Origin of the sequence: Janthinobacterium aquaticum, assembly GCF_009208565.1 — a bacterium.
Lineage (GTDB): Bacteria > Pseudomonadota > Gammaproteobacteria > Burkholderiales > Burkholderiaceae_D > Janthinobacterium.
This window is the reverse complement of record NZ_WFLK01000008.1, coordinates 173,015-230,685: the sequence shown is the minus strand read 5'-3', so window position 1 is coordinate 230,685 and position 57,671 is coordinate 173,015. Positions and strand designations below refer to the sequence as shown.

The window sequence follows — 57,671 nt, the reverse complement described above, 5'->3', positions numbered from 1 at the left end:
GGCGCCTGGGGCATTCCGCTGTCGCCGCTGTTTTCCTTTGAAGGCTTTTTCAACCTGATCGACTCGAAAGGCAAGGACGAAGTGGGTCGCCCGACCGCCGTCGAAACCAATATCGACATGCAGGTCATGTTTGATGTGGGCGCCGCACTGGGCAACGCCAAGAACACTTTCCGCTTGGGCCTCGAATACCAGTACTGGAAAAACAAATTCGGCAACTCGGCCGCCACCACCGGCAACCAGGGGCAGACGGCGAAAACGCCGATGGTGCGCGCTGAATATCATTTCTGATAGGTTGTATAAAATCAATATCCACGGTCAAGCTTAATGCCAGCATGCAACTTTACAGCTGGCCGAAAGCGCGACCGTGGAACATCTGCTGCCGTATTACGAACGTGAGCTGGGCCTGTTTCGCCAGTACACGCGCGAGTTCGCCCATCGCTATCCGAAAGTGGCCGGACGTTTGCACATCGCCGGCGAGACCTGCGAAGACCCGCATGTCGAGCGCCTGATCCAGTCGTTTGCCCTGCTGACAGCCAGGGTCGCCAAGCGGCTCGACGACGACTACCCGCAACTGACCGAGTCGCTGCTTGAAACGCTGTATCCGCATTTCCTGCGCCCGTTTCCGTGCTGCGCCATCGTCCGTATCGGGCAGGACGATGCACCGGCCGACGACCAGGTGCGCACGATCGCGCGCGGCACCGTGCTGCGTTCGCCTCCGGTGCAGGGCGTGGCCTGCAAATTCACCAGCACCCATGACGTCACGCTGGCGCCGCTGGCCATTACGCAACTGCGCCTGGGCGCCACGGCCGATGCGCCGCCAGCCTTGCCCCTGCCGCCGGACGCCAGCGCCGTGCTCAGCATCAGCTTTGCCGCCAGCAGCGCCCATGCCGACCTGTCGCAACTGGCGCTGCAGCGCCTGCGCCTGTTTGTCGATGGCGAACCGTCGCTGCGCGCGGTGCTGTTCGATGCCCTGGTCCTGCACGCGAGCGGCGCTTATATCGCCACCGAACCCGGCGCTCCCTGGCAGGCGCTCGACGGCGCGGTGCTGGCGCCGGCCGGCTATGACGAGAGCGACGCGCTGCTGCCGTTTTGCGCGCGTTCGCACCCGGCCCTGCGCCTGCTGAGCGAATACTTTGCCTTCCCCGATAAATTTTATTTTATCGACCTGCTATGGCCGCAGATCGCAGCGCGATTGCCCCTGCAATGCCGCCGGTTCACGCTGCACCTGTTGCTGCGCGGCGTGCGCAGCGACAGCCATGCGGCGCGTCTGCTCGCCATGGCCAGCCCTGGCAATCTGCTGCAAGGCTGCACGCCGGTCATCAATCTGTTTCACAAGACCGGCGTGCCGATCCGCTATACCGACACCGAGGCCGATCACGCCCTGATTGCCGATGCCAGCCACGCACCGGCCTACGAGATCCACAGTATCGAAAGCGTCAGCGTGCTGCACCGCGATGCGCAAGGCGAACGCTTGAGCACGTTCCTGCCACTGTATTCGGCGCTGCACGGCGCGCGCCATGAACAGGGTGGCCAACAGTCTGGCAACTACTGGCTGGCGCGGCGCGATCAGCAGGTCGCCGCAGTCAGCCCCGGCCATGAAACGCGGCTGTGCCTGATCGACCCGCCATGGCGCCAGCGCCTGGACCAGCGCGCGGCCGATGACGGCGCCGTCACCATTGCAACGCAACTGCTGTGCAGCAACCGCGACCTGCCCACGCAATTGCCGTATGGCCAGCCGCAAGGCGACCTGCAAGCCGAAGACGTACCCGACGGCTTGCCGATCCGCTTTCTGCGCAAACCCACGCCCAGCTATCGCCAGCAAGCGGGCAAGCACGCGCACTGGCGGCTGATCTCGCATTTGTCGCTCAACTATTCGGGCCTGACACAAGCCGAACTGGGCGAATTTCAAAAGATGCTGAGCCTGTACGATCTGCCCTGCTCGGCCACCACCCAGCGCCTGATCGAAGGCATCACGGGCCTGGCGCACGGCAGCACGCGCGACTGGATGGCGGGCGCGCCGTTTCCCACGCTGATGCCCGGCATCGCCATCCGCATGACGCTCGACGAACAGGCTTTTGCCGGCAGCAGCCTGGCCGTGTTTGCGCAAGTGTTCCAGCGCTATTTCGCGATGAACAACCAGCTCAACTGCTTTAGCCGCCTGACGCTGGTGTCGCAGCGCAGCGGCGAGGAACTCGTTCAATGTCCGGCCCGCTACGCCAGCACCGCGTAATCGGCCAGTTGCTGGCCACGCCGCAGCAGTATTGCTGGCGCCAGGCCGTACGCCTGCTGCTGGGCTGGCTGCACCAGCAAGGCGTGCCGACCGAGACCGCGCTGACGCGCAGCGTGCGCTTCGTCAACAGCGTCTCGCCCGCCTTTCCGGCCAGCCAGATCGAAGCGATCAGCGTCGAAGGCAGCCTTGCAAACCCCGACCAGTTGCGGTTCCGGATCACCCCGACCTTTATGGGTTTTCTTGGCAATCACGGCGCCTTGCCCAGCCATTACTCGGAACGCATTGCCCACCATCAGACCAGCCTGGATGACGCAGCGCCACGCGCCTTTCTCGACCTGTTTTCCAGCCGCGCGCTGACGCTGTTTTACCAGGCCTGGGAAAAATACCGGATCGAGCAAGGCCAGGCGCAACAGCAATTCCTGCCCCAGCTGCTGGCGCTGGCCGGCCATCACCCCTGCCCTGCTCTAGATATCGCGCCATCGGTTATCGGCCTGTACAGCGGCCTGCTGCAGCAGCGCCAACTATCGGCCACGGTGATGGCGCGCATCCTGGCCGATCATTTCGGCGTGCCCGTTACGGTGCTCGAGGCCACCGGCGCCATGCTGGTACTGGCGCCACGCGAACAGACGGCGCTGGGCGGCGCCAACGCGCTGCTGGGCCAGCGCGCCACGCTGGGAGAGCGCTGCCTGCGTCCCGACCTGGCCGTCACCGTGCGCATCGGTCCGCTCAACGCCGCGCAGCATGCCCAATTCCTGCCGCGCACCAATGACAGCGTGCAACTGGCACAACTGCTCAAGCTGTTTGGCCAGCCCTTGCTGCAGTACCGGATCGAACTCGTGCTGGACGCCGGCGCCGTGCGCGGCGTCACGCTGGGCCGGCTGCCTGAGAGCGGCCTGGGCTATAACACTTTTCTTTGCCCGCCAGCCCATACCGGTGAGCGCGATGACATGCATTACTGCCTGCAACTGATGCCGGCGCTGCCTGACTGAGCTGAGCGTTGCGCCGGCTCAATACGCTTGAGCTTGCCAACTCTACAGTGATCGTTCTGCCTGCGCACCAATTACCCGAGGAGGCGATGTCAGCATGAATGCGTTTCAGGATGCCAACCCGGCCTGGGCAACCCTGGCCAGCCTGGTACAGGACATGCAGGGCGACCGCCTGCTGCGCCTGCACTTCCCGCACAACGATGCCCCCGCCGACGCGACGCTGCTGGCCAATACGCTGGACGCGGCCGAAAGCCTGTCATGCGACTTTTGCTATATCGTCGAAGTGCTGTCCGACAACGCTGCCGTGGCGCTGGAAAGCGTGATGGGCAAGATGGTCAGCATCGAACTGGTGCGCGAAGACGGTAGCTTGCGCTACTTCAACGGCCATGTTTTCGAGTTCCGCCTGCTGCGCGCCGACGGCGGCTTTGCCTACTATGAAATGGTGCTCGAACCATGGCTGGCCCATTTGCGCCTGCGGCAAAACAACAAGGCTTTTCACGGCCTGAATATTGCTGCGTTGACCGATGCTGTGCTGGAAGACTATCTGATGCGCGACTACCGACTTGGCGCCAGCGGCGCCGACCCCGCCATCACCTATATCTGCCAGCATAACGAAAGCGACCATAACCTCCTGCACCGGCATTGGGAGCAACTGGGCTGGCATTACCGCTACGAACATCGGCGCGACGGCCATACGCTTTACCTGTCGGATGACAGCACGCTGGGTCCGCCGATTGATGGCGAACTCGACAGCATGCCCTTCCAGCACCATGGCGGTAGCCAGGAAGATGACGGCGTGCACCAGTGGAGCGGCATGCGGCGCCTGGCGCCAGCGCAGATGACGCTGGCCAGTTTCAACTTCAAGCATCCACGCGGCGCCCGCGCCAGCAGCGACAGCCTGAACCGCCAGGGCGCGGTGCCGCCACTGGAAGTGTACGAAAACACCGGCAGCTATGGTTTCCGGCATCTGGACGATGGCGAAGCGCTCGCCCTGCGTCGCATGGAAGAGCGCGACGCCAGAGCGCAGCAATTCGAAGCGCAGGGCAACGACCGCACGGCGCAGCCGGGTCGCTGGTTTACGCTCAGCGGACATTTTGCCGGCATCGCCGCCACCGAATACCTGATCGTGTCGGTGCGCCACTTTGCCAGCAATAACTACCATCAGGGCCGCCAGGCCAGCTCGCACTACAGCAACAGTTTCAGTTGCATCGAGCGCAGCATTGCCTGGCGGCCGGGACGCAACTTTCACAGCAGGGAGCCGAAAATTTACGGCGTGCAAACGGCCATCGTGGTCGGACCGCCCGGCGAGGAAATCCATACCGATGGTTATGGCCGCGTGAAAGTGCAGTTTCACTGGGATCGGCTGGGCAAGTTCGACGACCAGAGTTCGCCGTGGATACGCGTAGTGTCGAGCTGGGCCGGCGCCAATTTCGGCCATATCAGCCTGCCGCGCATCGGCATGGAAGTGGTCGTGCAGTTTTTGGACGGCAACGTTTCCATGCCCATCATTACCGGCTGCGTATATAACGCGCGCAATATGCCGCCGTGGGATTTGCCGGCTAACAAGAAAGACGCAAAGCGGCATGCTCAGTCGCTCTTCCAGGAAAGGCGACGCCACCCACGCCAACGCCTTGCGCTTCGAGGACAGGAAGGGCTGTGAGGAGTTGTGGCTGCATGCCGAGAAAGACCAGCGCATGGAAGTCGAGCACGATGAATCGCACTGGGTCGGCAACGACCGCCGCAAAACCATAGCCCGCGACGAGACCGTCGAGGTTAAGCGCAACCGCACCGAAACGGTGGGCCAGGATGAAACCATTACCGTACGCCGCCACCGCAAGGAGCGGGTCGATCACAACGAACAGATCGATATTGGCGGCAATCGGCGCGAGCATGTGCATGGCAATGAACAGGTACAGATCGACGGCGCCCGCTCCGAGCGCGTGCTGCTGGCCAAGGAAGAATCGATCGCACTGACCAAGACGCTGACTATCGGCGCGGCCTACCAGACCACGGTGATGGGCGCCATGAACACCACCGTGGCCATGACACAAACTGAGCAGGTCGGCCTGAGCAAGACGGTGCTGGTGGGCGCCGACAGCGCGCTCAATGCCGGCGATTCGCATACGGTCACGGTAGGCAGTTCCAGCATCACCATCACGCCTGGCCGCATCGAGCTGTGCGCCGACGAAATCATTATTCGCGGCAGGAGCAAGGTGCAGCTGCACGGCGACGATATCGACAACAACCCGGGCTGAGGACAACCATGGCCGCAGCCGACCTGACCTCCTTGCAGATTCCCAATCTGCTGTTTGACAACCGCACACCGTTTGCCGCCACCCAGTTCGATATGCTCGATCAGTTCGACAGCGCCTTTCATGTGGTGGTGGCACGCATCGGCTACCGCCTGGGACCATGCGGCGCCGATGGCAGGGCCAGCCTGCTGCCCACTAGCGTTGCCGTTCCGCTGGCAACCGACGACCTGCACCTGGATGGCGATACGCTGGACGGCGATACGCAAGCGGGCACGCTGCAAGAAAGCGACTTTGCTCCCTACAAACCGCGCTGCGATGTGATCGTCAACGCCACCGCGCATGCGCCACGCGGCCAGGCGCTGCCGAATTTTCTGGTCAATCTGCACCTGCGCAAAAACAGGCAAACGCTGGTCAATAAAACGCTGCAAGTGTGCGGTGAACGCCACTTCATCAAAAAACCCATCCCCACCCGGCTGGCCCAGAGCTGCGCCCGCATGGCAACGCTGGGCACGCTGCGCCCCAACCCCTGGCGTTTGAGCCAGCCAGAAACATTCCTGCAACTGCCTTTGCATTACGCCTATGCCAGCGGCGGTGAATGCCGCCTTGAAGCGGCCCCAGGCGGTGACGGCAAGGCACAAGCCCAACATGCGCACTGCGACACCAACCCATTGGGACGCGGCTTTACGCGCCACTGGTATTTGGACGCGCACAAGCTGGAAAAAGTTCCCGCACCGCGCGTGATCTACCAGGGACGCCCCATGACCGCCAAACACTTCTGGCAAGGCGCCTCCGGCAAGGACCTGCCAGCGCCGGCCGGCCTGGCGCCGCTAGGACGCGGTTGGCAACCGCGCCGCGCCCTGGCCGGCCAGTTTGTCGAGAAGAACAACTGGCAAGCCGACGAGGTACCGCGCCTGCCGGAAGACTTCGACTTTGCCTATTGGAATTGCGCCCCGGCCGACCAGCAATGTGCGCATCTGGCGGGCCTGGAAGAATTTACCCTGACCAATCTGTGCCGCCATGATCACCCATCGGCACGCGCCGATCACTTGGGCAATACCGTGCTGCGCTTTGTACTGCCCGAGCAGATCGTGTTTCTGCTGCTGGCCGACCAGAACAACCAGCTGCTGGTGCTGCGGCTGGCCATCGACACCTTATTGATCGATCCCGAAACCGCCAGCGTCGAACTGGTCTGGCGCGCGCTGATCCCTGCCAACGCCGGCCAGGTCGCGACGCAGCTGATGCATGTGCAGCAGCCCGAACAGATGGCGCGCGTGGCGCTGCTGGAACAGGCGCAGGACGCCTTGGCTGAAGCGGCTGAAGCGGCTGAAGCCGCCGAGGCGGCCGCACCATGAGCAATGAAACCGTCACCAGATCATCGCGCTTTTATTGCGTCAGCCTGACGCCCGATATCTGCAAGACGCCGGTCGGATCGGGCACGCCGCCCCTGCCCTACAACATCACCGGTGAATTTGCCGATGCAAAAAACGCCTCGCCCAACGTCAGGTCGCATGGCGAGCCAGTTATCTTGCATCAGCGCAGCACTATTCCCACCGTCAGCGGCGACGCACCAGGCAAGGCCGGCGGCATCAAGAGCGGCACCGTGGGCAAGCAGGTCGATACGCTGGAGGCCAGCAACAGGCATCACGCCAATGGCGCCGACCTGGTGCAGGTTGGCCGCCAGGTCTGGATGAATGCGCGCAATACCGTTGGAAAAATTTACGAGCGCGGCGGGGAGGCGGCGCAGCCGATATTGAAAGAACTCGACTCCTTGATCCTTCAGGCAGCGCAAGATTACAAACATGGTGGATCGAAGACCATGCATTACGCGGCCGATGAAATGCTCGATAGCGGTGAGAAAGCCCTGCTCGGTAGCGCAGGATTGGCTGTAGGAGCAGCCATTACGGGTTTAACTGCATTGCCAATCGCGCCAGCACTTGTATCCGCCGCTGCAACCGGCGCAACGGCAGGTGGTACATTGATCACCGCTGGTGTAATCATGGAAAACAGCGCTACTGTACTGGATCATACAGCTGACTACGTTCTTGCAGGAGAAGCGCGTGATTTACGCCGCACAGCATACGATCTTGGTATTGATATGCTGGAAGGTGCCGCTGAATCCTATGTTTTTCGAAAAATTCCGGGGCTGGGGAAATTTGTCAGCAAAAAAATTGCTCCAGAAATCAAACGCATAAGAGACAGCATTCCGGCAAAAAGAGTTTCTGCAAAAAAGTCTGATCTCCCCCCTCCCAAATCCGGTGGCGACGACGGCAAAAGCCGCGGCAAAAAGGAACCCAAGTCCGAGCCGCCGTCGGACTGCTGTCCGAAAGATAGCGGCCCGGCCGGAAAACCGGTCAAGGGACGCAAACCCGTGCATTTCGGCACCGGCCAGGAAGTGCTGTACCAGACCGACTTTTCGCTGGAGCGTAACAGTGCGCGCGGCCTGCCCATCGTCTGGACACGCTGCTACCGCTCCGGCTCGGAGTGCGGCGACTGGGGCCTGCTGGGCGCGCGCTGGGCCACGCCCTACACCACCACCCTATCGGTATGCGAACAAGGCACGCTCTACCACGACGATACCGGCCGCGCGCTGCGCCTGCCGGCGCTGGCGCCGGGCGCCGTGTTTGACAGCCGCAAGGAAGGCTTTACCCTGCAGCGCGACGATCAGGACAGCTTTACACTGCTGTGGCGCGACGGCAGCCGCGAGCGTTTCAGCCGTGCCGGCCACAGCTGCCTGCCGCACGGTTTCAATGGCGTCAACGCCATGCTGGCGCCTGCCGCGCCAGTGCTCGCCGAGCGCTTTGTGCTGGTGCGCTTTGAACAGCGCGACGGTTATGGCGTCAGTATCGATTACCTGCCCGATGCCTTGCCAGGCACGCCCGTGCTGCGCCTGCGCAGCGATGACGGCAGCGTGCTCGAAGCCATCTGCGGCGAGCAGCAAGCTGGCGAGGCGCCACGCATCGAACGCATCGAAGAACTTGGTGACGATGGCAGCCGGCTGTGCCATGTGCGCTACGACTACGCCAGCGAAACTGCCACAACGCCCGTGCCTGAGCCACGCCGTTATAACCTGGTGCGCCAGAGCAATCTGGCTGGCGACAGCCGCAGCTATAGCTACCAGCACCATCTGCTGACAGCGTGCAGCAGCCATACCGGTTTTGTCTATGCCCTGGAATGGATCAGCCTGGATGCCCTGCGCGCCAGCTGGCGTGGACTGGCGCACGACCAACGCTATCCAATCACGCTCGACAACAGCTACCAGGCACGCGCCACCCTTACCCGCGCACTCGACGGCAGCGAACTGACCCGCATCGACTATATCGACCCTGACACTACCCGTGTGTCCGAGAACGGCGGCGTGCTCGAGTACACCTTTGATGCCAACTGGCTGGCGACCGATGTGCGCCGTATCAATGACATCAATGACGGCGCCGGTGCGACGTCGCTGGGTCGGCGCGAATGGGACCGCGACGGCATGCTGCTGGCCGAGATCGATGCCAATGGCGCCGCCACCCGCCATGCCTACGACCAGCAAGGCAACCTGGTCAGCAGTGTCGATGCGCTGGGCAACCGCTACAGCATCGACTACGGCGAGCACAACCAGCCGATTCTGATCACGGACGCGCTGGGGCATGGCAGCCGCCGCGGCTATGACGACAGCGGTCGCCTGCTGACGCAAACCGATGTGCTCGGCCACACCACCAGTTATCGTTATGATGCACAGGGCCAGTTGATCGAAGTCATCGATGCGAAAGGTGGTCACCAACATCTGCAATACAACGGCAAGGGGCAACTGGTACGCCATACCGATTGCTCGGGCTACAGTAGCCGCTACCACTACGACCGGCAAGGACGGCTCAGCGCGGTATTCGATGCGCAGGAGCACGTCACGCACTATGCCTACGACGTCCTCGGCCGCCTGACCGGCATCAAGGGTGGCGACGGCGCTGGCGAGCAGTTTGAATACGATGCCGACGGCAATTTGCTGACGCATCTCGACGCCGCAGGACACGCCACGCGCTATCAATACAACGGCCAGGGCTTGCCGGTGCAACGCACGGACGCCATCGGCCAGGTCCTGCGCTATCGCTATGACGGCGCGCTGCAGCTGGTCGAGCTGATCAATGCCAAGGGCGAGAGCTACATGCTGACCTATCACGCCGAAGGCTGGCTGGCGTCGGAAACCGGCTTTGACGGCAAGCTGACCGAATACAGTTACGACCAGGCCGGCAACCTGAGCGCCAGCCAGAGCGGCAGCCAGCGTACCGAGCTCGTGCACGATGCATTAAAACGCCTGGTCGCCAAGACCACCGCCGACGGCATCACGCGCTACGCCTATGACTGCCTGAGCCGGCTGATTGCCGTATCGTCGCCGCAAGCCGAGCAGCGCTACCTGCACGATGCGCGCGGCCAGTTGATTGAAGAGCGCAGCGCCTGCTTCCTGCAAACGCTGCCAGCCCCCGGCCGCATGCCCAACGCGCCGCGCCAGCCCGATGCCAGCTTCATTATGACGCACGCCTATGATGAACTGGGCAACCGTATCCAGACCGTGCTACCCAATGGCCGCCGCATCGACATCCTGCGTTACGGCGCCGGCCACTGGCACGGCGTGCTGTGGCATGGCCGCACGGTGGTCGACGTCGAACGAGACAGCCTGCACCGCGAAAAGCTGCGCCGCCTGGGCAACAGCGGCCTGATTGCCACCCGCCAGTACGACCGCCAGCAGCGGCTGGCGCGCATGACACTGGCACGCGACCCCGATGCCCCATCGCCACTGCGCGAACGCCGCTTCGACTACGACGCAGTCGGCAACCTCGTCACCATCATCCAGACCGGCAATACACCGACTGGCCCGCTCGGCAATCTGCACTATACGTATGACCCGATAGGACAACTGCTGTCGGCAATCCAGCCCGGACTGGTGGAGCGGTTTGCCTTCGATCCGGCTGGCAATATGGTCGCCCCCGCCAGCGATGGCACGCTCTCCGCCGTCAAGGGCGACCGGCTCGAACAGTACGGCGATATCCGTTACGACTACGACGAGCAAGGCAACACCATTCGCAAACGCGTCCAGCCACCCGGCCGCGAAGCGAGCTGGAGCGACTTGCAGCTTGAATATGACGCTGAGAACCGTATCAGCTTCGCTACCCGGAAAGAAGGTCGCACACGGCATCACGCGCAGTACTTTTACGATGCCTTCAGCCGACGTATTGCCAAGCGTGTAGCTGTGGAGCAATGGGGGAATCGTCAGGATATTGCTACCGATCCGCCTATCAACAACAGCACCATTACAACGCTCTTTGTATGGGATGGCGACGTATTAGCACAGGAACTTACGTTGCATGGCACGGTCTCGTATATCTACGAACCAGATAGCTTTGTGCCAATAGCTCGGATCGCTTCGGAAGGTGGCTACCATGGTACTCAACAAACTCTTCATCTATCACACCAAGGAGCTTGGGATTTACCAATCAAACAATCGAACGTCAAATTGCAGGCGGCTAAGTTTACTGAAGAAATGAGTAGTGCAGCGGTCCACCTATTAGCGTTACAAAGCATTGAGAAGAGAACAAGCCAAAAAACTAAGCAAGACCAAATTCTTTACTACAACTGCGATCATCTTGGCACTCCGCATGAAGTGGTCAACAAGCAGGGAGAAATGATTTGGAAAGCTCGCTACAGCGCGTGGGGGACAATATCTGAAATCGAAGAAAATCGTATTTTTCAACCGCTTCGGTTTCAAGGGCAATATGAAGATATAGAAACAGGAATATTTTATAATAGATATAGATATTATGACGCCAATTGCGCAATATTTTTCTCTCAAGACCCTATTGGATTACTGGGCGGAATCAATAATTATGCGTATTGCCCAGCTCCCACATCATGGGTGGATCCGTTAGGTCTAAGCCAAAAATGTCCTAAAAATTCGCCGTGTAATCCATGCATAGGAAAAAGGCCGGATTTAGAGGCCATGGCAATGCAAGGAACGTCTAATTATCCCAACAATCCCTATGCGTTTGTAGACTCGTATAAAAATATGGTATTAAAAAAAGGAACAATATTATACTCACTCACACCAGGTAGCGCTCCGGGTTTCGGAGTAACTAATCATACGTTGATAAAAGCAGCAGGAAACGTAGTCCGGTATCATGATTTAACACAGGTTACAGCAGGAAAAGATAGTAATGGCAACCCAAGAGCGATGAGAACACAAGTGCAAGCTTACCGGGTAAATGAAGATATTTGTGTTGCAAAAGGCGCAGCGCTGGCAAATAAGCAATTCGGGGCGGGTGGCGCTACACAGTACTATGTGTCACCAACAGATATCGGAAAACTCACACCAGGAAAAAAGAGAAATATTTAAAATGAAAAAAAACCAATGGAAAAACAATGGAAGCTTGATAAATCCTTTATATGATTTCATACCGGCTCAACCTGAAAATGAAAAAAATATAAATTTAGAAAACAAAAAAATTATAAGCGGCATTGAAAATAATGAAACAAAAAATTCACCATGGGTGGCAGAAATTAAAAAGCTTCCTTACAATTTATTGTGCATATTGCTAGAGGAATTAAAATCTGGAAACTCAATCATAAGCATAAATAGTTCTAATTGGCCACAAAATGGAAGCATAGTTGTAAAACTGAGAAAAGGGTTTAAAAAAGAAAACAAAAATATTAAAGGAACAAAATGGAGGTTGTTAAATGACCCCCATTATTGCAATGAGGAAATAACGGAAATCTTAAACGATATAGAATTTTTGATAATTAACTAGATACGCAAAAAATAGCTCAGAAGATACTGTTAGAGATAGCATTTGTGTGGCAGTGAGCGCAACCTCTAGAAATGAGAGATATGCTTCAAGAGGCGGAACGAAAATTTTTATTGACCATTCTAAAAAATAAAAAATTGAATCAAGGTACAGTTTAAAATCAAAATAAATTATGAAAAAAGTATTATGTATTGAAAATAAAATATTAAAAATTCAAAAAATTAAATTTTTATCAATATGCAATTCATTCAATGTGGAAAATTTCAAAAAGGAAAAAAAAGGAAATTTCGAAAAATACAGCGGGGCAGTAGGTAATTATTACAGAGATTTTTTTATTGAAAATATTTTTATTGAAAAAGAGAATGGAAAAATAAAATATATTTTTATAAATTTTATAAATGAAGAAAAAATACCTATTCGCACAATAAAAAATATAAAGATTGCCAGATTAATTATAAAGTCATCTACACCAAAAAATATTGAATACACTCAAAGCGAAATAATTTTTTATTTTTTAGATTTTACAATCAAAATCTTTTATGACATTAAAACTTGCTTATCAACATTAATTTTACAATACAAAATATAATCACATAAATTAGAAATAAATTCATTCTAAAATACAAAAATAAATTTAAATATTCATACTAATTTACTCTTGAACTGGAAAAAGCACTACATGACTTTTATTCAAGAATAAAACATGAGGCCATTAATTAAATTAAAATAAATACTATGGATAGAAATATTTACATAACGATTATCTCCTTAAATCCAGATCAAGCAAAAGAATTTTATATCAAAAATTTTAACTTTGAAGAGAAATTTAAATATAATAAAAACTTTGCCACCAACAGAAATGTCCTTATTCACAAGATAGCAAAAAATCTTGAAGTTGAATTTTCCTACCCACAAAATGAAATTGAAAAGAACAATATTGGATCCCCTGGTGGGTCCAGATATTTATTTACCATTCCAACTGATAACATAGATGCGATAAAAGAACAACTAAGTGGAAGCAAATATTTTATTAATTATGTAGAAGCGCCTTATGCAAGCTTTTTAACGATACAAGACCCCATGGGTAACAAGGTATGTATCTATGAAACATGATTACGGGCACTTGCATTTAAAGCATCGTTGATGATCAAAAAATTTCAGTTATTATTCAGCGTCCGTAAGAAAACCATTAATCCGTCGCATGACCATCAGCCCCACTCCCTACACCGGCCGCTTCGCCCCCTCCCCTTCAGGCCCATTGCACATGGGCTCCCTCGTGGCCGCCATGGCCAGTTATCTGGATGCAAAAGTGCACCATGGCGCTTGGCTGCTGCGCATTGAAGATCTCGATTACGACCGCAATGTCGAAGGTGCTGATGCGTCGATACTGGCCAGTTTGCAGCGTTGCGGCATGCAGTGGGATGGCGAGGCGACGTGGCAGAGCCGCCGGCTGCCGCTGTACGAGGCGGCGCTGCAGCAGTTGCAGCAGGCGGGGCTGGTGTATCCATGCGGCTGCTCGCGCAAGGAGATTGCTGATTCGAATCTGCGTGCCGGCGTTGCCGGGCATGGCGTGGCGGTGTATCCGGGCACGTGCCGGCATGGCCTGGCGGCGGGTAAGGAGGCGCGTGCGTGGCGCTTGCGGGTCCCCGATGCGTCTGCTGGCGTGCTTGGTTTTGATGACCGCTGGCAAGGCTGGCAGCAGCAGGACCTGGGGCGCGACGTGGGCGACTTTGTGGTGCTGCGCGGCGACGGTTTCTGGGCCTATCAGCTGGCGGTGGTGGTTGATGATGCCGAGCAAGGCGTCACCGATGTGGTGCGCGGCGCCGACCTGCTCGACTCCACGCCACGCCAGTTGTATCTGCAAGATGTGCTGGGCTTGCCGCCCCCGCGCTTCATGCATGTGCCGATGGTAGTGAACGAATCGGGCGAGAAGCTGTCCAAACAAACGGGGGCCGCAGCTTTTGACACCGGCGCGGCGCCTTCAACCTTGCTGCAACAGGCGTTGCTACCTGCTGCGCGCTTTCTGGGCCTGGATGTGAGCGCCAGCAATATCGAGGCCTTCTGGCGCGCGGCCGTGCCGGCCTGGGCGCAATTGCTGTCGCGCTTGCCTGCGCGCGCATAAAAAAACCCGCTGCGGCGCAATGCCGGCAGCGGGTTCGAATCAGGCGCCAGCCACCAGGGCCGGCACCTGCAAACGGGCTTAGAAGTTGCCCTTGAACTGGACGCCGAACTGGCGTGGCTCGTTGATAAAGCCGGTACGGTTGTTGAAGTCGATGGCGCCGGTAATGCGCTTGGTATCGGTAATGTTGCGGCCGAATGCAGCCACTTCATACTTGCCATCGTTCCAGATGTAACCGACGCGCAGGCCGCCTTCGACCATCGCCTTGCCGGTGAACTCCTTGGCTTCATACAGGAAGAAGTTGATGTCGCTGCGGTAGGTCCAGTCGCTGTAGACGTAGAACTCGCCGTTTTCCATCGGGATCGAATAACGGCCATTGGCCATCACGGTCCACTTCGGTGCTTGCGGCAGCGGATTGCCATCGATAATGGCGTTGCCGGCAGCATTCTTCGGATCGGTCACGGTGCAACGCAGCGGGTTGCAGGTGGCGATCGACAGGCTAGGATCCTTGATTTCGGTAAAGTTGTAGCTGCCGCCCAGCGACAGTTTCAAGCTTGGCGTCACGAAACCTTCCAGCTCCAGTTCAGCGCCGCGGCCGTTAGTCTTGGCGGCATTGATCAGGCGCGTCACGTTCGAGGTGCCACCGACCACCGTCAGTTGCTGGTTCTTGACCTGGTAGTCATACACGCTGAAGGCCACGCGGGCGCGACGGTCGAACAGGTCGGCCTTGACGCCAGCTTCATAGGACGTGATGGTTTCGGCATCGGCGACCGTGACTGGCACGCTGGTGCTGGCTGGTGCAATACTTGGAGCACGGAAACCGGTTGCAACACGGCCGTAGAAGCTCACGTCCTTGGTGTACTTGTAGGTACCGCTCAGATCCCAGTTGACCTTCGATTTGCTGACATCGGCGCTGGTCGGATTGACCTGCACGACGCGGTCGGCCTGCACCGTATCGAAGTCTTTCTTGTCCTTGGTGTAGCGGATGCCGGCGCGCACCATGAAGGCGTCATTGACCGCATAGTTTGCCGAAGCAAAAGTTGCCCAGGCGCTGTTTTTCTGGCGGCTGGCCAGGTGCGACGCCAGCACGTGGGTAGTGGTGTCGAAGGTGTCGGAGAAACCGTTGGCGTCTTCGTTGAAGTAGTACACGCCTGCTTGCCAGTTCATCGGACCGGCGTTTTTCGACTCGGCGCGGAATTCTTGCGAGTACTGTTTCACGCTGGTAATGCCGCCGGCCGTTTCAACCTGGAACGGAATGACGCCAGGACCATTCGGTGCGCCGCCGTCGATATCGCCGTGCGACAGATAGCTGCCGACGCGCTCGAAGCCGGTGATCGAGTACAGTTTCACGCCGTCCAGGTCCCAGCTCAGGCGGGCGCTGGCACCGTTGGTTTGCAGATGCTGGAAGTTCGGCGCGTTGGTGTTCGATTTGTTCGGATCGAAGCCGTCGACGATGTCGTTGGTGCCTTGCTTGATCATGTTGGCGTAGAACACGCGCGCGCTGCCGGCGGTGCTACGCTGATGCACGTTGAACAGTGCATTGAAGGTGGTGTTCGGGGCGTACAGCACTTGCACGCGTTCGGCGTGTTCGTTGTAGCCGTCCAGCGCATCTTTCTGGCCGGTAAAGGTGTTGTCGACATAGTCGTCGCGGTGCTGGCGCAGGGTCGATACGCGCATTGCCCACTCTTTGCTCAACGGCACGTTGACAGCGCCTTCGACGTTGACGGTGTTATGGGTAGCGATCGAGCCGCTGTAATAGCCTTCGACCTTGTCCAGGTTCGGCTTGGCCGACTCGAACTTGACCACGCCGGCTGGCGTGTTGCGGCCGAACAGCGTGCCTTGCGGGCCGCGCAATACTTCCACGTTGGCCACGTCAAAAATCGGATAGCCCTTCAGGATCGGATTTTCCTGGACCACGTCGTCGTAGATCAGCGAGACAGGTTGCGATGCAAAAATATTGAAGTCGGTATTGCCGTAGCCGCGGATGTAAAAGCGCGGAAAGGTGCGGCCGTTCGACGACTCCACGTTCAGGCTCGGCACTTTGCCGGCCAGCATGCGGATGTCCTGGCCGCCGGAGACGATGACGTCCAGCTTTTGCGGCGTCAGCGACGACACGGACACAGGCACGTCACGGATATTTTCCTTGCGGCGCTGTGCGGTAACGGTCACGGTTTCCAATTGGCTGGCCGCAGGCGCCGTGTCGGCGGCAGCGGCAGCCTCGTCAGCGTAAGCCGAGCCAATTGGCAGGGCTGCTGACAACGCCAGCATGGCGGCGCTTTTGGCGCACAGACGCTTGTGCATCTTGGACATTTTGATCATGATGTTTTCCAGAGGTTATAAAAAAGAATCGCGAAATCTGTCTAGCAAACTGTCTCCGGCATGTTCTTTGCGGCGCGTCTTCTTTTTTGCACTTTTCTGGTGCGTCTGCGCGAGCGGATGTGTCCCCACTCCCGGCATCATTGGCTCTGCTCTGCCGCCACGATTCGAGGTGACAGCGTTCCAGGCCGCATCTTCAGATGTCTGATGACGCCGACGTTCAGCAAGGCGCCAATTTAATTCAAGCCCCTTATGCGCAGCAAGAATATTGTTATGCAAAATATCCAATCAATAACAGAATTCACTCACTAGTGGCTAATCAGCCACAATACAGCGGCTAAATCGGCGATTTAGCCGCATTTTTGGTTTTTCTTGACAAGCGAGGCAAGGGTTGAAACATCTGCCGAGGTTGCCATTCGTGCAGGCCTGAGTTGGCAATTACTAGTACTATCTCCCAACTTGCCGCTGCCCGCCACGCCCTGTTTCAGTGCAGCGCATTATCATGCTCAGCCTGTTTATTCATCCTATGCTTGCTACTGACCACCGAACCCAGATGCCGCCAGTTGCCGCCGCGCACGCCGCCGCCCATGCCTATGAATATGGCGTCGAACCGATGTTTGTGATCGATGCCGAGGGCACGATGCACAATCCCAACGCCACGGCCAGGCGGCTGCTGCCGGATGCAAACTGGGCTGCACTCTGGAGCACGCACCAGGCAGCGGCGGTGAATGCAGCGCTGGAACAGGCCCGCCAGGACGGCACGGCGCGCTGCGAAGCGGGCCTGGCTGGCAGTCACGACAGCACGCCCTGGCAACTGGCCTTGCACCGGCTGCCGGAAAGCGAAGGTGCGGTGCTGGTCACCCTGCGTCGCCAGGCGCCACCACCGGACGACAACGAAGCGCGCGCGCGGCGGCTGCTGAGCGCGCATTGCAATATCGTCTGGAGTACGCGGGTGTTCGGGCAATTCGATACCGACCAGCCTGGCTGGCGTGCCTTTACCGGCCAGAGCGAAGCCGAGCTGATGGGACGTGGCTGGATCAATGCGCTGCATCCCGACGACCGCAGCATGCCCTACGTCATGCCGTCGCATCTCACTACCGTGTTTGAAACGGAATACCGGCTGCGCCATGTCAGCGGCGCATACCGCAATATGGTGGTGCGCATGCTGCCACTGCTTGACGAGCACGGCGCCGTACGCGAATGGCTCGGCTCGCACACCGACGTCACCACCCAACGCCAGGGCGAGCAGCAGCTGCGCCTGGCCATGCAAGGTGGCCGCATGGGCACCTGGGAAATCGACCTGGGCAGCGGCAGCCTGCATTGCTCTGAGGCCTGCCGCGCCAACTTCGGCTTGCTGACGCACACCGAACTGAACTACGCCCAACTGACCGGCGCCATGCTCGATGGCGACTTGCAGCAATGGCAGGAAGCGGTGCGCACCGCCATCGCCGCTGCAGCAGACTTTGAAATCGACCTGCGCGTGCGCTGGCCGGACGGCTCGCTGCATTGGGTCCACATGCGCGGCACCTGCACCAGCGACGGCGCAGGCAATGTCATTACCCTGTCCGGCATTTCGCTCGACCTGACGGCCAGCAAGCAAAACGAGGAGGCGCTGCGCCTCACGCTGGCCGCTAGCGAAGTCGCCACCTGGAGCTGGGATATCGTGTCCGACCTGGTCACGGCCGACCGCAATATGGCGCGCCTGTTTCCGCTGCAGCCGCAGCCCACCGCGCCCACGCCGCTGGCCAGCTATCTGTCGCTGATCCATCCCGATGACCTGCCGCACCTGAATGCAAAAATCACCGAGGCCATCGAGGTCGGGCAGCCATTTGAAGCAAGCTACCGGATCGAAGGCGCCGATGGCCAGACGCGCCACGTGCTGGCGCGCGGCCGCGTCGAATATGGCCCGGACGGCACGCCTTTACGCTTGCCGGGCGTGATACTCGACATTACACGCCAGAAACAGATCGAAGACGCGCTGCACAGCAGCGAAGAGCGCTACGGCACGCTGATCGAGCTGATGGATCAGGCATATTGTGTGATTGAAATGCTGTATGACGCAGATGGTTATCCGGTCGACTGGCGCTACCTGGAAGGCAACCCTGCTTTCGTCAAGCAGTCCGGCCTGGAAAACGCCTTCGGCCGCACCATCCGCGAAATGGTGCCCGAACATGACCAGCACTGGTTCAATGTCTATGATGAAGTGTTGCGCACGGGCCGCCCGATCCGTTATGAAAACGAGGCGCACGCCATGCAGCGCTGGTTCGATATCTATGCCACCCGCCTCGGCGGCCCCGGCAGCCGCAAGCTGGCGGTGCTGTTCAGCGATATTTCCGAACGCAAACGCAGCGAACTGCAGTTGCGCAAGCTGGCCGACGACCTGTCGGAAATGGACCGCCGCAAGACCGAATTCCTGGCCACGCTGGCGCACGAACTGCGCAATCCACTGGCGCCGATCCGCAACGGCCTGCAGATCATGCGCATGGCAGCCGACAAGCCCGACACCGTGGCGCGCGTACGCGATGTGATGGAACGCCAGGTCAACCAGATGGTGCACCTGGTTGACGACCTGCTTGACGTGGCACGCATCACGCGCGGCCAGATCGATCTCAAGCCCGAGCGCATCGACCTCAAAACCGTGATTGCCAGTGCCGTGGAAACCAACACGCCGCTGATTGAAACCAACCGCCATCAGTTGGACCTGGACATGGATTCGCAGCCGCTGCTGCTCGATGCCGATCCCACCCGGCTGGCCCAGGTGCTGGGCAACCTGCTCAACAATGCGGCCAAGTACACGCCTGCCGGCGGCCGGATCAGCTTGATCGCCCGGCGCGATGGCGACGAAGCGGTGATTGCCGTGCGCGACAGCGGCATGGGCATACCGCAAGGCGCGCTCGGCAGTGTGTTCGACATGTTTACCCAGGTCGGCCAGAACATGGGCCGCGCGCAAGGCGGCCTGGGCATCGGCCTGTCGCTGGTGCGGCGCCTGGTCGAGCTGCATGGCGGCAGCGCCAGCGCCGCCAGCGACGGGCCCGGCCAGGGCAGCACCTTTACCATCCGCCTGCCGCTGCTGCCCTTGCCGCCACAAATCGCGCCGCAAGCCGACGACAGCGCGCCGGCCGCCAGCGGCCAGTTGCGCGTGCTGGTGGTCGACGACAATATCGACGCTGCCGAAACCCTGTGCGCCATCCTCGACATGATGGGCCACCAGGCCGAGATGGTGCATGACGGCGCGCAAGCGCTGGAGCACGCAGCGCAGTTCCGGCCCGATGTGGTGTTTCTCGATATCGGCCTGCCCGACATGGACGGCTACGCCGTGGCGCGCGCGCTGCGCCAGACGCCGGTCGGCCAGCATTGCGAACTGGTGGCGCTGACCGGCTGGGGCGGCGAAGACGACCGCAACCAGGCCAGCGCGGCCGGTTTCAACCATCACCTGACCAAACCGGCCCGGATCGACGCCATCGGCGCACTGCTGGCCGGCCTTTCCACATCGAACCAGACCTGACCATGCCCGATTATCTGCACTCTCCCGTCCGCCGCCGCATCGTGCTCGCTGGCGGCGCCGTCCTGCTGTGCCCAGGCGCACTGTTTGCGGCTACCTCTTCTTCGCCACAGCAGCAACTGGCGGCGCTGGAACAGGCTGCCGGCGGGCGCCTGGGCATATCGGCCGTCAACGCGCGCACTGGCGCGACCGTGGCGCACCGCGCCGACGAACGCTTTCCGATGTGCAGCACCTTCAAGGCCATGCTGGCGGCGGCCATACTGGCGCGCCAGGCCGGCGACGCCACGCTGCTGGCGCAGCGCATCAGCTATCAAAAAAGCGAGCTGGTCACCTATTCGCCAATCACCGAAAAACACCTGGCCGACGGTATGACGGTGGCCGAACTGTGCGCCGCCACCGTACAATACAGCGACAACAGCGCAGCCAATTTCCTGATGAAGTTGCTGGGTGGCCCGCAGGCCGTGACCGCCTTTGCGCGCAGCATCGGCAACGATGTGTTTCAGCTGGAACGCTGGGAAACAGAACTCAACAGCGCGATACCGGGCGAAGTGCGCGACACCACCAGTCCGACAGCAATGACGCACAGCCTGCAACAGTTGCTGCTGGGTGAGGCCTTGCCAGCGTCGCAGCGCCAGCAACTGGAAAGCTGGATGCGCGGCAATACCACGGGAGACCAGCGCATCCGCGCCGGCCTGCCAGCCGGCTGGAGCGCAGCCGACAAGACCGGCTCGGGCGCGTATGGCACCGTCAACGATATCGGCGTGGCCTGGTCGCCCGACGGCACACCGCTGGTCATCGCCATCTACTACACGCGCGAAGTGAAAAACGCGCCCACCAACCAGGACATCATTACCGCCGCCACCCGCATCGTGACAGCGGCGCTGGCCTGATTACTTTGGCAGGGCCGCCATGAAAGCGGCGTAGGTGGCCCACGCCGGATCGGGCGCGCTGCGAATTTCTATCGGGAAGCGCGGACGGTCGGCCAGCGCGCTATTCAAGCGGTTGAAGAAGTCCTCGCCCGACTGCGTGTAGTAAATCCATTCGCGCAGGTTTTCACCGGTCGACACCAGCGCCAGCGTGGCAAAGCCTTCTTCCTCCACCACCGGCTCGAGCGCCGCTTCGAGCTCTTCCATCTGCTCGCGCTCGGTCGGCGACGGCATGCCCGTCGGGTTTTCATAGCGCCAGGCAATGATGATGCGATCCGGCTGCGTGGCCAGGTCCCACTCATCGTGGAAGGCATCGACGTAGCGATAGATAATGGCCATATCGTCGTTATGGGTAACGATGGTGCCCCAGCTGCGGGCGGAAGTGGAGTTGTGATTCATAATGGTAATAAAAGCAGATTAATCAGACAGGCGCGCAGCTTACAGCATCGCCGGGCAAGTGACATTCCACGCATCATACTGCGCCCCGCTCTTGCGCAGCCAGATGCGCAGAAAGGTGTTGCGGTCGCTTTTGAACACCAGCGCATACTGCTCTTCGGCGCCGGGGCGCGAGGCGCCCACGTCGACCGCTGCCAGCACAAACGGATACGCGCGCGCCGGCGCACAGGCAGTATTGCCAGCCATCAGCAGGCGCGCCCGCTCCAGCAAGGATTTCTGATACAGCAGCACGCCTTCCAGTTCCGCATCCGGCACCCGTTGCAGCATACGCACCGGTTCGGCGACGGCGCGGCAGGCGCCACGGTCGAGCCAGGCGTAATATTGCGTGTCCGCGCTCTGCCAGCGCGCCTGCTTGCCATTACCATGCAGCACATGATTGATGCGCTCGGTACGGCACAGCGCACCCCGCCCGCGATGCGGCGGCGCTTCGACGCTTGCTTGCAACGCGCCGTTGCCTCCATCGGCAGCCGGCACCGAGTCAAACACCAGCCGCGCGCCCTTTGGCGGCGCCGGCTGCGTGGCCTGATAGTCGTGGAACGACTGGCGCTCCTGCGCTGTCGGCGTGCGTGCGGTTTCCTGCGCGTGGGCGGCAGAACAGAGCAACAGCAGCGCCAGCAGGCGCGAGGTACTTCCTTGCATGCAATTCCTTTGTAAATTCCTTTGTATATCGACTGCACCATGCTAGCCGCGCCAATCCAGTCGGCCAACGACAGCCAATTATAGCGCCGCTGTCGGCCTCAGGAAGAACGGTAGTTGTCAGCGCCCGCGATCAGCTTTGCGCCGCAACTGGTGACGTCGCCCTCGAACGCCACCGCTACGCCGTTGATTGCATGGCGCGCCGAACCGCTGCGTATGGTGCAGCCCTGATGTCCTTTGACGGGACAACTGCACAGATCACCCACACAGGCTACCGCAATACCATTGATTGTAAAGTGGGTAGCAGCGCAGTCGATCACCTTGCCGCCATGGCTGGTGGCGTCACCCAGCCGTATCACCTTGCGCATGTTTGTCTCCTTATTGTGCTTGCTGGCTTTCCAGCAGCGCTTCCATCGACGGCGCCTGGTAGTTGGCCGGATCGACCGCTGGCGTGATACGGCTGCGGAAAATATCGCCGCCCGCATCCTGCTGCTTGCGCCGCGTCTCGCTGGGCGGCGTAATGAAAATAATGCTCGCTTCATGGCGGTCGCGCAGATTAATGGCGGCACTGGCGCCGCCTTCGCGATAGCTGCCCATCACACCGATCGCCATCTGCATAAAGAAGGTGGCCGCGCCGGTATTGCCCAGCCGTAAATCAGTATCAATAAATTGCGCGCTCTTGCCGGTATCGATCTCGGGCCCGCCTTGCGCAGCATAGTCGTGCAGCAGGCCATCGAGTAACAGCAGCTGTTCGCGCTGTTTTCCGGTAGCGGCAATGATGCGCGACGGCCCTTTGTTGCGCTCGGCTTCTGGCAGTGTCTGCAACGCCTGCTGCCAGCCGGCATTGAGTATTTTCTGGCGCTGGTCGCGCCGTTCGACCGGCTTGCCATGCTCGTCGGCAAACTTGACAAACACCGGCCGGTGAACAAAGCCAAACGAAGGCAAGCGGTCAAAGGTTGCCATCTGCTCAATACTCCACGGGATGGGAAACCAGGGCGTCGGTTTCCAGTCGCGCGGCGGCCGATGTTGCCAAGGGTTGGCACCGTCGAGCATATGCAAGCCTGTGCCACGCACATCGGGGCGCTGGGCAAAGGCGGCAGCGGCGGATAGCCATTCGGGGACGGTGGGCTGGCGCTCGCTGAACGCATCTGGCCGCTTTTCTTTCTCGGGCGACGGCAACGACTGCATGAGGTCGAAATACATCGCACGAAACTGCTTCTGCCCAAATTGATGTTGCGGATCTTCCCACACATAAGGCCTTAGCGGTTCAACCCGTTCCCGCCGCGCCAGAATGAAAACAGCAGTGGCGTCTGGCATATCTGGTATGTAATAACCATTGATCAGCTTCTTTTTGGCCCCCGGCAAACGGCGGCTATCCCGGCTGCCAGGGCTGTCTTCCGCATGCAAGGCAACATAGGGTACATCGGGATGCGCATCGAAGAAATCAAATACCGCATTGAGTAAATCATCAGGGTGTTCATCCAGCCTCCACGGCGCGACAGAGAACAAATGCCATCCCATACCTGATGTCACTGCACCTGCGACCAGGCCAGCAATCGGTTCGTTCAGCCTTGGCTGACCATCAGGATCGAGAATTGCGGCGCCAGCATAAAACGAAGGCAGGCCCCAAAATAAAGGCGTCGAGTTGATGCCGTTTTCCAGCGCGTCATATGCTCTGGTACCTCCCCTGCCATCTTTATCTTCGCCTGACCACGGATACTTCTTTGGATCCTGCTCACGGATGCTGGTGTAAGCGCTGCCCTTTTGCAAAGCATCCCATAGCCAGGCCTGGCGATACTTATCAAGTGTTACGCCCAGACCCAGTACTTCAAGCACATATTCCCGTCGCTGCTGAATATCCTGCGGAGTGGCGGCAGCTTGCTTTGGACTAACGGCAGCTTCGGTCGCCCGCTCGTATGCTTGGCTTTTCGGTACGAAACCCAGATACAGAACTACTGCAAGTAGCACGACAATCACCAGTACGATTCCCAACCAGCGGAGCATGATCATCATTATCCCCTTGGAATGAACCACATTTAAAAACTGACACTGATTATTTTTTTCCGGCTTTCTCCTTGACCCTCTTCATTTTCCTGGTTTCTGAAATTACAATTTTCCATAATGGACCACTCAACAAAGGCAGCTCTGACGGCAAAATCCCCGAGTTGTAATACTCGATAGTGCCGTCTATTACAGCCTTACGCCAAGCCCGCTCCACGGACAAATATGATGAGAAATTGCTCAGAAAGTCGCTTCTCTTGCGTATGCCCTCACGCTGCTTGTCTGTGCTTTTCTTGTCTTGAATACGCCAATCCGCTACCGCGCACAAATACGCATAGAACGCAGGATCAGAGGAAGCCTTGCCACTGCCTATCGCCACGTCGTAAGCAGTGACCTGGCTATGATTTTTGACGCTGCCAATAATAGAGCTGTGATAGGACTTGGGACTGACTTCTTTTTGCCAGCGCAGCCGCGCTTCGTTTGGACTTTCCTGGATTTGCGCCAGCACTTTGGCGTTGGTAAAACGTGTTGCCGAGATCACCTTGCGCTGGTCGAGCGCGGATTTGCTGTCCAGATTCATTTCTTTGTTGTAACTAACCGTCATCAAGTCCAATTTCCCAGCGAGGATTTCTTCATCATTTTCCGGGAATTTTTCACGACCATCCGGATCTGGCCGGTACTCGCTGCGTGTCTGAAAGCCCCGATTACTGGCAATCGGAATGGTTGCTTCGATCGGATCGACCGGCGATACCGGGCCAGCATCCTTCCCTGGTCGCCTGGCCATGGTGGAGCTGGCTGGAATGTCAGCGACATCGATATGGCCGGCTCCGCGCAAATCGGCCGGTACCGGCTTTTTCAAGGCTTCGCCGGTGATGGTGCGCACGCCGTCGCGCTGCTCTTCCTTGCTCAGGCGCGCATTGATCGGCCAGGCGACGCTCTTGTGCTGGGCGCGATATTCGCGCAACGAAGCATCGACATGCTCGCGCTCCGTTTCCGCGCCAATTCGCAGTGCAAAATCATGGGGTGGCGCCTTGCCGACCAGCGACAGACCGGTCTTGCCGGTGGCGGGATCGCGCCGAACCTTGTTGCTGAAGACGCGCTGGAAAAAGCCCTTTCCCAATTCTTCCAGCGCCTTGCGCGTGACCTCGCGCTCGACGACTTGCGTGGTTTCATTGGCATACCCCATTGCGCCGAAATCATATTGCTGGCTTTCCTCTTTCAGCTCGCTGCCAACGGCGTAATCGGGCACACCATCCCAGCCGATACCCTGCATATTGTCGAGTGCAACGGTCATGTCTTCCGGACAGAAATACAGATACACCTTGCCACGATTATCGCGGTCAGCTTCGGCTTTCCAGGCGGGGCCCACCATACCGCGATGTTCGTCATCGCCCAGCGAAGCAAATGTCGGCGCGGCGGCCTTGCCGCTACCTTTGGCGACACCGGCCGCGATATTGACCAGTGTTTGCAGACGCGCGCCCATGGTCTGCACGCCATCGAGCAGGTGATAGTACGGTTTCATCGCGGCCTCCTCGCCACCATCGAACCAGCCTGCTATGCGCATCATGCGCGGAATATTGTCCACCAGGCTATAGGGTGGATGGGTCAGGATCAGATTATCGGCAGGCGCCAGCCCTTTCTCCATCAGCATGGCCTGCGCCAGTAGCGACAGCAGGCAACCCTGGCTATGCGCAACGATGCTGACCGTATCCTGGGCGTCATAATCGCGGATCATGGCAATCAGGGCGGCCAGGCGCTGGGCGGCCAGCACGAAATACATGCGTCCGGGCGCCGTGCGCAACGGCCTCAACGGGTCGCCCATGGGGTCGATCCTGGCAGACAGGCCGGGACGCCACATATCGGGTAGATTGCTGGTGGCGTTACCAAATGGGCCGCCCTCCTTCGACAAGTCCTTATCCAAGCGGTTGCCGTAGCGGTCGACAAACTGGCCGTTGACCGTTTCCGTTTGCTTGCTCACTTCCCGATAGCCCCAATAAAACGGAATCACCGGGCTATTGGTCTGGTCGGTCAATATGCGTTTGAAAAATACGGCGTCCGGATCGTCCAGAAGCTTGTCATGGTCGGCCTGCGTGGGCATGCGATAGGTGGCCGGCGCAAAGCCGCGTCCCAATCGCGACTCGAGTCCGGCGCACAAGCCTTCCTCCACAGCCTGGTAACTGACGCCCACATCGTTGACGCCATGAATGACGATTATGTTGCCGGGCAGGTTGCGGCGTATTTTGATTTTCTTGCATGCCTTGCGTTCGCAGTACAGCAAAGACATGTCCTTGCCCCGAGCATATGGCACTTTCGGATACAAGCTCATGGCATAGCTCCTCTCGGCAGGAATGTCAGCTGGTTCAGTCCCGGTGACTCAATACTTCGATAGCAACGCTCTGCATGGCGTCGCGCTCGAGCACCTCGCTCTTGCCTTCACCATCGCTTTGGCCCTGATTGGATGTGCCGTCGCCAAGCTTCAGGTCAAACGCGCTTTGTGGCGCCAGTTGCGGCTCCTGCTGTACGCCATCAACCATATCGGCACCCTCATACTGGAAGATAAATTGCTGGTCGGCCTTGCCTTCTCCAAAATCCGGCAACGTAGCTTCCATGCTTTGCGCATCATTGAAAAGAAAGCTGGGCGCATTGAATTTGAGCGGCGAGTTACTGCCGAACGTAATGCCGTCGGCTATCCGGATAAAGGCCCCATGCTTGGAAATGAGCACGATCTCGTCGGCCATGCCGGTCAGCTTGCCCTCGCTGGCGGTCAGCCGCAAATTCTTGCCAGCATTCACTTGCGTATCGTCGTGCTGGCTCTGCAAAAGCAGCACGCCGTGATGGGCAATCGCGCGCATGCCGTCGGCATGTGAAAACAAAGAAATTCCCTTGCCGGCAGTGATGCTGCAGCGCTGCCCTGCCGTCCATTGCAGGTGCTGCTGGGCCACCGTATCGACATTGCTGGCGGCATAGGTAATCACGGCTTTCGAACTGGCAAAGCTGATGCCGTCCGGCGCCGTGACGGTGATCACCGGGGCACCGCCTGGTTCGGCGCGCGGTTGGGTATTGCTGGCGCCTTCCCAGCTTTTCAACGCTTGCTGCAGTTGCTGCTGCGCCTCCGGTTCGCTGGCCAGGGCCGCGTGGTTGGCGGCATAACTGCCGAGCGAACGAAACAATTCCAGACAATTTTCCATCAGCGCCAGATACTCGCTGCGCGCCATCTGGCCGTCAGCGGCATGCAAGCGTTCCCAGGCCGAGAGCAGCATGCCCTTACCCGCGCGCAAGGCAAGCTGCTGGTCGGTACGCAATTCCGCGCCTTCGCCACGCGGCGCCGCCTGTCCGTCGCGCCGGTCCTGCGCCAGCCAGCCCAGGTTCAGTTGGGACACGCCATGCTCGCTGGCCAGTTGGGCGCTGATCTGGCCCTGCGTATCGTCAAAGCGCAACTGATTGGCGCGCGCGCCCCTGATCTCGCGGCTCCGGATGCCCGACAGATAGCGGTTGCCGGGCAACGCGCCGGCACGGCACAGAGCGATCGGCGCGGCGCCGTGGTTATACAGCTGTCCGACGATGATGGGCCGATCCGGGTCGCCGCCCAGAAAGTCGAGCAGCACTTCCGTGCCGACCCGCGGCAAGCCCAGGAAGCCGCATTGCCGCGCGCTGCCTGGCCCATTGCCGGCCCAGCTCGAGGCTACGCGCACCCAGGCCGAATCGGCATCGCTATCCCTGGCCCCGGCGCCGCCGGCGTGTGCATGATCGGCCGGGCGGGTCGCAGGGAAGCGCACCTTGACACGGCCCGTGGCGTCGCAATACACCTCCTCGCCGGGCGGCCCCACCACAATCGCACTTTGCATGGCCACTGGCGGCAGATCGGTGCAGCTGTCATACGCGGGTACTATGGCCACGCCACGCCGTACCACCTGCATGCTCATGCGCACACGCAGCGGCCCATGCTCGACTTGTTCAGCTGTCTCCCGCTGCAGCAGGGCGTCGCTCTCGGTCAGCCAGCGATTGCGCGCAAACAGCCGCGCCACGCGCGCAGCCAGCTGCTTCGACAGATTATTCTGGACAGCCAATTGCTGTGAGATAAGCACAAAGTCGCGCTGCCCGTTCGGTAGCGCATCGATCTCCGGATGCTGCTCCAGCGTAAAGTACTCACCAACGCACAGGTCGCGCACACAGCCTTCGGCATGAAAACAATGGCGCGCATAATCGTGCTGCTGCAAGGCCAACGCGCCAATGCGGCACAGCGCTTCATGATCCGATGCGGCGCGCGGCGGCGACACGCTATAGTCATCGAGACTGGCGGCCAGCACATTGCCATGCATGCCCTGTCCGCCTGGAGAAGCGAGCTCGGCCGTCATGAACTGACGCGCCAGCGCGCGCTCGTCGTTCCAGCTGTGGCGGGTTACTTTCCCCGCCTGCAGCGTGCGTATTTCGTGCCAGGTACTGAGGCTATCGCGTTCCTCGGTAGCGCGTTCGGCGTGATAGCGCACGCTGCCCGCCGTGCTCTGTCGCAAGCCATCGGCGTGGTTGAACAAGACCAGCGTATGCGATGGTTCGGCACTGTCGCCTGCGCGGAAAAACCAGGCGACGCCGCTGCGCCTGAGCAGCCTGCGCACAAAGGCGGCATCCGATTCGTTGTGCTGCATCACGAACTCGCGCTGCGGAGCACTGTGCGCATCAAAAAAATCGGCATAGACATATTGAAATGCCTGCGCCAGCACGCTATTGCTGTTAATCCATTCATCGAGCAGCAGCTGCACGATAGCCAAATCTGACAAGCAACGAAACACGCGCGTATTGCGGCGCTTTTCCATAATGGCAAACACATCGTGCAGCACCAGCTGGTAGCTCGACAAGGCACCATCGCCGTCGCCGGCGCTGGCCTGCGTGACGATGCCGCACAGGCTGCGCAGCCGGCCGGTATCGGTCACGATCTCAACTGCGGCCGGCAACGCAAGCAGGCTGTCGAGCGGCAAGCCGGCATGGGCCGACACGCACAGCACGCGACACTCAAAACCGCCACACAGCGATTCGGTGCAAAAAATCCGTTGCGGCAGCAAGGCCCCCGGTGGCAGTTGCGGGGTTGCGCCCAGGCGCAGGCGCAAGGGCCGGTGGACACCCTCACTTTCCAGCTCAGACAGCGCGTCATTGTCGGCAGCCATGCTACCCCCATGCAAAGTCAATCAGACAACAATGCCACGAGGTGAACAGGTAATGCTTGCGCTGGAGCAAGCGGCCAGCAAACAGCTATCAGACTGATGCCGGCACCGCCATACGAAAACTGAACACCGTACCCGCCTCATCCGACACCACGGCAAGCTCGCCATTGTGTGAGCGGGCGATTTGCGAGGCGATGTAGAGGCCCAGTCCCAGGCCGCCAGCGCCGGGTACGGCGTCGCTGCCGCGCCAGAATGGGTGGAACAGGCGCTCGATGGTGGCCGGGGCGATGGGCTGGCCCTGGTTGCTGACGGCCAGTTGCAGCTGGCTGTTGTCACACAGCGCGGTGACCACGATGGGCTGGCTTGGGTCGCCATGCGTCAGGGCGTTGAGCAGCAGGTTTGACAGCAGCTGGGTCAGGCGGCCTGGATCGCACACCAGCTCGCAAGGCAGTTCGATGCGGCTGTGTATCAGGCGACCCGGATGGGCGCTTTCCAGCTCGGCAATCGCATGCTGCAATTGCATGCCCAGTTCGCTGGTGCTGATCAGCGCCAGCGGTATGCCGCCACCCAGGCGCCCGCGCGCAAAATCCATCAGGTCGTCGACCAGATTGGCGATGCGGTAGCCGCTGCGGCCGATGCGCTCGGCGACGTTGCTCACCTTGGTGGCCGGCGCCATCAGCTTGATCAGCTCGGCGCCATTGATAATCGACGACAGCGGCGTGCGCAGGTCGTGGCCCAGCACGGCAATGAATTGTTCGCGCCATTCGGCCGCCTCGCGCTCGGCCATCAGCGCGCCTTCGGTGGCGATCATGCGCTTGCCTGTTTCCAGCTGCAGCGAAATGAGCTCGGCATACAGGCGCAGCGAGTCGCGTACCTTGTCGGTCGACAAATCCTTGGGCAAGGGATCGAGGCCGCACAGGGTGCCGAAAAACTGGCCGTCCTGCCAGTACAGGGGAATCGAGAAATAACTGTCGAAACGGTATTGTTTCGGTGTCGGATGATCACGGTACAGGTCGCTATTGGCCACGCTGTCGATCACGATCGGCGTCTGGCGCGTGCGCACGGCGTCGCACAGCGTGCTCGACAGGATCAGCTCGGAGCCAGGCGACAGCTCGTAGCCCAAGCTGTCGAGCACGGCGCAGGCGGTCCACGAGTGCTCGGTCACGCGCGCCACGCAGACAAAGCGCAGACCGGTGCTGTCGGCAATCACGCGCATAATGGTGGGAACGGAGGCAATCGATTGCACCAGTGCGACATCGTTGGCTTGTAAATCATCCATACCTGGCGGCTCGTTTCGGCGGTTGTGCTGACGCTGATTATGGGCCATTCCCGGCCAGAACACCACGCTGGCGGCGCCTGTTAAAATCGACGCGCTTCCACTTTCACCAGGTTTGCCATGTCCCGCTCTTTCCCCCTGCTGCGCCACGCGCTTGTTTCGTCCTGCGCCCTTGTCGGCGCCTTGATCGCACCGGCTGCCGCCGTTGCGGCAGCACCACAAAAAGTCATCGTCGACATGGATATCGGCGACGATATCGACGACGCCTTTGCCCTGGCCCTGCTGCTGCAAAGTCCCGAGATCGAGATCGTCGGCATTACCACCGCCTGGGGCGATACGGCCTTGCGCGGCCGCCTGCTTGAGCGTTTTCTGCGCGAGACGGGCCATGCCGGCATTCCTGTGGCGCAAGGCATCACCACTGCCAACCCCACGCCATTTACCCAGGCCCGCTATGCGCAGCGCGGCGCGGCGCCCTTGCAGGCACCGCAGGACGCGGTCGACTTCCTGCTGCGCGAAGCGGCGCGCCAGCCCGGCCAGATCACCCTGCTGGCGCTCGGCCCGCTGACCAATGTGGGCGCCGCCATCGAGCGCAACCGCACTGCCTTTGGCCAGCTGAAACAGGTGGTGATGATGGGCGGCTCGGTGCGCGCCGGCTACCGCAAGTCGCAATATGTACCCTCGCGCCCGGCCGACAAGGAATACAACATCGCCTCCGACATCAAGGGTGCGCAGGCGCTATTCGCTTCCGGCGTGCCGATTGTGATGATGCCGCTCGACTCGACCCAGATCCGTCTGGACGAAGTCGAACGCAACGCCATCTTCGGCCACGGCTCGCCGATGACCGACGCCGTGACCTTGCTGTACCACCAGTGGATCGACAGCTATCAGCCATGGTCGAGCAATATGCCGTCGCTGTTTGACGTGGTGCCGGTGACGTACCTGATCGATGCTGCCACCTGCCCGGTCGTGCCGATGCATATCAGCGTGACCGATGACGGCTATACGCGCGAGACGGCAGGCAAGCCCAATGCACGGGTTTGCCTGGCGTCCGATACGCCACGGTTTTTCAATGTGGTGATGCAGCGGCTGTTGAAGTAGCGTTTTTTAACCCGCCAACAAATGACGGATGCGGGTAACGTGGTGCCAGCAAATTCGGCGCCCTAATCGTCTCCCATGGCCTCAAGCCACTGCTGCGCGAACACCTGCGCTACCAGTGCATCGAGCGTAGGCCAGGTTTGCGCCAGCCAGCCGGCGGCCTCGGGCAGGGTCGCCACGTACGGCGCGCGATTGACAGCGCAGCGCTCCCCGCAAGCCAGTACCTGCTGCACGCTGTCCAGGCCGCCAGCAATCATGGCGGCAATCGGCATGGCGATCAGCTCGGCGGTAAGGTGCGGACGCAGCTGGCAGGCCGGCGCAATCAAGGCAAACGACAGATCCACATACGCCCAGCAATTGGTGGGCCAGTGGGCGTTGCGCACCGCAGCCAACAGTTCGGCGTCCGATACCGTTGCCGGTTCGGCTTTGGCGCGCGCATAGAAGGCGGCCAGCGCGGCCAGTTGCGGTGGCGAGGACCAGCTCGCTGTCATGCCGGCCCCGACAATTGCAAGGCCGCGATGACGCGGTGCAATTCACTCATGGTGAGCGGCCTGACCTTGTCCTTGCGAAACAAACTCCAGCCTTCGCCATGAAACAGGTACTCGTCAGGCGCCAGGCCAAAAGCTCCACGCAGCGTGCCATCGGCGCCGGCAAAAGCGATACCGAACGTGCTTTCCAGCTCTTCGAGCAGCGCGCAGCCATCGTCGCCGGTAATGCCCAGATCGTCTTCGATCAGGGTAGCGGCATCGATGCACTGGCCGGCAGGTGTGCCCTGGCTGGCGCGCACGGCGGCGGCAACTTCTGCAAAAGTGGCGACTGGCATCTCTGTATGAAAGAAGCAAATAAAGGCTGATGGTAACTGGCTTCCGATACAGGTGGCAACGCGCGCAGCAGGTAGCACCGTGTCACTTACAATAAGCCAGCCGCAGGAACTTCATACCGGCGTGGACTATGCCACCAACCCCAACCGACTTGGTATCTGAAAGGAGCCCCTTTGCTGACACTTGACGACCCGCTCTGGCCCACCTTGCAAGGCGGCTACCGCATCGACTATGACGCCGCACCGGCGCTGCGCGAACTGGAAGCAGGCGAAGACAGCTGGCAAGAGCTGTGGGAAGAACTGCACCACCAGGGCGATGTGGGCGTCGCCTCGTATGCGGCCGTACCGCAGTTGGTGCGCATTGCCGCCGCTGCAACCGAACGCAGCGAAGACGTGTATGCGCTATGCGCATTGATCGAACTGGAGCGCCACCGCAAGCACAATCCGCTACTGCCCGACTGGCTGCGCGAGAGCTACCGCAGCGCCTGGGTGCAACTGGCGCAGCTGGCCACGCGCGAGCTGGAAGGCCAACTTCAGCCGGACATGCTCAACGCCGTGCTGGCGGTACTGGCGATGGCAAAAGGCGACCTGAAACTGGGTGCACTGCTGATGCAGATGGATAGCTCGGACGCTGATGAATGGCTGGAAGACCATCTGGGCTGGAGCGAACTGTATCGCCTTCCCGAGGAGCGGCAAGTGTTGTAAAAGCACCGCCATAGTGCGGTTGCCAGTGATGGCGATTTCAACCTTTCTTCGGTATAGTGCCTATTTTATCAATTTTTATCCGGGAAACTGACCAATAAATGACGCTCGATGGCGCATTTATTTGGCAAGCGCACACAGGCGTCATCGCATTTACTCGCAGGCGGGAAATGCGTATGCTGTCTCTGGCAGTTCATCCCAATAAAACATAACGACGAGACACATGGCCACCTCTGCTACTTCTGCTGCACGCCCCCTGACCAGACAAGACTACAAGACCCTGTCCCTGGCCGCCCTTGGCGGCGCGCTGGAATTCTACGATTTTATTATCTTTGTTTTCTTTGCCAACGTCATCGGCCAGTTATTCTTCCCGCCGGACATGCCTGACTGGCTGCGCCTGCTGCAGACCTTCGGCATCTTTGCCGCCGGCTATGTGGTGCGGCCGCTGGGCGGCATCGTGATGGCGCACTTTGGCGACCTGCTGGGCCGCAAGCGCATGTTTACGCTGTCGATCCTGATGATGGCGGTGCCGACCCTGCTGATCGGCCTGCTGCCGACCTACGCCACCATCGGCCTGGCCGCACCGCTGCTGCTACTGCTCATGCGCATCTTCCAGGGCGCCGCCGTTGGCGGCGAAGTACCGGGCGCCTGGGTGTTTGTTTCTGAACACGTGCCCGGCCGCTATACCGGCTTTGCCTGCGGCGTGCTGACAGCGGGCCTGACAGTCGGCATCCTGCTCGGTTCCCTGGTGGCCACCGGCCTCAATACCGTCTACATGCCCGAAGAAGTGGCGGCCGGCGCCTGGCGCTATCCGTTCCTGCTGGGTGGCGTGTTCGGCTTTGGCGCCATGTATTTGCGCCGCTGGCTGCACGAGACGCCGGTGTTTGCGGAGATGCAGCAACGCAAGACGCTGTCGCTGGAAATGCCGCTCAAGTCGGTGCTGCGCAGCCATCGCGGTGCGGTGGTTGTTTCCATGCTGCTGACCTGGCTGCTGTCGGCCGGCATCGTGGTGGTGATTTTGATGACGCCTGCGCTGCTGCAGAAAATCCACCATATTGCGCCGCGCACCACGCTGGTGGCCAATGTGGCAGCTACGCTGGCGCTGGCGTTCGGCTGCGTGATTGCCGGCACGCTGGCCGACCGCCTGGGCGGCAAGCGCGTGATCCTGGTCGGCTCGCTATTGCTGGCCATCGCCACTTATATCTTCTACACCACCATCGGCAGCCGCCCCGACCTGCTGCTGCCGCTGTACGCCATGACCGGTTTGTTTGTCGGCGTGGTCGGCGCCGTGCCTTGCGTGCTGGTGCAGGCGTTTCCTGCGCAGGTGCGCTTTTCCGGCCTGTCGTTTTCCTACAATCTGTCGTATGCGATTTTCGGCGGCCTGACGCCGGTAGTCGTCACGCTGATGCTGAAAAACAATGTACTGGGACCGGCTTACTACGTGATTGCTATCTGCGCGATCGGCGTGCTGACCGCACTGTTTATCCAGCGCCAGCCGGCCACCCACTAGGCAAGATACCAGCGGCAGGCGCTGCGCCAGCAGTGCTGCCGCCTGCAATATTGCTGATCAATAAATTCAAGATCGCCTGGTGGTGCTTGTGATACCGTATGGCCAGCAGGCACCTTCCGGCAAGCACCGCCCCATGCCCAGGCTGGCGTGGTTCTTGCCTCCCATTTTGCCGGACATACTGATGCAGGGAGCAACGTACATCGCGGATCCGTCTTTGCAAAGTCTGCGCGACAAGAAGCGGCCGCTGGTCGCCCTGATGGCCAGCGTGATGGTCGTGATCTGCCTTGCGCTGGGCGGCGCCTCGGTCTGGCTGGTCTGGTCCTCGCACGAGATGCGCCTGCGCGAAGCCCGGGTTTCTACCCAGAACATGGCGCTGACGCTGGCCTCGCAAGCCAATACCGCCATCAAGATTGCCGACGTGATCCTCGACGACATCGTCGAGCGCACCGAGCGTGAAGGCAGCACCGGACTCGCTGGCGAACGGCTGAGCATTTACCTGGCGCGCCAGATACGCAAGGTGCCGGCCATCCACGGCCTGTTTGTCTATGATGCGCAAGGCGTGTGGAACGCCACCTCGCTGGGCCGCCAGCAAAAAGGCAATAATGCCGACCGCGATTACTTTATCTTCCACAAAAACAACAAGCAAAACACCACCCTGATCAGCGCGCCCGTGCGCAGCCGCTCCACCGGCCACTGGATCATTCCCGTCTCGCGCCGGCTCGAGTACAGCGATGGCACATTTGCCGGCGTGGCGCTGGCCACGCTGCGCCTCGACTCGTTCGAGCGCTTCTACAACAGCCTGGACCTGGGCAACACCGGCACGGTCTTTTTTGCGCTGGAGAACGGTACCCTGCTCTACCGGCGTCCGTTCCAGGAAAAGTTGATCGGCACCAATCTGTCATCGGGCGCAGTATTTACCAGCTACCACAAGACCGGCCGCGCCAGCACCGAAATGCTGGTGGCCACGGTGGACGGCATCGAACGGCTGTACACCTACCGCCGCCTCGACGACTTCCCCGTGCTGGTGGCGGCAGCGCGGTCAAAGCAGGATATTTACGCGCCCTGGAAAATCTTCAGCACCCAGATCCTTCTGGGCGCGCTGCTGTCTATTGCGGCGCTGATCTGGTTCTTTCGCAAGCTGATGCGCCAGATCATTATCCGCGACCATGTTGAAACTGAACTGCGCACGGCCAGTCTGGAACTGGAAAAAGCCAATGCCGAACTGAAAACCATCGCTCTCAAGGACGGCCTGACCGGCCTGGCCAACCGCCGCTCGTTCGACAGCGCACTCGATTACGAACTGAAACGTGCCCGGCGCGGCCACCAGGCCGTGTCGCTATTGATGTTGGACGTGGATTTTTTCAAAAAGTTCAATGACGCCTATGGCCATGTGGCAGGCGACGACTGCCTGCGCGCCGTGGCCGGCGCCATTGCCGGCAGCGCCGTGCGTGCGGCCGATACCGTGGCGCGCTATGGCGGCGAAGAGTTTGCCGTGATCCTGCCCAACACCGACAGCGCCGGTGCACTGACGGTGGCCGAAGCGATCCGCACGGCCGTGATGGCGCTCGGTATCGCGCATGCGGCCAACCCGGCCGGCACGGTCACGGTCAGCATTGGCGCCGCCACCGCCAGCGCACAGGACCATGGCGCAGCCGACAAGCCCGGCCTGCTGCACCATGCCGATGCGGCGCTGTACCAGTCGAAAAATGACGGCCGCAACCGCGTCAGTGCGTGGCGGGACGGCGCCAGCTGAGCACAATAATGTGCGTTCGCATCAAAAGCTGAAAAAGCGTTTCACATTGTAAAAACATGCACGCCGCAGTGCAGCATGCGTTGTTCCATTTCTTGAAAATTCATTCCACATCATAAAATTAAATATATAAGCCATTGAAATTGAACGATTAAATTTAACTTATATGTCTTATATAAGACTTGATGAATACCTGTGTAATCGCCTACTATTTAGTCATGCAGTTTGCTTCGACCACCGGTCGCAGCGCACTCGGCGGTTTTCTCAAACAAGCTTTTCTTTCAGGAGATTCACATGTCCCAATATCAAGACGACATCAAGGCAGTTGCAGGTTTGAAAGAGCAACAAGGCAGCGCATGGAACGCCATCAACCCCGAGTCCGCCGCCCGCATGCGCGCGCAGAACAAGTTCAAGACCGGCCTCGATATCGCCCGCTATACGGCAGGCATCATGCGCGCCGATATGGCCGCCTACGATGCCGATCCGTCCAAATACACGCAGTCGCTGGGCTGCTGGCACGGTTTTATCGGCCAGCAAAAGATGATCTCGATCAAGAAGCATTTCAACAGCACCGACCGTCGCTATCTGTATCTGTCAGGCTGGATGGTGGCAGCACTGCGCTCGGAATTCGGTCCGCTGCCGGACCAGTCGATGCATGAAAAAACAGCCGTCTCAAGCCTGATCCGCGAGCTCTACACCTTCCTGCGCCAGGCCGATGCGCGTGAACTGGGCGGCCTGTTCCGCCAGCTCGGCGCCGCCGAAGGCGCCGCCAAGGCCGCCATCCAGGACAAGATCGACAACCATGTCACGCACGTGGTGCCCATCATCGCCGACATCGACGCCGGCTTTGGCAACGCCGAAGCAACCTACCTGCTGGCCAAGCAGTTCATCGAGGCAGGCGCCTGCTGCATCCAGATCGAGAACCAGGTGTCCGACGAGAAACAGTGCGGCCACCAGGATGGCAAGGTCACCGTGCCGCATGAAGATTTCCTGGCCAAGATCCGCGCCATCCGCTACGCCTTCCTGGAACTGGGCGTGGACAACGGCATCATCGTGGCCCGCACCGACTCGCTGGGCGCCGGCCTGACCAAGCAGATCGCCGTCACCACCACGCCGGGCGATCTGGGCGACCAGTACAACAGCTTTCTCGACTGCGAAGAAGTATCGGCCGATGCATTGGGCAATGGCGACGTGATCATCAAGCGCGAAGGCAAGCTGCTGCGCCCGAAACGCCTGCCCAGCAATCTGTTCCAGTTCCGCGCCGGCTCCGGCGAAGCGCGCTGCGTGCTCGACTGCATCACCTCGCTGCAAAACGGCGCCGATCTGCTGTGGATCGAAACGGAAAAACCGCATATCGCCCAGATCGGCGGCATGGTCAGCGAAATTCGCAAAGTGATCCCGAACGCCAAGCTGGTCTACAACAACAGCCCGTCGTTTAACTGGACGCTGAACTTCCGCCAGCAGGTCTATGACGCGATGAAAGCCGAGGGCAAGGATGTGTCGGCCTACGAGCGCGGCCAACTGATGAGCGTGGAATACGACAGCAGCGAACTGGCCGTGCAAGCCGATGAAAAGATCCGCACCTTCCAGGCCGATGCAGCGCGTGAAGCGGGCATCTTCCACCACCTGATCACGCTGCCGACCTACCATACGGCAGCCTTGTCGACCGACAACCTGGCCAAGGAATACTTCGGCGACCAGGGCATGCTCGGCTACGTGGCCGGCGTGCAGCGCAAGGAAATCCGCCAGGGCATCGCCTGCGTCAAGCACCAGAACATGTCAGGTTCCGACCTCGGCGACGACCACAAGGATTACTTCAGCGGCGAAGCGGCGCTGAAGGCGGCGGGGAAAGATAACACCATGAATCAGTTCTAGACGCTGAAGTTGTCGGGTTACGCGCTGCGGTTGTCGGGTTACGCGCTGCGCGCTAACCCGACCTACCCCGACCTACCAATTGAAATGATCGTAGGTCGGCTTAGCGCAGCGTAAGCCGACAAGCAACAGCAACAGCAACCAGCAACAAACTCCGGCTTAAAACTCTTCCCAGTCTTGCTCGCCATTGACGACGCGTTTGGTAGGCAGCGCTGCTTGCCTGACAACCGGCGTCCTGGCAACCACGGTCACCTGCTTGCGTGCCGGCGCAGCCTTGGGACGCGCCACAGCCACCTGGTCGAGCTTGAACACGCTGACCGTCTGCGCCAGGCGGCTGGCCTGCTCCTGCAGCGCCGAGGTGGCCGCGGCCGCCTCTTCCACCAGCGCCGCATTTTGCTGCGTCACGGTGTCCATCGACGTAATCGCCTGGTTGATCTGCTCGATGCCCACTTCCTGCTCGCGGCTGGCGGCGGTAATTTCGCCGACCAGGCTGGTTAGGCGCTGTACGCTGGAGACGACTTCACTCATGGTGCTGCCGGCGGTGCTGACCAGCCTGTTGCCAGCTTCCACTTTTTCTACCGAGTCGCCGATCAATGTCTTGATTTCCTTGGCGGCGCCGGCCGAGCGCTGCGCCAGGTTGCGCACTTCGGTGGCCACCACAGCAAAGCCGCGGCCCTGCTCGCCGGCGCGCGCCGCTTCCACAGCCGCATTGAGCGCCAGGATATTGGTCTGGAAAGCAATGCCGTCGATCACGGAAATAATATCGACAATCTTGTTGGCCGAGGTGTTGATCGACTCCATCGTCACCACCACCTGCGACACCACCTCGCCGCCGCGCTGCGCCACTTCAGCAGCCGACTGCGCCAGCTGGTTGGCCTGGCGTGCATTGTCGCTATTCTGCCTGACGGTGGAGGTGAGTTCCTCCATCGACGAAGCGGTCTGCTCGAGCGCGCTGGCCTGCTCTTCGGTACGCGAAGACAAGTCCATATTGCCGGTCGCCACTTCAGTGGTCGAAGTAGCGATCTCGTCGGTACCGCTGCGCACTTCGCCGACGATATTTTTGAGCTTGTCGTTCATGTCGGACAGCGAAGCGAGCAGCATGCCGATTTCGTCTTTGGAGGTGCTGGTAATGCGGCTGGTCAAATCGCCTGCCGCCACGGTCTGCGCCACCTGGACGGCCTGATTGACGGGCACGGTAATGGAGCGCGTAATGAGCCAGGCCAGGCCAATTGCGGCCAGCGCGGCCACGCTTGACAGCACCAGCGTGGAAGTGATGGCCACCTTGCCGTCGGCGCGCGCCGTCTCGCCAGAGCGCGTCATCAACTCCTGCTGGTAATCGACCATGGTTTTGAGGGCGGCGAAAAACGCATTCTGTGGCGGACGCAGGTCTTTCAGCACAAATGCTCCCGCCGCCTCGACCTGCCCGTCACGCAGCAGCTTGACCGCCTGGTTACGCGCCGCGGCATAGGCGTCGCGATTGACCATCAGGCTATCGAACAACTGCTTGCCCTTGTCGCTATTGATGATCGCCTTGAGATCACCAAGCATTTTGACATTCTTCTGCACTGACTCTTCCAGCCGGCTCAGCGAGGTGCTCACTTCGGCAGGATCATGCCCGCCGATGGTGGCGTTACGGATAAAGCGCGCCTGGACATTGACTTCGTCCTGAATCGCCCTGGCCAGCGTGACCTTGACATAGCGGTCGTCGAGGATATTCGAGACCGCCGAGTTAATGCTATGGATGCGCCCGATGGCCACACCGGCAACCAATAGCAGCAACAGCAATACCACACCAAAACCGGCTCCCAGCCGCGTACCGATTTTCAGGTTTGAGATATTCATTTTTTTCCAGTAAAGAAGTGTAGGGAAACGCATGTTCAACACACGAAGAAACCCGGACGCACTAGGCAAACGGACACAAGACTATCTACCGCAAGAAGCAGTATGGAAAACACAGAAGCGGGGAGTAGGCAACTGCAGAGCACAGCCAAGGCACAGGACGGGGGACCTTGATTTTCATTTGAAATCAAGTCGTTACGGATTTTATTTAATTAATTAGCTTGAAGCAAGATTTTAGTGGGATGTGTTGTTAAAAAAAATAACAATGGAAATCTGGCAGGCGATATAACGTTGCCCGGCAGGTATAATCTTTGGCCACATCCTGGCCCTGCACGCTTCTTACAAGGAAGCACCATCAAAGTTAAAGGAATTCTTGTGCACCGTTCATTTCAACGCTCCCTGCTTAGCGCAGCCTGCTGCGCGCTGTTCGCCCTGTCCTCCCCTGTACTGCATGCCCAACAGGCTGCCACCGCAACGCCGCTGGAATCGGGCATCGACCTGAAAACCCTCGACACTTCGGTGCGTCCGCAAGACGATTTCTACGCCTACGTCAACGGCGTATGGACCCGCAACACGGAAATTCCTGCCGACAAATCGGTGTGGGGCACCTACATCGAACTGCGTGAAATCGCCCAGGGCCAGCTGCGCGCACTGATCGACGCCACGCTGAAAAACCCCGGCAAGGCCGGCAGCGAAACACACAAGATTGCCGACCTGTACAACAGCTTCATGAATGAAAAAGCACGCAATGCAGCCGGCTTCAAGCCGCTGCACGGTGAGCTGGCGCGCGTGGCCGCCGTGAAAGACAAGAAAGAGCTGCCGGCGCTGTTTGCCTACATGCAAAAAAATGGCATCCAGACGCCATTCTCGGCCGGCGTCACGCCCGATGCGCAAGACCCGGACAACTACACGGTCAGCGTCGGCCAGTCCGGCCTGGGCCTGCCGGACCGCGACTACTATCTGAAGGATGACGACGCCAAGCTGACGGCGGTGCGCGCCAAATACCTGCAGCATATTGAAACGCTGCTGACCATGAGCGGCGACAAAAACGCCGCCGCTCACGCTGCCCAAGTGCTCGATATCGAAACGCGCCTGGCCGCCGCGCAATGGACGCGCGTGCAGCAGCGCGACCCGGTCAAGTCGTACAACCGCGTAGCCTTTGACCAGTTCGCCACGCTGGCGCCGGCGTTCGACTGGCAAGCCTACTTTACCGCTGCCGGCTTTGCACCGAAGGCCTCGTCTGCCGTGGTGCGCCAGCCGAGTTTCCTGAGCGGCTACTCGCAAGCGCTGGCCGAAGTGCCGCTGGACGCCTGGAAAAGCTATCTGAACTGGCGCATTATCGAAAGCTACGCCGCCTACCTCGACAACGCCACCGTCAAGGAACGCTTTGCCTTCGAAGGCACCACCCTGCGCGGCGTGCCGCAAAGCGAGCCGATGTGGCAACTGGCGCTGCGCTTTACCGACGGCGCCATCAGCGACGCCGTCGGCAAGCGCTACGTGGCGATGTATCTGCCGCCGGAAACCAAACCGCGCGTAATGGCCATGTACGAGAACTTCGCCGCATCCTTCAAGGACGGCATCGAGAAGCTCGAATGGATGGGCCCAGAAACCAAGAAAGAAGCCCAACTCAAACTGGCCGGCCTGAAACCGAAGATCGCCTATCCTGAAAAATGGCGCGACTACAGCAGCATGAAAACCCAGCCGACCGACCTGGTCGCCAACGTGCGCGCCGCGCGTGCCTGGGGCCGTCAGCAGAACCTGGCCAAGCTGGGCAAACCGGTCGACCGCGACGAATGGTCGATGACGCCGCAAACCGTCAACGCCAGCTACAGCCCGGCGCTGAACGCCATCACCATCCCCGCCGCCATTTTGCAGCCGCCGTTCTTCAACGTGAAAGCCGAAGACGCCGTCAACTATGGCCTGCTGGGTATTACTTTCGGCCATGAAATCAGCCACGCTTTTGACGACTCCGGCAGCCAGTACGACGCCCACGGCCGCCTGCGCAACTGGTGGACGGCCGAAGACCGCGCCGCCTTCAAAAAACTGGCCGCCGGACTGGTCAAGCAATACGGTGCCTACAGCCCGGTGCCTGGCTACCATATCAACGGAGAACTGACGCTCGGTGAAAACATCGGCGACAACTCCGGCCTGTCGATCACCTACAACGCCTACCAGCGTTCCTTGAACGGCAAGCCTTCGCCGGTGATTGACGGCCTGACCGGTGAGCAGCGCCTGTATATCGGCTTCGCCCAGAAATGGCGCGCCAAACTGCGTCCGGAAGCGGCGATCGCCCAGATCAAGAGCGACCCGCACTCCCCAGGCGAATTCCGCGCCAAGGGCACCGTGATGAACCAGCCGGGCTTCTACAAAGCGTTTGATATCAAGCCGGGCGACAAGATGTATCTGCCGCCGGAAGAGCGCGTCATTATGTGGTAAGCATTGAAATGCCGCTGGGGGGGGTTAGGGGTCGGACTGACCCCGGCATTTTCGCTGTTCGGGTTAAGCGTGAAATGTCTGGTGGGCTTAACTTAACGGCATTAGGGCTTGGCCCATGAAGTGCGTAGTATAAAAAGGCCGTTCGGTGCAGACCGAACGGCCTTTGTTTTTCAGCCCTCACCTGCAATCGACCCGCACTTCGCCCTGCCCCGCCTTCCCACCTTTGCGATAGCTGATCTCGCAAAAGCGCACACCGTCATCGAGCCTTTTCGACAGCGAAATTTCCCCATACGCACCATAGCTGCATTGCAGCCACTTTCCATCGGGATAACTGCCTTCCAGCCGATAGCGCGCCACCGACCATCGCTGCTGCTTGCGCTCGCTACCGGGTACCAATTGCCCTCGGCGCTGTGGTCGGCCATCAATGGGCGCGGCCCCACTCAGATAAAGCGGCCCGTCAACATAAGGCGTCCAGCCGGAAGGCACAGGCTGCAGCTGGATTGATGTGGCAGGGATGCTTTCCGGGCAGGCAAGCTGCGTACTTGGTGCTGACTGCGCGAGCAGCGGCAGCGCGCTGCCAGACAACATTACCCACGCAACTCTTGCTTCAAACAGCATGACAGTCCTGCGCATGGCGGCTCCTATTCAATCACGAAAAAGGCGTCGGCATTGTTGCTGGGGTCGATGTACAAGCCATCCTTGTTCTGACCTTTGGCACGCAAAACGCGTGACGACACAATGCCGTAGCGTTTGTTGACCCACTGATCCATGACAAGTATGCCGTCCGCCATCTGCCCCATATACAGCGCCGCGTGATTGCCGGATCGGTGATTTGCATATTTCCCGTTAACAAACGTGGCAATCGCAGTGCCTTTGCGCAGTAGTCGATTCCCCAGCACTGCTTCACCCTGCTTCCAAGACAGCGTGGCAGGTGCACCGGCGTAGTGCCGAACCAGCGCAACGCAGTGGTGGTTGCCGACCATGTTGGTTTTTTCGAGGTCGTCGACTTTGGTGTAGGTGTAGGACATGGGGCTCTCCGTGGGTAGGGGGAGAGTTGACGATACGTTGGTGAAGAATGATCGGATTGAGCGGGGTTAAAGATTCGGAAAAGGACATCAGGAGAGTGCGACCAACTCGACTTTCTGACGAGGTTGATGCGCCAAATGGCCGACCAACAAGCTGTTCAAGCCTATTTTTCGTTCGATTTGACGCGATGCTTTGTGGTTGCCGAGCTAAAGGCACGCGGGAGCCCACATGCACCCAGGAACAAATGCAACAATGAAATATGCCAGACCGGACCAAGCCACGATCACAGCAATTCGAAGCAACCTTTTCACCCAGGAGCGTGCAAAATAGCTTGCCGTAAAAATGGCGGCACCCAATGCCATGAGGAGCGCGACGGGTTCCATGAATGGAGGTAGCAGCAGGTGTAACAGGTACTCTGAGAACATGAGCGCCACTTTGGTAGCGGGAATACTTACTACTGCAAAAGCAAGCGCAGCGCTGTCCCGGAGTGAGGCTTGCTGGAGATTCATTACACCACTCCCGCTGGATGTATCTGACCATTCGCTGTAACAACCGTCACAATAATCCCACGAGCTGTTCCCAAAATCGGTCTCCGAACTTCATCCCTAAAAAGCCACATAAGAAAATTGCCGGCAAAATTACGACAATCCAGGATGCTGACGTAGCAAGTGAAAAACCGATTATGACGATGATCGCAATGAAGACACCGAGCACGGCTCCACAAAAAAATGGTGTTTTTAGCTCATCAGGGCTGACCGTGCATTCATCTGATTCATTCATATTTTAGTGGCGCTGTCGCGACTGAGAGTGTGTAAATGGTAGATTTTTGCCGATAGTGTATCTAAATTAGTCACGGTCGGTTCCTCGCCGAATTCAGCCTACTATACAAATCCGCCTTTAGCACCTGAAGTTGGCGCAGCGACCTCATCGTTAAAGCTGTGGAGAATTTTTTGTAGAGCAGTCGCCTCGGCTTTTGCATCTTCGGGTACAGAGCTTTCGATATATGCCTAGCAGCATCTGCGAGGATTACTCCCCAAGCCAATTCCTCGTCAATACCCATACCGTCTCTATACATGCCAATCTTTAGTGAACAGTGTAATTGCCTCTCAGCCACCCATACACGCAGTATTTCGACAGCATCGATGTTTCGTTGTGCTGCGAGAGGGATTGGTCGCTCATTCATAAAATCTCTCCACAAATTTTCAACGGTTGCTTTTTGCTGGCTGCAGACTATTGTAGCTTATTTAGCAATATCAAAATATCGAACATTCTCACACTGTGCGAGCCAACTACTTGACAGCTCTAGGGCATGTATACGAGCGAGTTTTTTTACTTGGCCTGGAATGATGCCCAACCTAGCCAAGCAAGTTGCACTCAAGCGAGGGGTTACCGGGGCGTCTCAGTTCTGCCAATTGGACACAAGATGATGCGTTAGGCGCCGTGGAAGCATGCTCAAGCCGAACCTGCTTAGAACCACGAACGCGCGCCCACGGCGCGCGGAGCTGCCGCGCAGCGGCAGCAATCAGTTAATCGGCATAGGGGGTAGTCCAAGGCTACTCCCCTGCCACACCACCCGGCATGCTGGTCCGCACCGGGCGGTTCGAGAAGTTGAGGTCAAAGCAAGCGCGGCACGCCCAGCATGTCGAAGTACGCGATGGTCAAGACGTATTTCAAGTGCCTGTTACTGTTGCGCCACCAGCCTAGACGCTTCGCGGCAACCCGGCGAGCAATGGGCTTAGGAGCGCCAAGTTTCAGCAACGCCCGATAGATACGATGGCTGTGCTTCCATTGTTTGAGCTGTATCCGTTGCAGCATTTTTAGCAGTGCTTGCTGGATCAGACGATCCGTTACCGTCGGTATGCCGAGCTCACGCTCGCCACCATCCGGTTTGGGAATCGTCATTCGACGCACTGGACTGGGCCGGTATGTCCCTGCCAGCAGTTGTTCTCGTATGCACGGCCAGGCAGTCGCCAGATGACGAGAGGTCTGGTTGATATCCAGTCCATCGACGTCTGCCGCTCCCTTGTTGGTGCGAACACGCTTGAACGCCCGCCGCAGGTTCTCTGTCGTCAGCGCAGCTTGCAGCAGCGCTGTTCCTGTCTTGTCGATTCCATGTCGCGGGCCACAAACTTCGCCGCTGGAGGTGCATGACCGAGCTTCACCCAGCCCCACAGTCTCCCGCCCCGCCAAAGCGGGCATCTGACGCACTGCCTGTTGCATCGATGTTGACAAAAACCCCTTCTCGTTTGCCCTTCACTGTCGGGGTCGAGCCTTCCCGGCGCTACCGACAGCTACTACGGCCTCTGCTGACTTACCGCTCCGGATTTTTTTTCTGTCGCCCTTTCAAGCACAAGGCGGGATCTCCCCAGGTAAGGGCCGCACTCCTTTACCACACAATCGCCGCATCTACGGAATCAGGCCTTGATCAAAAGAGTTTCGCGGTCGAATGTCCGCTTACCCTGCCTGACACCGCCTTATATCCGGTTCGTATCCCTCGGCGCATGGTTTATGCTCCACGCTTCCTTCCCACACTTGGTTACCCTCGTGCAGTTGCGCTTCACTTCGTTCGCTGTGATCAACTTACGGCGGGACTTGCACCCGCAGGAGTACGCCATACTGGGCGCACATTCGGAGATGGCCGGGCCGGCAGGCCCGACCCTTCGAATTCGCGCGCACGCCCCGCAGGGGGCGTGCTTCTCTCTGCCTGCGGACGAAAAGAAAAGCTACCCGAGGGTAGCTTTTCTTTTTTCGTCCTTGGTGAGAGGGGGGATTCCTATCAATGCAAGTAACCCATGTAGCGCTACGGCCTTGCTCTTCCCGGCTAGCCACATGCCCCAAAATATGCCCTTGAAAGCTGCACGACTTTGCCTAAAGGCAGACAATCTACAATACTAAACTCTCCTATCACGAGTATTTTTATTTGCTTTTCTTTCCTAAGGGTTCTATTTCTTCAAAAATTTTATCTACGTGAACTTTAAGTTGTGAAGAAAAATTTTCGTATTTTTCTAAATCGATAAACTCATCGATAATTTGTGCAATTCGATCTGAATTCGCGTACACCGGCCCCCTCTTAAGAGTAGCCATTTCTACCTCGTGCAACCATATCTCATTATTTGTCTCTCCGATCTGATCAGGAAGACCAGGAAATCTGTCGCGTTGCGAATATATTTTTGCAATATCAAGAAGTCCCATAAAGGTTGGATTTAAATGCATAACCTGTACGCCTTCAAGGTTGGATAACCGTACCGCAGCCCGCACAGCATGTTTGTCGTTATCCAAAACGAAGATAGCGTATTTTCTGCTATCCCTAAGAAGCTCCAACAATCTTGGTGACTGATACAACCCGCCCAATGCTACCGAATTAATATTACCAACTCCCAAACGAGCTGACAGATTTTGTCTTTTACTTAAATAATCAACAAAAATTTCATCAACCTTCCCTTCTACGAAAAGCGTTACCTCTGCCGTCTGGCGAATGTTAGGATTTTTTTGGCTTGGCTTAGCTTCGGCAGACTTTGCGCGTTCATCTGCTGCGCTCTTTAAAATTTTTGCAGCGCCAATAATCTTGCCGGCGCGAGGGAATAGAGGCTGCCATCCTTTACTGCTACTCCATATGATCGGCAACGTTGTATTGGGCGTGTTGTGATCGAAAACTAACAACCCTCCCAAATCAGTGTAACCAAGGCTAGAAGTGGAAATATTTCTGCAATATCTTTTTATCTTTTCCAAGGCCACGTTTCTTTCCGATACTGGCATCCCCGAATAGAATACTCCATCCAAATTGGCAACCGTGTCATTAGTATTATATTCAAGTGCCGTCACTACAGTCGCACCAGTTTCGTCAAGAACATGTTTAATTCCATCACTATAGCCGGCCACAGTTAACACAAATATATTTCTCGACCGCGACAGTGAATAAACTTCTTCCCCAACTCTCTTCACCTCTTTTGCGATGGTCCGTCCTGATCCGATCACGTCATCAACCAATACAATATTGTCAATTTTCGTTAAATTGAGAATATCCTCTTCATCACTTGAAACAAAGTTATCTTCCGCGATATCCGCTGTTACTCTGTAATGATATGCAATTAATGATCCACTCTTAGCCGAGCTGCCAATAGCTGCGAACAAAGTATTATCCCCTTTTAGAGGTGTTCCCTTCTCTGATATTTTTCGCAGTAGCTTAGTGTGTGCAATTTCCAGCGCGGCCCTGACCTCACTTATTCCTAAAACATCAATGTGTTCAAGAATTCTAACCGCAAGACCATAGTCTTCGGCTTCAAATTGCAGGACCCACCTAATTGCGTGCTCCAAAGATACATGCACTGGCCAACTTTTTATGGCAGCATCAATTTTCTCAACAAGACTATTTAAACTAGATGGGAGAGCATTTATCAATTTCTATCCTTTTTCATTATTAAAAATATCAAAACTTAATTTTTTGCAAATATTATTTCGATGGATACTGAAAAATTAACAAAAGCAAATATAGGTAGAGCATATCATTTCATCAAAACATAAGTGCGTAAATTCTCACATTTTTATAGCGAATACGTGTGATAAACAGCATTTTGAAAGGTATGTGGGTATTCCGGGCGAACGTAACCGATTTCGGGCATTTTCCGGAATCAGTGGTCACGATACCGAATCGCTGGTCACGATGCCGGAATGGTGTTGTACAGCATAGCAGTTGCGGGGTCCGGCATTTAGACACGGGCTGATGCGTTGGGCGCCATGGAAGCATGCTCAGTCGGAAACTTGATTAACGTGAAACAACCGTAGTGATGGCGAAGGCTGTCCCCTCGCTAGCAATATATTGCAGCGATGCAAGAAAATGGTAGTGTAATTCTCGCCATCTTGCCAAGCGTCACCCCTGACGCCTCTAACTAGACCGGCAGGAATTACATGTTTCATTATATGGGGTGGCGGAAAATCCGCCATGACCGTTAGGCCCACGAGCGCGCGCCACAGGCGCGCGGGACTTCCGCGCAGCGCCAGCAATCAGTCGATTAGAAGAGGGCCGGGCCAGTTGCCCTGATTCTTCGAATCACCCCGCACGTCCCGCAGCGTGCATGCTTCTCTCCGCCTGCAGAGAGAATTTCCTATTAAGGAAGCGTTCCTTGTTCTGACTATATTCATCCAACCACAGCATAATCATGCCCTAATTATGCCCTATCTGGCTGACCGATTTTTTTTCTTGAAAATAAAATTTCAATAATTTCTAATTGTCCCTTCCGCTTTCGCCCCAAAGCGGCCTGTCGTACTAGGCAAAAAAACCGACCAAAAAAAAGAAAGCAGAATTACAGCAGCCATCTCCTGTCAAGCTGAATCTACGCTAGTACAGCCGAACAATCATTTCAGAGAGAACCAACGAACCTGCTTGCCAAATCGGCCTCTATGCAGATAAGCGTATGCTCTCAACAGCTATGACTAATTCATCGTAGTCCTCAAATTTGATGAATCCAACCTGTTCGCAACGAGCGTGGATGGCACCCAGCGGCTGCATCCCAGAAGCAATATCCGCCAAGATACCCCCAACGAAACTACCGACCACCTTGATTTGTTTTTCATACACCTTATCAATACTACTTTTCGGCGGTTGTCTTTTCGGACTTTTCAAAAAGTCTTCCAAAACTGCCAGCGCTTCGGTTTTTTTTCCTTGAAAAAGCATTAGCATGCCTTTGAGATATCTGGCGCTTGACGAGTGGGTTGCCGCAAACTCATCTAACATATTTTCAAGTAAATTAACTTTTTTGATCTTAAACATAGTAATCAAGTTGTCAATGTTAAAAATACTCATGTAGGCGATATCGAACCCTCCATCGGCGGAAACTATCAAACAGCGTAAAGCTTCGTTGTGATTACCTTTGGATTTAAGATGTACTGCCATTTCGTAGCACGCCCCGACATGCCCCTGGTTGTGAGCCATCGATAACCAGAGTAGACAATTGTCATCCTTTTTGGCCCTAAGCCGAGCACCAATCCAGAACATTGCACCAACGTGCCCGTTGCTCGCTGCTCTCAGGATTTCGTACCGCTCTGGCCCAGAGAGCTTGTGCTTTGCCAATAGAAGAGGAACGCATGTGCCATTTATTTCTTGTTTGATCACGCCGATGAGCATGTCCCAATCAAGCCTAAAATCGCGCTGTGAGCAGACATTTAGATACTTTTTGGCTGATGAATAGGAACTGTCAGGCTGAGCGTCATATTCTTCCTTTTTTTTAGCCTTGTAATCGCCTGCTTTCTGCCCGTTAGGTAGCCGAATGTCTTCTGTAGCTATCTCCATGAGTGCCTCTGAGAGATCGCTATGAAGATGCTGAAGCCAACCTCCTATGCGGAGGTGATAAGTGGCGTCGTTATACGAAACAGATGTCGTTTGCTTATTCATGGTCATCCCTTGCTTAGCTATGTGCTCGATCACAGTAAGCTTGCGCCGCGAAAACGGCCTCGCTCAAGGGCATGCCTGGGTGGCGCTCCATGTAATCGAGTGCAATGTTGAGAACTAGTCGCTCGGCGCCAAGCGAACCGGAGGCCAACATCTTCTGCTCGCTATCAATACGTGCAAGCGCACGGCCTTTAAGCTTGCGAAGCTCAGGGGTAGTGAGGGGGGATGGGACGAGATTTTTCATTTTCAGGCTCCTAGGTGAGATTCAGGAGGCTGATCGCGTGGCCATACGGATCCGCCTCCCACTATTTTTTATAAGTGAGAAAAGAGAATCCGTAATTTGCGTATGCCGACCACGAATGATGTCGTGATACGATAATAGCTAATATTCACTGGAAGGTCAACTAAGACGCTAAGCCCGTGCACTGTGACGAAGGCGAATACCTCATCCGCCGATACCTAACAAGAGCATCGCGCGATGCGCCACGCACGCTCCCCGATCAGGCGGCATCCACCAAAAAGGGCAAGGCACGATATTGGCCAATCAAGAGATCTTTGTCGAGGTCAAACGGAATTACCCACATCGTCAGCTTGCCTGAAAAATGGAATGGTTCCAAGGCCGCCGGGAAGACGTCGCTGCATGGATAAATCAAAATAAGCGTACCCTCCCCCTCCAGATACTTATGCCCATAAGCGAAAAGTTGGTAAAAGTCGGACTGGCTTAATCCATAATTAAGTTTTGATTCTGGGCCATTGCCTGCAAGCCTTTTCCATTTGGCGTCCAGTACGACCGGCGGATGGTTGGCCGATTGGATCAGGATATCGGGTTTGAGCTGGAAAAATTCTTTCTCAAGATGGGTGCATAAATGCTTGCTGCCCACGCCAGTGCTGATGCGCCTGCCCGCCGGCATCATGCGGGCCAAGCACTTAGCGACATAGCGCTCAAACAGCTTCTCCATCGGAAACAACATGCTGATCCCATGCCACGCGCCTTGTTGCGTCAGCGGCATTTGCTGACCCAAGACCAGTTCGCACCAGCGCTTGATGTCGCGATAATGCGCCATCGAACGATCGTCAGCCCAATTGCCAAAATCCAAGCCAGGGTTGCGGGATGCAGGGATATCGACCAGCGCGCCGGAAAGCTCGCGCGCCAAGCGCCAGTTGCCAGCATCTTGCGCAGCCTTAGCAACGCTGTCCAAGGCTTTCTTGATGAGCCGGTTCTCTGCACGATCAGGCAGAAAGACATCATGCCGGATACGGAAAAAATGCTGCTTGCCGACCGGTTGCCGCATCTGTTGCGCCACATCCAGTTGCCCCCGCAAATAGCGCTGCTCTTCCTCGACACGGTTATAGTCGAAGCGTATACCGCGCACCAACAAATGTTCCAGTGACAACAGGAACTGGCGCATGACCCATTCCGTCAGCGGTTGGTCGAACAGTTCGATATCGGCAGGTCCGACGTCGCGCACTGGCAGGTCGTGAACCACCCCGAGCATTTTGCACAACAATTTGCGCGAGCGGGCCGCGTCGTCAGCGCTGTACATATGCTTGGGTAAAATTTCCAAGCGCGTGCCGCAAGGCGTTTCGATGACTCCAACGAAGTTATCGAGACACAACCATTGCTGATCTTGAATTTGCAACAGAACAACACCATTTTTACGAAATTGCGCATTCATGCTGCACAGCCACTTGAAAGCAGTCTGGGTCAGCTGCGCAAGATCCAGGCTCGGCATGACCTCAGCCGTTGTCAGCCTGGCATATTCGCGAACGACTACGTCAATCACGCTTTGCTCGCCGGCAATATGCCGATGAAACTTTGCTCCAACACAAATGCGCCCCGGTTCAAACGCCAGCGCTTGTTTTTCAAGGCTTCGGCCCCTTTACCGAACAATACCTCCACGCTTTCATCCGCTTGCGTTGGTTCGACAATAAACCGGTGAGCCGGGTCGGGCTTGTTTTGATCGTTCAGAACCCAGCTGATACGCTCCCAATCCTCAAAAAAATATTCCTGCAAAAGCGGAATGATCTGATGGTCGAAGATGTACGCCAGATCCGCGAGATCCGATTGCTCGTTCAAACCGAGGAAATAGGCATGGCCGATGCAATGTTCACGGTCCAGCAGCACTTCGATGCGCTGATTTATGGCACGCAGCAGCTCCCCGATGTTCAGTGTACCGATATTTAGATTACTCAAACGGTCGGGATTTGGTGCCATTTCAGTGAATGCGAAACGGCGGCGCAAAGCGATATCAAGGCCGACCAGCGACCGGTCGGCCGTATTCATCGTGCCAATGATGTAGACATTTGATGGAATATTGAAACGCTCTTTCGAATACGGCAAGACGACTGACAGCTCTTCGGCATTGCCGGCACGCTTACCTAGCTCGATCAGCGTAATCAGTTCGCCAAGAATACGGGAAACATTTCCGCGGTTGATTTCGTCGATAATAATGACGAAATTACGCCGCTCCTGCGCCACCGATTGGGCTTGCTGGTAAGTCGGCAAGCCGCACTGCTCTTTCAAGTATTTCAGCATGCCTTCGACGTAAGAAGGGTTGTACATGCCTTTTTTATCATGCCCCTGGTAAAGCTTGCGCACCAATTCAATATTGGCCACGTAGTAGGCATCGTGCACCGTCGACTCTTTCGGGAACACGCGGAAGGTCTTGCTCCCTTCGTATTCGACTTCGAATTTTTTCCCTGTTCGGGTTGATAGAACGGGACGAGCTTCAGGGTCGCTGCAAAGCTCAGCAAGTACCGCTATCGCTTTATCGAACGGGTCTTCCGCCGCTGTCGTTCCCAGCTTGGCGCGCTCGCAAAGTTGTTTGAAAATACCGGGCTCGACAGCATACTGCAACTGCCCTTGCTCTGACCTCGCGCGCAGTCCCTCTACAAAATCTTCGTAACTGAAACTTTGGTGGAAGGTGCAAAAAACGATTTGCCCGCTTTGCAAATATTGCTGAAATGCTGTTTGTAGATTCTGGCGCGACTGCGGATCGTGCTCGTTGTAATTCTGCACACTTTCCGGTGCGACGATCTCCATCGCAGCGGTGACGGTATTGAAGGTTTTCCCGGTGCCAGGCGGACCGTATAAGATTTGATTCAGGGGAATTATCCGCTCATCATAAACTGATGGCGGCAAGCCCGTTCCATCTGGCTCCGTCTTATTAATTTCAGAAATTCCATATTTTGCAGGGACATTCCCATCACCGCTCATCGCCTCCGGCCACTCCGAAAGATGCAATTTTAGTTTTCCCAACCACGCGTTCAATGCGACATCTCCTGCACTGGTCGACATATCGATCGTGGCAGCGATCCCTGCACCGTCCCGGTAATCGCTATTGAGTGAAAGTCTCGCCTTCGAGCCTGCTATTTTTTGAAAATACAGCAATGGCCGACCTTTTATTTTGCCAGGTTTTTTTACTCCGACCCTAATGTCGATATATTTGCTATCAACACCGCCAGTCGTCCATATATCGGCATCGACAAAATTACGCCTGATGCAAGTCAATGCTTTCAAAACCCAATTTCGCTCATCATTTTTAAGTCGTTTGAGAAAAATTTGTGCATCCTGGTTTAAATCTTCTGGCGACATATCGACCCATGATTAGTTGACGCGCGAATGGACAAAGATACCATCAAGCGCAAATGGATAAAGAATACCATTTTCAATACTAACATGGTGTGATTTTTCAGATGCCCTCAACATGCTATATCTACAATAAAAAACTTTCCAATCGAAGAATTTTTGTAACTGTTCAGCCTGAACGCTTTTTCATAAAACAGTTGTAAACCTTTTCAAAGCTGGCTCATCATGCTGGTTATGGCAAAAAACGCGCCCCTCCCGACTTCTCCGCCCTCACACGCGGCGAGCTTGAGGGCGTCGTGTTGCCCCTTTGGGAACGGCTGGAGGTGCTGGAATCGAAGGTCACCAAGAACAGCAGTAACTCGAGCCAGCCGCCGCCTTCCGATCGCTTACGCAAGACCATCCGCTGTGTGCCGGGAGCAGTTCCGTTTGCCGGGGTCAGTGTGCCAATTAGACACGGACTGATGCGTTGGACGTCGTGGAAGCATGCTCAGCCAAAAACCTGATCAGGACCACGAAGCGCGCCCTCGGCGCGCGAAGCTGCCGCGTAGCGGCAGCAGATGGGCGATTCGGGCGGCACGCGCCTGCAGGCGCGAGGCCTTCGAATCCCCCGCGCACGCCCCGCAGGGGGCGTGCTTCTCTCCGCCGAGCACAAAAAACAAAAGGCCACCCGAAGGTGGCCTTTTGTTTTTTGTATCTGTGGCGGAGAGAGGGGGATTCGAACCCCCGATAGGCTATGAACCTATACACGCTTTCCAGGCGTGCGACTTCAACCACTCATCCACCTCTCCTGCAGGCAATGCGGCAATTTCTTGCATTGCGTACTGTTTTCGCTTGTCGCGAAGCCGCAGATTATAGCAGGGAAACGCTGGGGTGCCAAAGATATTTACTTTGGAGTAAAGGTCTTCGAACCAACACCTCATCTGCCGCCGGGATAGGCGGCGGCAGAGAATATTGCCAATGCTGGCAATGTTGTCGGATTACGCGGGCGAAGCCCGCCTGCGCGGCCCGGCTAATCCGACCTACCCTGGCGTCGGCTGCGGACTTACGATGACTCTTTCAGCTGCTCCAGGATGGCCGGGTTTTCCAGTGTCGAGACGTCCTGGGTGATGGTTTCGCCCTTGGCCAGCACGCGCAGCAGGCGGCGCATGATTTTGCCGGAGCGGGTTTTGGGCAGGTTGTCGCCGAAGCGGATTTCTTTTGGCTTGGCGATCGGGCCGATTTCCTTGCCGACCCAGTTGCGCAGTTCCAGCGCCAGCTTCTTGGCTTCTTCGCCTGATGGGCGCGCCTGTTTCAGCACGACGAAGGCGCAAATCGATTCGCCCGTGGTGTCGTCCGGGCGGCCGACGACGGCTGCTTCGGCGACCAGCGGGTTGGCCACCAGCGCGGACTCGATTTCCATCGTGCCCATGCGGTGGCCGGAGACGTTGAGCACGTCGTCGATGCGGCCGGTGATGGTGAAGTAGCCGGTGTCCTTGTTGCGGATGGCGCCGTCACCGGCCAGGTACATCTTGCCGCCCAGCTCTTCCGGGAAGTAGCTGGACTTGAAGCGGTCCGGGTTGTTCCAGATGGTGCGGATCATCGATGGCCATGGGCGCTTGACGACCAGAATGCCGCCCTGGCCGTTCGGCACGTCCTGGCCGGCCTCGTCAACGATGGCGGCCATAATGCCCGGCAGCGGCAGCGTGCATGAGCCTGGCACCATCGGCGTGGCGCCTGGCAGCGGGGTGATCATGTGGCCGCCGGTTTCGGTCTGCCAGAAGGTGTCGACGATCGGGCATTTTTCGCCGCCGATGTTTTTGTAGTACCACATCCACGCTTCCGGATTGATCGGCTCGCCCACCGTGCCCAGCAGGCGCAGGCTGGTCAGGTCGTAGTTCTTCGGATGGACTTTCGGGTCGACGTCGGCGGCCTTGATCAGCGAACGGATCGCTGTCGGCGCGGTATAGAAGATGCTGACGTTGTGCTTCTTGATGGTTTCCCAGAAGCGGCCGGCGTTCGGGAACGTCGGAATGCCTTCGAATACCACTTGCGTGGCACCCACGGCCATCGGGCCATAGGCGATATAGCTGTGGCCGGTAACCCAGCCGATGTCAGCGGTGCACCAGAACACATCGGCAGGCTTGATGTCGAAGCTCCACTTCATGGTCAGCGCGGCCCACAGCAGGTAGCCGCCGCTCGAGTGCTGCACGCCTTTCGGGGTGCCGGTCGAGCCGGATGTGTAGAGGATGAACAATGGATGCTCGGCATCGACCCATTCCGGCTCGCACTGCGCACTCTGGGATTCGACCAGTTCGTGCAGCCAGGTGTCGCGGCCGGCCACGAAATTGATGTCGCTGCCGGTGCGTTTGTAGACGATCACGTTTTTGACGGAGTCGCAGCCGCCCAGCGCCAGCGCTTCGTCGACGATCGATTTCAACGGCAGCTTCTTGCCGCCACGCAGCTGTTCATCGCCGGTAATGACGGCCACGGCGCCAGCGTCGATAATGCGTTCCTGCAAGGACTTGGCCGAGAAGCCGCCGAACACCACCGAGTGGGTGGCGCCGATACGCGCGCAGGCCTGCATGGCAGCCACGCCTTCGACCGACATCGACATATAGATGATCACGCGGTCGCCCTTGGCAATGCCCTTGGCTTTCAAGCCGTTGGCGAACTTGCATACCTTCTCGTGCAGTTCCTTGTAGCTGGCTTTGGTGACGGTGCCGTCGTCGGCTTCGAAGATGATGGCGGTCTTGTCGCCGTGGCCGTTTTCGATATTGCGGTCCAGGCAGTTGTACGACACGTTCAGCTGGCCGTCTTCAAACCATTTGTAGAACGGCGCATTGTCTTCGTTGAGGGTGCGGGTAAACGGTTTTTTCCAGCTCAGGTTTTCGCGCGCCAGCTTGGCCCAGAAGCCTTCATAGTCTTGCTCGGCCTCTGCCACCATGGCCTTGTAGGCGTCCATGCCCGAAATGGTGGCCTGTGCGGCAAACGCTGCCGACGGCTCGAAAATACGCGACTCTTCAGGTCCTTGCTGCTGCGTGCCCTGCCCTTGGTTCTCTGTAGCCATGCTAGTCTCCAGTGTAGTAATTGTTTCCTCGTACCATATGCCCAGCGTCTTACGGACGCCTTACAGGCTGGTCTTTTACTCTCCTCATTCTAACCATAATTGCCAACCTTGACGGGCGTCAAGCCGACAGCCTGGCTGCCGCCTGTTCATATGGGGTTCTCTGGTGTTTCATCAAGATAAACTTCTGTCGGTCAGGCAAGCGCAGTGACGAACAGCAAGTGTAAAATGTCGGGCATGCCGAAAAATGGTATTAATCCCACGACACCTCCAACATCATGACCGACCACTCACACAAGCCTAAAAACCCCAAGCTGCATCCGCTGTCTGCCTTCATCTTCATGTCGCGCTGGCTGCAGCTGCCGCTGTACCTGGGGCTGATCCTTGCGCAATGCGTCTATGTATTTCATTTCTGGGTAGAACTGTCGGACCTGATCGGCGCCGTGTTCGGCAACGACGCCGCACTGCAGCACGTGATCAGCGCCGTGACCGTGCCTGGCGTGGCGCCACCGGTCAAGCTCAATGAAGCGACCATCATGCTGGTGGTGCTGGGCCTGATCGACGTGGTGATGATCTCGAACCTGCTGATCATGGTCATTATTGGCGGCTACGAAACGTTCGTCTCGCGCATGCACCTGGATGACCATCCGGATCAGCCGGAATGGCTGTCGCACGTCAATGCGTCTGTGCTCAAAACCAAGCTGGCGATGGCCATTATCGGCATCTCCTCGATTCACCTGCTCAAAACGTTTATCAACGCCAACGCTTACGCGAAGGAACCGAACGTGGTGATCGCACAGACGGTCATTCACATGGTCTTCATCCTGTCGGCCATGGCGATTGCCTATACCGACCGCATCATGACCGTGACGCAGAACCAGGCGCGTCAACCGCACTAAGCACTAACCAGTTTCATCCTTCTTATATCTCGCGAGAACACCATGACTGTCATAAAGCAAGAAGACCTGATCGAAT

The 57,671-nt window shown here is 57.7% G+C and carries 42 protein-coding genes, 1 tRNA gene and 1 pseudogene (2 of these 44 running past the window's edge); 22 read left to right on the top strand and 22 right to left on the bottom strand.

Annotated elements, in window-relative coordinates; all coding sequences use genetic code 11:
• The 11 genes from GCM43_RS14760 to gluQRS form a co-directional block, all read left to right on the top strand.
• Positions 1 to 288, top strand: the 3' end of a protein-coding gene (locus GCM43_RS14760; RefSeq protein WP_226929500.1) for an outer envelope protein. It extends 525 nt beyond the left edge of the window; only the last 288 of its 813 coding nucleotides appear in the window; its start codon lies off the left edge, out of view; it ends in the stop codon at positions 286 to 288.
• Positions 289 to 364: 76 nt separating this feature from the next.
• Positions 365 to 2,230 (top strand): type VI secretion system baseplate subunit TssF, encoded by a 1,866-nt coding sequence (tssF, locus tag GCM43_RS14755; RefSeq protein WP_226929497.1) that lies wholly within the window; start codon positions 365 to 367, stop codon positions 2,228 to 2,230.
• Entirely contained in the window at positions 2,200 to 3,219 is a 1,020-nt protein-coding gene (gene tssG, locus GCM43_RS14750; protein WP_152245543.1) for a type VI secretion system baseplate subunit TssG, read from the top strand. The genes tssF and tssG overlap by 31 nt, the downstream gene beginning before the upstream one ends.
• 94 nt (positions 3,220 to 3,313) lie before the next feature.
• Positions 3,314 to 4,876, top strand: a complete 1,563-nt coding sequence (locus GCM43_RS14745; protein WP_226929496.1) for a type VI secretion system Vgr family protein — start codon at positions 3,314 to 3,316, stop codon at positions 4,874 to 4,876.
• Positions 4,800 to 5,471 (top strand): bacteriophage T4 gp5 trimerisation domain-containing protein, encoded by a 672-nt coding sequence (locus tag GCM43_RS26175; protein ID WP_226929495.1) that lies wholly within the window; start codon positions 4,800 to 4,802, stop codon positions 5,469 to 5,471. Before GCM43_RS14745 ends, GCM43_RS26175 begins: the two co-directional genes overlap by 77 nt.
• 8 nt (positions 5,472 to 5,479) lie before the next feature.
• Entirely contained in the window at positions 5,480 to 6,820 is a 1,341-nt protein-coding gene (locus GCM43_RS14740) for a DUF2169 family type VI secretion system accessory protein (RefSeq protein WP_152245541.1), read from the top strand.
• Positions 6,817 to 11,832: a PAAR-like domain-containing protein gene (locus GCM43_RS14735; RefSeq protein ID WP_152245539.1), complete on the top strand. Its 5,016-nt coding sequence runs from the start codon at positions 6,817 to 6,819 to the stop codon at positions 11,830 to 11,832. Before GCM43_RS14740 ends, GCM43_RS14735 begins: the two co-directional genes overlap by 4 nt.
• A 1-nt stretch (position 11,833) precedes the next feature.
• Positions 11,834 to 12,244 carry a hypothetical protein gene (locus GCM43_RS14730; RefSeq protein WP_152245537.1) on the top strand — a complete coding sequence of 137 codons (411 nt, stop codon included), beginning with the start codon at positions 11,834 to 11,836 and terminating at the stop codon, positions 12,242 to 12,244.
• A 169-nt stretch (positions 12,245 to 12,413) separates the two neighbouring features.
• The gene (locus GCM43_RS14725) at positions 12,414 to 12,830 is read left to right on the top strand and encodes a hypothetical protein (protein WP_152245535.1); all 417 of its coding nucleotides are present in this window, start codon (positions 12,414 to 12,416) and stop codon (positions 12,828 to 12,830) included.
• Positions 12,831 to 12,976: 146 nt separating this feature from the next.
• A complete protein-coding gene (locus GCM43_RS14720) occupies positions 12,977 to 13,354 on the top strand; it encodes a VOC family protein (protein ID WP_152245533.1) in 378 nt (125 codons plus the stop codon).
• Positions 13,355 to 13,442: 88 nt separating this feature from the next.
• Positions 13,443 to 14,363, top strand: a complete 921-nt coding sequence (gene gluQRS / locus GCM43_RS14715; RefSeq protein ID WP_152245531.1) for a tRNA glutamyl-Q(34) synthetase GluQRS — start codon at positions 13,443 to 13,445, stop codon at positions 14,361 to 14,363.
• Between the two features lie 78 nt (positions 14,364 to 14,441).
• Here gluQRS and GCM43_RS14710 read toward each other — a convergent pair whose 3' ends face one another.
• Positions 14,442 to 16,679, bottom strand: coding sequence for a TonB-dependent receptor (locus GCM43_RS14710; protein WP_152245529.1), 2,238 nt, complete (start codon positions 16,677 to 16,679; stop codon positions 14,442 to 14,444).
• 550 nt (positions 16,680 to 17,229) lie between these two features.
• Between GCM43_RS14710 and GCM43_RS14705 the strand changes: the two genes are divergently transcribed.
• Together GCM43_RS14705 and bla are read left to right on the top strand one after the other, a co-directional pair.
• Positions 17,230 to 20,181 (top strand): hybrid sensor histidine kinase/response regulator, encoded by a 2,952-nt coding sequence (locus GCM43_RS14705; RefSeq protein WP_193315625.1) that lies wholly within the window; start codon positions 17,230 to 17,232, stop codon positions 20,179 to 20,181.
• Positions 20,182 to 20,183: 2 nt separating this feature from the next.
• Positions 20,184 to 21,068, top strand: a complete 885-nt coding sequence (gene bla, locus GCM43_RS14700) for a class A beta-lactamase (RefSeq protein ID WP_152245525.1) — start codon at positions 20,184 to 20,186, stop codon at positions 21,066 to 21,068.
• On the opposite strand, the gene GCM43_RS14695 is transcribed toward bla, so the two are convergent.
• From GCM43_RS14695 to GCM43_RS14665, 7 genes are all read right to left on the bottom strand, one after another.
• The gene (locus tag GCM43_RS14695; RefSeq protein ID WP_152245523.1) at positions 21,069 to 21,503 is read right to left on the bottom strand and encodes a DUF695 domain-containing protein; all 435 of its coding nucleotides are present in this window, start codon (positions 21,501 to 21,503) and stop codon (positions 21,069 to 21,071) included.
• A gap of 39 nt (positions 21,504 to 21,542) precedes the next feature.
• Entirely contained in the window at positions 21,543 to 22,199 is a 657-nt protein-coding gene (locus tag GCM43_RS14690) for a hypothetical protein (RefSeq protein ID WP_152245521.1), read from the bottom strand.
• A 98-nt stretch (positions 22,200 to 22,297) separates the two neighbouring features.
• On the bottom strand, positions 22,298 to 22,564 hold the full coding sequence (locus GCM43_RS14685) for a PAAR domain-containing protein (protein ID WP_152245519.1): 267 nt from the start codon (positions 22,562 to 22,564) through the stop codon (positions 22,298 to 22,300).
• Between the two features lie 10 nt (positions 22,565 to 22,574).
• On the bottom strand, positions 22,575 to 24,209 hold the full coding sequence (locus GCM43_RS14680) for a type VI lipase adapter Tla3 domain-containing protein (protein WP_152245517.1): 1,635 nt from the start codon (positions 24,207 to 24,209) through the stop codon (positions 22,575 to 22,577).
• A 40-nt stretch (positions 24,210 to 24,249) separates the two neighbouring features.
• Complete coding sequence (locus tag GCM43_RS14675; RefSeq protein WP_152245515.1) at positions 24,250 to 26,523, bottom strand: T6SS effector phospholipase Tle3 domain-containing protein; 2,274 nt, start codon at positions 26,521 to 26,523, stop codon at positions 24,250 to 24,252.
• Positions 26,524 to 26,557: 34 nt separating this feature from the next.
• The gene (locus tag GCM43_RS14670; RefSeq protein ID WP_152245513.1) at positions 26,558 to 29,356 is read right to left on the bottom strand and encodes a type VI secretion system Vgr family protein; all 2,799 of its coding nucleotides are present in this window, start codon (positions 29,354 to 29,356) and stop codon (positions 26,558 to 26,560) included.
• An 88-nt stretch (positions 29,357 to 29,444) separates the two neighbouring features.
• Complete coding sequence (locus GCM43_RS14665) at positions 29,445 to 30,632, bottom strand: GAF domain-containing sensor histidine kinase (protein ID WP_152245511.1); 1,188 nt, start codon at positions 30,630 to 30,632, stop codon at positions 29,445 to 29,447.
• Positions 30,633 to 30,749: 117 nt separating this feature from the next.
• On the opposite strand from GCM43_RS14665, the gene GCM43_RS14660 reads away from it, so the two are divergent.
• A complete protein-coding gene (locus tag GCM43_RS14660; protein WP_152245509.1) occupies positions 30,750 to 31,727 on the top strand; it encodes a nucleoside hydrolase in 978 nt (325 codons plus the stop codon).
• Between the two features lie 62 nt (positions 31,728 to 31,789).
• Here the strand turns inward: GCM43_RS14660 and GCM43_RS14655 are convergent, their stop codons facing one another.
• Positions 31,790 to 32,215 (bottom strand): hypothetical protein, encoded by a 426-nt coding sequence (locus GCM43_RS14655; RefSeq protein WP_152245507.1) that lies wholly within the window; start codon positions 32,213 to 32,215, stop codon positions 31,790 to 31,792.
• Positions 32,212 to 32,547, bottom strand: coding sequence for a hypothetical protein (locus tag GCM43_RS14650; RefSeq protein ID WP_152245505.1), 336 nt, complete (start codon positions 32,545 to 32,547; stop codon positions 32,212 to 32,214). The genes GCM43_RS14655 and GCM43_RS14650 overlap by 4 nt, the downstream gene beginning before the upstream one ends.
• A 171-nt stretch (positions 32,548 to 32,718) precedes the next feature.
• Here GCM43_RS14650 and GCM43_RS14645 point away from each other — a divergent pair, with 171 nt between their 5' ends.
• From GCM43_RS14645 to GCM43_RS14630, 4 genes are all read left to right on the top strand, one after another.
• Entirely contained in the window at positions 32,719 to 33,249 is a 531-nt protein-coding gene (locus tag GCM43_RS14645; RefSeq protein WP_152245503.1) for a hypothetical protein, read from the top strand.
• 220 nt (positions 33,250 to 33,469) lie between these two features.
• Positions 33,470 to 34,756 carry an MFS transporter gene (locus GCM43_RS14640; protein WP_152245501.1) on the top strand — a complete coding sequence of 429 codons (1,287 nt, stop codon included), beginning with the start codon at positions 33,470 to 33,472 and terminating at the stop codon, positions 34,754 to 34,756.
• A 214-nt stretch (positions 34,757 to 34,970) separates the two neighbouring features.
• Positions 34,971 to 36,509, top strand: coding sequence for a sensor domain-containing diguanylate cyclase (locus GCM43_RS14635; protein ID WP_193315624.1), 1,539 nt, complete (start codon positions 34,971 to 34,973; stop codon positions 36,507 to 36,509).
• A gap of 291 nt (positions 36,510 to 36,800) precedes the next feature.
• Entirely contained in the window at positions 36,801 to 38,381 is a 1,581-nt protein-coding gene (locus GCM43_RS14630) for an isocitrate lyase (RefSeq protein WP_152245497.1), read from the top strand.
• Between the two features lie 156 nt (positions 38,382 to 38,537).
• Here the strand turns inward: GCM43_RS14630 and GCM43_RS26510 are convergent, their stop codons facing one another.
• Positions 38,538 to 40,220, bottom strand: coding sequence for a methyl-accepting chemotaxis protein (locus GCM43_RS26510; RefSeq protein ID WP_152245495.1), 1,683 nt, complete (start codon positions 40,218 to 40,220; stop codon positions 38,538 to 38,540).
• Between the two features lie 372 nt (positions 40,221 to 40,592).
• Here GCM43_RS26510 and GCM43_RS14620 point away from each other — a divergent pair, with 372 nt between their 5' ends.
• Positions 40,593 to 42,653, top strand: a complete 2,061-nt coding sequence (locus GCM43_RS14620; RefSeq protein ID WP_226929494.1) for a M13 family metallopeptidase — start codon at positions 40,593 to 40,595, stop codon at positions 42,651 to 42,653.
• 177 nt (positions 42,654 to 42,830) lie between these two features.
• On the opposite strand, the gene GCM43_RS14615 is transcribed toward GCM43_RS14620, so the two are convergent.
• From GCM43_RS14615 to GCM43_RS14570, 9 genes and pseudogenes are all read right to left on the bottom strand, one after another.
• On the bottom strand, positions 42,831 to 43,271 hold the full coding sequence (locus GCM43_RS14615) for an STY0301 family protein (protein WP_152245494.1): 441 nt from the start codon (positions 43,269 to 43,271) through the stop codon (positions 42,831 to 42,833).
• 23 nt (positions 43,272 to 43,294) lie between these two features.
• On the bottom strand, positions 43,295 to 43,681 hold the full coding sequence (locus GCM43_RS14610) for a BPSL0067 family protein (protein WP_152245492.1): 387 nt from the start codon (positions 43,679 to 43,681) through the stop codon (positions 43,295 to 43,297).
• A gap of 848 nt (positions 43,682 to 44,529) precedes the next feature.
• Complete coding sequence (locus tag GCM43_RS26575) at positions 44,530 to 44,862, bottom strand: DUF5076 domain-containing protein (RefSeq protein ID WP_152245490.1); 333 nt, start codon at positions 44,860 to 44,862, stop codon at positions 44,530 to 44,532.
• A 617-nt stretch (positions 44,863 to 45,479) separates the two neighbouring features.
• Positions 45,480 to 45,899, bottom strand: a pseudogene (locus GCM43_RS14600) (group II intron reverse transcriptase/maturase); the annotation flags it as partial.
• 696 nt (positions 45,900 to 46,595) lie between these two features.
• Positions 46,596 to 48,077 carry a phosphoribosyltransferase-like protein gene (locus GCM43_RS14590; RefSeq protein ID WP_152245488.1) on the bottom strand — a complete coding sequence of 494 codons (1,482 nt, stop codon included), beginning with the start codon at positions 48,075 to 48,077 and terminating at the stop codon, positions 46,596 to 46,598.
• 997 nt (positions 48,078 to 49,074) lie between these two features.
• Positions 49,075 to 50,067 (bottom strand): SEL1-like repeat protein, encoded by a 993-nt coding sequence (locus GCM43_RS14585; RefSeq protein WP_152245486.1) that lies wholly within the window; start codon positions 50,065 to 50,067, stop codon positions 49,075 to 49,077.
• A 13-nt stretch (positions 50,068 to 50,080) separates the two neighbouring features.
• Positions 50,081 to 50,308 (bottom strand): hypothetical protein, encoded by a 228-nt coding sequence (locus tag GCM43_RS14580; protein WP_152245484.1) that lies wholly within the window; start codon positions 50,306 to 50,308, stop codon positions 50,081 to 50,083.
• 256 nt (positions 50,309 to 50,564) lie between these two features.
• Positions 50,565 to 51,848: an McrC family protein gene (locus GCM43_RS14575; RefSeq protein WP_226929493.1), complete on the bottom strand. Its 1,284-nt coding sequence runs from the start codon at positions 51,846 to 51,848 to the stop codon at positions 50,565 to 50,567.
• A complete protein-coding gene (locus GCM43_RS14570) occupies positions 51,845 to 53,659 on the bottom strand; it encodes an McrB family protein (RefSeq protein ID WP_152245482.1) in 1,815 nt (604 codons plus the stop codon). The genes GCM43_RS14575 and GCM43_RS14570 overlap by 4 nt, the downstream gene beginning before the upstream one ends.
• Before the next feature lie 209 nt (positions 53,660 to 53,868).
• On the opposite strand from GCM43_RS14570, the gene GCM43_RS26160 reads away from it, so the two are divergent.
• Positions 53,869 to 54,156: a DUF6444 domain-containing protein gene (locus tag GCM43_RS26160; protein ID WP_226929499.1), complete on the top strand. Its 288-nt coding sequence runs from the start codon at positions 53,869 to 53,871 to the stop codon at positions 54,154 to 54,156.
• 194 nt (positions 54,157 to 54,350) lie between these two features.
• Here GCM43_RS26160 and GCM43_RS14560 read toward each other — a convergent pair.
• Positions 54,351 to 54,441, bottom strand: a tRNA-Ser gene (locus GCM43_RS14560).
• Positions 54,442 to 54,695: 254 nt separating this feature from the next.
• Positions 54,696 to 56,699 carry an acetate--CoA ligase gene (acs, locus tag GCM43_RS14555; protein WP_152245478.1) on the bottom strand — a complete coding sequence of 668 codons (2,004 nt, stop codon included), beginning with the start codon at positions 56,697 to 56,699 and terminating at the stop codon, positions 54,696 to 54,698.
• Between the two features lie 275 nt (positions 56,700 to 56,974).
• Between acs and GCM43_RS14550 the strand changes: the two genes are divergently transcribed.
• Entirely contained in the window at positions 56,975 to 57,595 is a 621-nt protein-coding gene (locus GCM43_RS14550) for a YqhA family protein (protein WP_152245476.1), read from the top strand.
• Between the two features lie 42 nt (positions 57,596 to 57,637).
• On the top strand, positions 57,638 to 57,671 hold the start of the coding sequence (locus GCM43_RS14545) for a fumarate hydratase (RefSeq protein WP_152245474.1). Its footprint extends 1,508 nt past the window's final position; only the first 34 of its 1,542 coding nucleotides appear in the window; its start codon is at positions 57,638 to 57,640; its stop codon lies off the right edge, out of view.

What these genes read in the sequence shown, in the direction of transcription:
- GCM43_RS14705 (WP_193315625.1), top strand. Translation starts at nt 17,230, where the DNA reads ATGCCGCCAGTTGCCGCCGCGCACGCCGCCGCCCATGCCTATGAATAT.
- GCM43_RS14720 (WP_152245533.1), top strand. Translation starts at nt 12,977, where the DNA reads ATGGATAGAAATATTTACATAACGATTATCTCCTTAAATCCAGATCAA.
- GCM43_RS14740 (WP_152245541.1), top strand. Translation starts at nt 5,480, where the DNA reads ATGGCCGCAGCCGACCTGACCTCCTTGCAGATTCCCAATCTGCTGTTT.
- GCM43_RS14680 (WP_152245517.1), bottom strand. Translation starts at nt 24,209, where the DNA reads ATGATGATCATGCTCCGCTGGTTGGGAATCGTACTGGTGATTGTCGTG.
- gluQRS (WP_152245531.1), top strand. Translation starts at nt 13,443, where the DNA reads ATGACCATCAGCCCCACTCCCTACACCGGCCGCTTCGCCCCCTCCCCT.
- GCM43_RS14585 (WP_152245486.1), bottom strand. Translation starts at nt 50,067, where the DNA reads ATGAATAAGCAAACGACATCTGTTTCGTATAACGACGCCACTTATCAC.
- GCM43_RS14650 (WP_152245505.1), bottom strand. Translation starts at nt 32,547, where the DNA reads ATGCCAGTCGCCACTTTTGCAGAAGTTGCCGCCGCCGTGCGCGCCAGC.
- GCM43_RS14610 (WP_152245492.1), bottom strand. Translation starts at nt 43,681, where the DNA reads ATGTCCTACACCTACACCAAAGTCGACGACCTCGAAAAAACCAACATG.
- GCM43_RS26175 (WP_226929495.1), top strand. Translation starts at nt 4,800, where the DNA reads ATGCTCAGTCGCTCTTCCAGGAAAGGCGACGCCACCCACGCCAACGCC.
- tssG (WP_152245543.1), top strand. Translation starts at nt 2,200, where the DNA reads ATGTCCGGCCCGCTACGCCAGCACCGCGTAATCGGCCAGTTGCTGGCC.
- GCM43_RS14660 (WP_152245509.1), top strand. Translation starts at nt 30,750, where the DNA reads ATGTCCCGCTCTTTCCCCCTGCTGCGCCACGCGCTTGTTTCGTCCTGC.
- acs (WP_152245478.1), bottom strand. Translation starts at nt 56,699, where the DNA reads ATGGCTACAGAGAACCAAGGGCAGGGCACGCAGCAGCAAGGACCTGAA.
- GCM43_RS14710 (WP_152245529.1), bottom strand. Translation starts at nt 16,679, where the DNA reads ATGATCAAAATGTCCAAGATGCACAAGCGTCTGTGCGCCAAAAGCGCC.
- GCM43_RS14670 (WP_152245513.1), bottom strand. Translation starts at nt 29,356, where the DNA reads ATGGCTGCCGACAATGACGCGCTGTCTGAGCTGGAAAGTGAGGGTGTC.
- GCM43_RS14655 (WP_152245507.1), bottom strand. Translation starts at nt 32,215, where the DNA reads ATGACAGCGAGCTGGTCCTCGCCACCGCAACTGGCCGCGCTGGCCGCC.
- GCM43_RS14690 (WP_152245521.1), bottom strand. Translation starts at nt 22,199, where the DNA reads ATGCAAGGAAGTACCTCGCGCCTGCTGGCGCTGCTGTTGCTCTGTTCT.
- GCM43_RS14665 (WP_152245511.1), bottom strand. Translation starts at nt 30,632, where the DNA reads ATGGATGATTTACAAGCCAACGATGTCGCACTGGTGCAATCGATTGCC.
- GCM43_RS14745 (WP_226929496.1), top strand. Translation starts at nt 3,314, where the DNA reads ATGAATGCGTTTCAGGATGCCAACCCGGCCTGGGCAACCCTGGCCAGC.
- GCM43_RS14675 (WP_152245515.1), bottom strand. Translation starts at nt 26,523, where the DNA reads ATGAGCTTGTATCCGAAAGTGCCATATGCTCGGGGCAAGGACATGTCT.
- GCM43_RS14685 (WP_152245519.1), bottom strand. Translation starts at nt 22,564, where the DNA reads ATGCGCAAGGTGATACGGCTGGGTGACGCCACCAGCCATGGCGGCAAG.
- GCM43_RS14630 (WP_152245497.1), top strand. Translation starts at nt 36,801, where the DNA reads ATGTCCCAATATCAAGACGACATCAAGGCAGTTGCAGGTTTGAAAGAG.
- GCM43_RS26575 (WP_152245490.1), bottom strand. Translation starts at nt 44,862, where the DNA reads ATGAATGAGCGACCAATCCCTCTCGCAGCACAACGAAACATCGATGCT.
- GCM43_RS14735 (WP_152245539.1), top strand. Translation starts at nt 6,817, where the DNA reads ATGAGCAATGAAACCGTCACCAGATCATCGCGCTTTTATTGCGTCAGC.
- GCM43_RS14725 (WP_152245535.1), top strand. Translation starts at nt 12,414, where the DNA reads ATGAAAAAAGTATTATGTATTGAAAATAAAATATTAAAAATTCAAAAA.
- GCM43_RS14570 (WP_152245482.1), bottom strand. Translation starts at nt 53,659, where the DNA reads ATGTCGCCAGAAGATTTAAACCAGGATGCACAAATTTTTCTCAAACGA.
- GCM43_RS14730 (WP_152245537.1), top strand. Translation starts at nt 11,834, where the DNA reads ATGAAAAAAAACCAATGGAAAAACAATGGAAGCTTGATAAATCCTTTA.
- GCM43_RS14640 (WP_152245501.1), top strand. Translation starts at nt 33,470, where the DNA reads ATGGCCACCTCTGCTACTTCTGCTGCACGCCCCCTGACCAGACAAGAC.
- GCM43_RS14550 (WP_152245476.1), top strand. Translation starts at nt 56,975, where the DNA reads ATGACCGACCACTCACACAAGCCTAAAAACCCCAAGCTGCATCCGCTG.
- bla (WP_152245525.1), top strand. Translation starts at nt 20,184, where the DNA reads ATGCCCGATTATCTGCACTCTCCCGTCCGCCGCCGCATCGTGCTCGCT.
- GCM43_RS14580 (WP_152245484.1), bottom strand. Translation starts at nt 50,308, where the DNA reads ATGAAAAATCTCGTCCCATCCCCCCTCACTACCCCTGAGCTTCGCAAG.
- GCM43_RS14695 (WP_152245523.1), bottom strand. Translation starts at nt 21,503, where the DNA reads ATGAATCACAACTCCACTTCCGCCCGCAGCTGGGGCACCATCGTTACC.
- GCM43_RS14615 (WP_152245494.1), bottom strand. Translation starts at nt 43,271, where the DNA reads ATGCTGTTTGAAGCAAGAGTTGCGTGGGTAATGTTGTCTGGCAGCGCG.
- GCM43_RS26510 (WP_152245495.1), bottom strand. Translation starts at nt 40,220, where the DNA reads ATGAATATCTCAAACCTGAAAATCGGTACGCGGCTGGGAGCCGGTTTT.